The following is a 57671-nucleotide window of genomic DNA, read 5'->3' as shown; positions in this document are numbered from 1 at the left end:
TATATCACTAAATGTAAAATCTACATCATTTTGACTAGTAATTTGACTAATCGTATTTTTATTACCTCCTAAAATTTCGAAAATATCTGAATTAAATTGCTGGTTACTTTGTGTGGTACCTAAGGTAATATTTAAATTACTTTTAGGATTTATAACATAGAAGTAATCTAATTTAGCATCAAATTTATTAGTTTTTATTCTTTTATTCTGACCTAAATTAAACGGATTTGCATTTACATCTGCGCCTATTAAATTAGCAAAAGATAATTTTTCTAATTCTGCATTGTAAAAAGGATCTTCATCTTGCCATAAATGTAGCGCTTCAAAAGCAAAAATATTTTTTTCATTTAAAGTATAATAATATTTTAAATTTTGATTGATAGAAAACGGACTCTGTTCTGAAATTTGATTAATCGGCACTATTTCATCATCTGCATTTAAATAAGTTCTAGATGATAAAGTGTTTTGTAATTGTTTTTGCTTAGAAATTTTAGCAAAAATATCATAATCGAATTGATTATCGCTGTTAGGCTTATAGCTCGAGCTAATTTTAAACAATCCTAAATCACTTGTTTGATTAGTGGTGTTTTCTGTTTGTTCGGTATCAATATACTTAATGGATGACGGATCGTTTTCGTTATAAGCTGGCACATTATTTCTATCTACTCCTGCATTAGAATACACACGACTTGTTGCTTCTTCCATATCAGTTTCATTACCTGAATAAATTGCAAATCCGCTTAAATCCCAAGTTTTCTTTGGTGAATAGCTAAAGTTCACTGCACCAAATTTAGATTCAATTTCTTTTGCTCTATTATTTTTCATGGTTAAAAACGAAATATCACTAGAACCTACATTAAAATTTGTCCCGTTATTTTCGCTTAAACCTCTAAAACCACCAGTAAACTTAAAATAATCTCTCATCGTAAATGGCACTTCTCCTATGTCATTTACATCAGTTATAATATTTACACTGTATTTTGGATTGTAATAAAATAATTTAGGTGTTGCAATGTATCTGTTATCGGTCATTCCTACTCCTAAACCGGCTGTTACTTCTCCAAACCAAAAGTTTTTCTTACCTTCTTTTAATTTAATATTGATAACGATATTATCTTCATTATCGGTTACACTGCGCATTTGCCCAACTTCACTGTGATTTTTTAAAACCTCAATTTTATCAATCGCATCTGCAGGAATATTTTTAGTTGCTATTTTTGTATCACCATCAAAAAAATCTTTTCCTTCAACCATAATTTTCTTAACAGCTTTACCTTCTACCTCAATTTCACCGTCTTCATTTACTTCAACCCCAGGAAGATTTTCTAAAACATCTCCCAGCTTTTTTTCTGTTCCGTTTTTAAAACTGTCAGCATTATAAACAATCGTATCTCCTTTAATTGTAACGGGCATTTTATAGGTAACATTTACTTCATCTAAACTATCATCTATACCTAAACTGATATCTTTAACAACATCAACGTCTTCAGTTTTCACAAGTACATCAGCTGTTTTAAAACCAATGTAGCTTACTTTTATACTATAACTTGTGTTTTTTTTAAGGTTTAATTTATAGTTTCCATTGGCATCAGTAAAACCATAAGAATCTAATTTTTTAGTAACCGTATTAATCGCAATTGCATTTGCCATTTCTAAAGGGCTACCAATGCTGTCTTTAACAACTCCTTTAAGTGTTATTTGGGCATTAGTTATCCATGTAGTCAATAAAATGACTATTAGTAATATTTTTTTCATGTGTATATTATTTTGTTTTTTAGAATCGACCTCCTCTTCCGCCGCTTCTTCCACTTCTAAAACGATCTCTCATTTCTTCCATCTTCTCTTTCATCATCTTAGTATATTCTACTCTAGTAACTTGCTTTCCTTTTTCGGGTTTTTCAATTTCTATTTTTTCAGACGGATTCATTGTTATTTCTGAGCATAGAATAGTTGTTCTTCCCTCATTAATTTCTAAAATTAAACCAGGTAAACCCCAATAATTTCCAGGTCCGTTACTAACAGGTATTTGTGGTGTATACCAAGCAGTAACTAGTGTTTGTTTTGGTGATTCTTTTTCAACATTTGTAGAATTTTTTTTAGCTTCGTCTCTTCTAGGTCTTCTCATACTTGTCCAATCAAGCGCATCATTTTCTTTAACTAAAGTTGCTTTATAACAGGTGTAATTACCTATTTGTCTCGTTTCACTTCCTAATTCCCAGTTTGGTTTTTCGGCAGCTTCAGAAATTAAAAACTTTTTACCAAAAAACTCTGTTGATTCTAACAAAGCTCCTTCTTTTATGTTTTTATACTTTGTTCCTCCACCTGAAAAACCACCGAATCTAGAACCTCTTCCGCCAGTTGTTGGCGCAGCTAATTTTTCCTCTTCTTTGTAAATTGATTCTTCTCTTGTAAAACTTAAAACGAATGTTTTTTCCAACATACTTTTCATACGTTGCATAATTTGTTTTTTTCGTTCTTCAGACATTTGTCTTCCTCCAAAATCACTATTCATTGTTGTTTTGGATTGATACACTGCCTTACCCTGAAAATTAGCCTGTGAAAAAATTGTAATCGATATACACAGAAAAAAGATGGTTGTAAATTGTTTCATTTTTGCTTTTTTTATAACACATAATTGTAATTATGTGTTAGACTCAACAAAACTAAAAAGGTTTAATACTATCCTTGTATTTGAATGCTAAATGAATTTCCATCTTTACTTTTACGTTTACTTTTAAAACGTTCCATCATTTCTTTTGAGTGCTTATCCATTATTATATCAAACTTTTCTTGTGTTACTTTTTTTCCTTTTGATGGCTCTTTAATCAGAACTTTATCCGACGGATTCATCACAATTTCGGTACAAACTATCGTTTGCTTTCCATCTTGAATTTCTAAAATCAATCCTGGTAATCCCCAAAATTTCCCAGGACCATTACTTACTGGTACTTGTGGTGTGTACCAAGCAACTGTTTCTATAGTTACTTTTTCCTCGTTCTTTTCTCTTTCTCCGTCTGTCATAGAAAAAGAAGTTCTCGTTTCTTCTCTTTTCCTTGTTGCTTTATAACAAGTATAATTACCAATGTTTTTGGTTTCGCTTGTCATTTTCCAATCAAGTTCACTTAACTTGTCTTTAATAAGAAATCGCTTTCCACTAATTTCAGTTTTATTTACAAATCGTTTATCAGCAACATTTTTATACAAAACATCGGTTCCTCCACCATTTCCCATAATTTGAATGCTTACTCCGTTTTGAGCTTGTGGAGTAGATAATTCTTCATTTTGTTTATAAGTAGATTCTGATTTCGTAAAATTTAACGTATAAGTTTTCTGAAATTGCTTTAACAATTGTGCTTGTAATTGTTTTTGAAGATCTGAATTGCCTCCTTTTTTATCATTCATTTTAAAATCTACCTTTCTACTTGTTTTATAAGTAGCTTTTCCTTGAAACTCTTGTGCATAAATTGAGATACTTAAAAACAGTGTTATTATTGCTATTGCTTTTTTCATTTTTTATAAATTTTCTATTATTTTAATTGGTTCATTTAATTCTACACTACAAATATGAACAGATCAGCGTTTACTTTAAGTTAACCAATGTTAACGAGTGTTAAGCCGTTATTGTAATTACAGCTAACTACTTATCTTTGAAACATGGAAAACAAAAAAAATCGTTGGATTTTATATTTTATCATTACAACTATACTCACAACAATTGGGGTACAGTTGTATTGGAACTATAAAAATTATGAACAAAAAAAGCAACGTGTTTTAAATGAAATTCAACTAAGTTTAGACAATTCAATTGAAGCTTATTACGTAAACCTCTCTAAAAAGAATCATTTTGCAATTATAGAACCTGAAAAACTCACAGCGTCTGACAAATTAAAGAAAGATGAAATTTGGAAAAATATCTTTAAAACATCAGGAATAAAAAAAAGAAAAAACCCACGTCATTTAAAAGATAGCCTTTCTTATAAAATAACTTCTATTCAAATAAATAGTGATGATGAAGATTTTAAAAAAATGGATACTAATTTTATGAAATCTGTCTTTCATAAAGATGAAATAAACTTTCCAACAATAGAAGATAGTACCAATAAAATTTCTACAAATGTTTTTTTACATGCTGATAAAGAAATAAAAACTATAAAACATAAAAACGCAGAAAATATTCAAGTTTTTTTAGGTAAAAAAGCCACCGATAGCTTAAAATTGATAAAAGGGTTGCAAACTATTTTTATAGCGATACAAAACGACACTATAAATTATAAGAGTATTGATTCTATCTTATCAAAAGAACTTATTAATAAAGGAATAAACACTAAATATTACTTTAATCACTTAAAAAAAGACACTCTTTTTTACAGCAACAAAACCAACGATACAAAATCGTTCCTTAAAACTCAAGCAAAATCCACCTATTTAAAAGCTGATGAAAAATTTAATCTCTATTATAAAAACCCAACCTACGAGGCTTTAAAAAGAAGCTCTACAGGTATCATTTTGTCCTTACTATTATCGCTTGCCGTAATTTCTAGTTTATTTTATTTGTTAAACGTTATCAATCAACAAAAAGAGTTGGCAGAAATTAAAAACGATTTAATAAGTAACATTACACACGAATTTAAAACACCTATTACTACAATTTCTACAGCTATTGAAGCTATTGATAATTTTAATATGCTTAACGATAAAGAGAAAACTAAAAAATATCTTTCTATTTCTTCGATGCAACTTAAAAAACTGCATCAAATGGTAGAGAAACTATTAGAAACCGCCACTTTAGATAGTGAGAACTTAATGTTGCAAAAGGAACCGATAAATATTATTGATTTAGTTGAGAAAATATCTCAAAAACATCAGCAAATATTGATTGATAAAAACATTTATTTCTCAACAAATACTGCCACATTAATTACAAAATTAGATGCTTTTCATTTTGAAAATGCTGTTTCTAATCTTATCGACAACGCCATAAAATATGGCGGAGATACGATACAAATAAAGATAGTGTTTGTATTAAATAATATCGAAATTTCGGTTACTGACAAAGGAAAAGGGATTGAGAAAAATCAACAAGAAAAAATATTTGAAAAATTTTATCGCATTCCTAAAGGAAATACGCACGACGTAAAAGGTTTTGGAATTGGCTTGTATTATTCTAAAAAAATCATAGAAAAACACAACGGTTTCCTTTCTTTAACTTCAAACACAAAAGAAACTACTTTTAAAATTACGTTGCCAGATGAGTAAAAAAATAAAATTATTATTAGCAGAAGACGAACCTAGTTTAGGGCAAATTATAAAAGAAAGTTTAGAAACGAGAGATTTTGATGTTTTTCATGCCCAAGATGGTGAAGAAGCTCTTAGTTTTTATAAAAAAGAGCAACCAGATGTGTTGGTTTTAGATGTTATGATGCCTAAAAAAGATGGTTTTACTTTAGCTAAAGAAATCCGTTTAGAAAATAAACATATTCCTATTATTTTTTTAACAGCTAAATCGCAAACGAAAGATGTTTTAGAAGGTTTTGAACATGGCGGCAACGATTATTTAAAAAAACCTTTCTCTATGGAAGAACTTATTGTTCGCGTGCATTCTTTATTAAACAGAGCATCATTAAAAACAACTTCTGATAAATTAATAATTGGTAACTTTATTTTTAATCACAGCAAACAAACTTTGTTTTTTAATTCAGAACCCGAATTACTAACGCATCGAGAATCTGAATTGCTATTTCATCTTTATCAAAAGAAAAACGAAATATTAGATCGTTCTTTTATATTGAAAAAACTATGGGGCAACGACGATTTTTTTAACGCACGCAGTATGGATGTATTTATATCTAAATTACGTAAGAAATTAAAACACGACGAAAATATTCAAATTGTAAATGTACGAGGCTACGGATATAAATTGATGTGCTAAAACCTTTTGAAATCCCTTTTTTTATGTAATTTTACCATCTTGAAATATCTAAAAATATGCATGTAGCAATTGCCGGAAATATAGGCGCAGGTAAAACAACATTAACACAATTACTCGCAAAACATTATAATTGGGATCCTCATTTCGAATCGGTAGATGAAAATCCTTATTTAGATGATTTTTATGGTGAAATGGAACGTTGGTCTTTTAATCTGCAAGTTTTCTTTTTAAACAGCCGTTTTCGTCAAGTTTTAGAATTAAGGCAATCTGGTAAAAAAATTATTCAAGATAGAACCATTTACGAAGATGCTCACATTTTTGCACCCAACTTACATGCGATGGGTTTAATGACTAATCGTGATTATAGCAACTATTCTTCATTATTCGAATTAATGGAAAATTTGGTAACTCCGCCAGATTTATTAATTTATTTACGTGCTGACATATCTACACTTGTTGGACAAATTCACAAACGAGGTAGAGAGTACGAAAACTCAATTAGTATCGATTATTTAAGCCGACTAAACGAGCGCTATGAAGCTTGGGCAAGTAAATACACCAAGGGAAAAATATTAATTATTGATGTTGATAATTTAGATTTCGTTAAAAACCAGGAAGATTTGGGTTCTATTATTGATAGAATTGATGCTCAAATTAACGGATTATTCTAAACCTCTTTTAAACTCGCTTAATAAAATAGCAGTTGCAGTAGCAACATTTAAACTTTCTGTTTGCTGAATTTCGCCAAACCTAGGAATAGTTAATTTGTGCTTTACAATTGCCGATATTTCTGCTGAAATTCCGTTTGCTTCATTTCCCATTACTAAAATAGCTTTATCTGGCAATAATGCTTTGTACACGTTACTTCCATCCATATCTGCTGTATAAATTGGTAATTGAGTGCTAGATAAAAATTCTGGCAAATCAACATAAGAAACATTCACTCTCGTTAAAGAACCCATGGTAGATTGCACTACTTTCTGATTGTAACTATCAACAGTGTTTTTAGAACACACAAGTTCTGAAACTCCAAACCAATCACATAAACGAATAATGGTTCCTAAATTACCAGGATCATTCACTTCATCTAAAGCAACTATTAAACCTGTTTCATTAGTTTCTTTATCTTCTGGTATTTTAAACAATCCTAAAACCTTATTCGGATTTTTTAAAGTACTGATTTTTTTTAATTCATTCTCCGATATAACAGTACGCGGTATTTCATTCGAAACAATAAAAGATTCATCTACCGTAAAAACATGCGATGCTTCTAAAGAAGAATTTAATAATTCTTTTACAACCTTTATTCCCTCCGCTACAAATAATTTATGCTTTTGGCGATACTTTTTTTGCTGTAAACTTGTTATTAACTTCAGGTTGCTTTTAGATAAACTCATTAAATCTTTTTTAACACATTATAACCACTAAAAATTAGTATTTTTGATTTTTAAAATACGAGGCGTAAAGTTAATGAAAAAACTTTCTTTCTTCTTTTTATTAGTAGTCTTATTCAGTTCGTGTAACACGATAAAGTATGTAAAAGAAAATGAGTTATTACTAACAAAAAACACTATTTATGTTGATAGTGTTAAAAACTCAAGCGAAAACATTACTGAATTACTTATACAACAACCTAACGCGAAAGCTTTGGGCATCCCCTTATCTCTATATTTTTATAATTTAGGAAACCCAGAAGGCCCACAAACTCCTTCGCAATGGGGTAAACAAAAACCAAAAACATATTCCTTTTTAAAAAGCGCTTTTTCTGAAAAGCAAAGTATCTCTGTTGCTAAAAGCTTTATTGGTTTTAATAACTGGTTTTTAAATAGTGGTGAAGCTCCTGTTGTTATTGATGACAAGAAAACAAGAAAAACAATAACCAATTTAAATGCTTATTTTCAAACCGAAGGTTATTTTCGATCACGTGTTTCTTCTCAAAAAGATTCTGTAAGTAGTAAAAAGGGAGCTATATCTTACAATGTATCAAAAGGTAAACCTTCTTTTTTAGACACAATTAGCACAAAAATATCATCTCCAGTTCTTGATGTTATATATAAAGATTTAAAAGAAAAAAGTTTTCTTAAATCGGGCGATCAATACAAGGATGCTAATTTTATTAAAGAAGCCAATCGGTTAGTTAATTTATTTCGAAATAAGGGAGTGTATCATTTTAATGAGAATTACATTTCTTTTGAAATAGATACATTAAAAAACTACCAAAAGGCAGGTGTAAACATTAATATTTCTGATAGAGTTGTTCCGTTTAAAATTCAAAAAATAAAAAAAATAAACGTTTATACCGACTATACTTACAATAAAAGAAACGCCGTTCATAAAGATTCTGTTTTCTATGAAGGTATTAATTTTTATGCGCATAAAAAATTAAAATACAACCCTAAATTCTTATCACAATCTTTATTTATTAGACCTAACACTGTTTATGATGACGTATCTAGAAATTTAACACGTACACATTTAAGAGGTTTAAAGAATTTTAAAGCTACTTCTATTCGTTATAATGAATTAAACGATCACGAATTAGAAGCAGATGTGTTTTTAACTCCAATTGAAAAATACACTTTAGGTTTAGATACAGAATTGTCTCGATCTAATATTAGAAATTTTGATATTTCTTTAAAGTTTTCAATTACAAACAGAAACACTTTTAAAGGCGCTGAAGTTTTTAAACTATCAACTTTCGGATCTTATTTTAATTCTAATAACGGGCCTGGTTGGGAAGTAGGTGCTGACCTTTCTTTAGAAGTACCTCGTTTTATGGCTCCTTTTGGATTACATAAATTTGTGCCTAAAAAAATGTTTCCTAGAACAAAGTTTTTTGTGGGGGGTGGTGTTCAAAAAAACATAGGGCTTGATAATCAAAATATCTCTGTGGGTATTGATTACAAGTGGAAATACAATAAACAGAAAACAATTCAGTTAGAATTTTTTAACACTCAATATATCCGAAATTTAAATGTTGATAATTATTTTAACATCTATGCTTCAGAATATTCAAAATTAAAAAATGTAGATAACGCAACAGCTGCATACACGTTACCTGCTAACAGACCTACTAATTCTGCTGCTATTCTTCAATTTATTAGAAACGTTGCCCAAGACAATTCTTTTGCTACTACAAATCCTACAGAATATCAAAACAACCTTAACATTTTTAATCGTTACAATATAATTACTTCTGATTTCTTAATTCCTGAAATAGCTTATAGTTATACGTACAACAATCAAGAAAATGCTAAAGATGCCAGTTTTTCTTTTCTAAAACTAAGAATTGCTAATTCTGGAAACGTTATGGGTTTATTATCAAACGAAACAAACAATAGAGGTCAAAGAACAGTTTCTAAACTTCCTATTGCTCAGTACTTTAAAACAGATATAGAATATAAAAAATATTGGAATCTTGGTAATAACACTGTTTTAGCACATCGTACTTTTTTAGGTGCAATTATAACATACGATAAATCTAACATTCCTTTCTCTCGTAGCTATTTCGCAGGAGGATCTAACGATATTAGAGCTTGGAGAACTTACGATTTAGGGCCAGGAACAAGAAAACCAGGATTAGAATATAATATTGGTAGTTTAAAGTTTTTATCGAGTTTTGAATATCGATTTAATGTGTTAGGTTCTTTAAAAGGAGCTTTATTTGTTGATGCAGGAAATATTTGGGACATTACTAATTCTCAATTCACTGAAGAAAGTACTAAGTTTAAAAATATAAAATCTATAGCCAACATGGCGGTTGGTTCTGGTTTCGGGCTTCGCTATGACTTTAAATTTTTAATAGCACGATTAGATTTAGGCTTTAAAGTGCACGAACCTTATTTAGATAATAATAGGTGGTTTAGAAACTTCGATTTCAATAGTTCTGTATTAAACATAGGAATTAATTACCCTTTTTAATTTTTATTATCAATTCACTTGCTGTTATTTCTTATTAATACGTTGAAAATTTCTTATTTTTGATGCGCTAAACACAACTAAAAACAAATAAAATGGCTCATACTATTAAGGCTGGTGTTGCTACCGGTAAAGAAGTTCAAGCAATATTTCAATTAGCTAAAGATAAAAAATTTGCATTACCTGCCGTAAACGTTGTAGGTTCTAACACCGTAAATACTGTTTTAGAAACTGCAAAAGAATTAAACTCACCAGTAATTATTCAGTTTTCTAATGGTGGAGCTCAATTTAACGCAGGTAAAGGTTTATCAAATGAAAATGAAAAAGCTGCTATTGCTGGGGCTGTTGCAGGAGCAAAACATGTGCACTTATTAGCTGAAGCCTACGGAATTCCGGTAATATTACATACAGATCATGCTGCTAAAAAATTATTACCTTGGATTGATGGTTTATTAGATGCAAGTGAGCAGTTTTATAAAGAAACAGGAAAATCTCTTTACAGTTCGCATATGATAGATTTATCTGAAGAACCTATTGAAGAAAATATTGAAATTTGTAAAAAATATCTAGCTCGTATGAGTAAAATAGGTATGACTTTAGAAATTGAATTAGGAATAACTGGTGGTGAAGAAGATGGCGTAGATAATTCTGATGTTGATGTTTCTAAATTATATACACAACCAGAAGAAGTTGCCTTTGCTTATGAAGAATTAATGAAAGTAAGCGATCAATTTACAATTGCGGCTGCTTTTGGTAATGTTCATGGAGTTTACAAACCGGGTAATGTAAAATTAACACCGAAAATTTTAAAGAACTCTCAAGAATATATTTCAAAAAAGTACGATGTTGCTCATAACACAATCGATTTTGTTTTTCATGGCGGATCAGGTTCTACCCTAGAAGAAATCAGAGAAGCAATTGGTTACGGAGTTATAAAAATGAATATTGATACCGATTTACAGTATGCTTTTACCGAAGGTGTGCGTGATTATGTTTTAAATAACAAAGAATACTTGGCTGCTCAAATTGGTAATCCTGACGGAGCAGACAAACCAAATAAAAAATATTACGACCCTCGTAAATGGCTAAGAGAAGGAGAGTTAACATTTAAGACGCGTCTTAAAAAAGCATTTGAAGATTTAAACAATGTAAATACTTTATAGTATTCATAACCTTTAAAAAACAAGCACTTAGAATGTTCTAAGTGCTTTTTTTTTATTTATCAAAAGTAAAGTTCACAAAAATCATTTACATTTGTCGTCAGCTCTTTTCTTAAAATATAAAGAGTCAACTAAAAACAAACAACAAAATATAAACTAAACTATGGCTTGGTTTAAACGTACAGACAAAGGGATTCAAACCCCAACCGAAGAAAAAAAAGACACACCTAAAGGTTTGTGGTATAAAACACCTAGTGGTAAAATAATAGGTACTGATGAATTAAAGAAAAACTTATATGTAAGTCCAGAAGATGGATACCATGTTCGTATTGGAAGTCATGAGTATTTCGAACTTTTTTTTGATGACAATAATTTTGTTGAGTTAAATGCAACTTTAACATCAAAAGATCCTTTAAAGTTTGAAGACACTAAAAAATATCCAGATCGCTTAAAAGCGGCACAAAAGAAAACTGGCTTAAAAGATGCTGTTCGTACAGCTGTTGGTAAATCTTACGGAAACAATATTGTTATTGCTTCTATGGATTTTGCTTTTATCGGTGGATCTATGGGAAGTGTTGTAGGAGAAAAAATAGCAAGAGCTATTGATTATGCTATTAAAAACGAACTTCCTTTTTTAATGATTTCAAAATCTGGAGGAGCACGTATGATGGAAGCATCACTATCTTTAATGCAATTGGTAAAAACATCAGCTAAATTGGCACAATTAGCAGATGCTAAAATTCCGTATATTTCATTATGTACCGATCCTACTACAGGAGGAACAACAGCTTCATTCGCAATGTTGGGAGATATTAATATTGCCGAACCTAATGCTTTAATTGCATTTGCGGGGCCACGTGTTGTAAAAGACACAACGGGTAAAGAATTACCTGAAGGTTTTCAACGATCGGAATTTGTCTTAGAACATGGTTTTTTAGACGGAATTTACGAACGTAAGAATCTAAAAAAACAAGTAAACTTATATATAGACTTGATTCAGAATCAGCCTATAAGAGCATAATAAAAAAGCTAGCTAATGCTAGCTTTTTTTTGTTTTTCATCCTGCTGAAAAACACTCATTTGTATACATTTCAAATAAAAAAATATTTGTACATTTGCAGCATCAATAAAAACATTATTGGTGTACATAAAAATCATTTAAATAATATTGGAATGTATTTAACAAAAGAAGTAAAAGAAGGATTATTCGAAAAGCACGGTAAAGGTAAAGCTGATACTGGTACTTCGGAAGGACAAATTGCATTGTTCACATTTAGAATCAACCATTTAACAGAGCACTTAAAAAGAAATCGTAAAGATTTTAACACAGAGCGTTCATTAGTAAAGATGGTAGGTAAGCGTAGAAGTTTACTAGATTACTTAAAGAAAACAGAAATCAACAGATATCGTGCGATTATCGTAGAATTAGGAATTAGAAAATAATTCTCACAAAAAAGAGGCTCTATAAACGTGCCTCTTTTTTATTTTAAAAAAAGTTCATTTCTATCTAACTAATAGAAATTTATATAAAAAACTCAAGATTTTTAACAACAATTTTGAATTTCCATTGCAACAACAAACAATAACAACACAACAACAACAAACAATTTAAAAATTTAGAATTAAAATTTATGATTCCAAAAGTATTTAGAGAGGTCATTGACCTTGGAGATGGAAGAACCATCTCATTAGAAACGGGTAAGTTAGCAAAACAAGCCCATGGTTCGGTTGTTGTTCAAATGGGAAAAGCAATGTTGTTATGTACTGTAGTATCTAGCTACAAAGCAGGAACAGTTGACTTTTTACCTTTAACGGTAGATTATAGAGAAAAATTTGCTGCTGCAGGTCGTTATCCTGGTGGTTTCTTTAAAAGAGAAGCAAGACCAAGTGATGGAGAGGTATTAACAATGCGTTTAGTAGACCGTGTTTTACGTCCGTTATTTCCAAAAGATTATCATTCTGAAGTACAAGTAATGATTCAATTAATGTCTCATGATGAAGATGTTATGCCAGATGCTTTAGCAGGTTTAGCAGCTTCTGCAGCAATACAATTATCTGATTTCCCTTTCGAATGTCCTATTTCTGAAGCACGTGTTGCTAGAGTAAATGGAGAATTCGTAATCAACCCAACAAGAGCACAATTAGCAGAGTCTGACATCGATATGATGATTGGAGCATCAGCTGATTCTGTAATGATGGTTGAAGGTGAAATGGATGAAATCTCTGAAGAAGAAATGGCAGATGCAATTAAATTTGCTCATGAATCTATTAAGATTCAGTGTGCTGCTCAAGTTCGTTTAGCTGAAGCTTTCGGAAAGAAAGAAACAAGAGAGTACGAAGGAGAAAGAGAAGACGAAGAAGTTGCTGCAAAAATAAATGACCTTGCTTACGATAAGTGTTATGCTATCGCTAAAAAAGGAACATCTAAGGCAGAGCGTTCTGCTGCTTTTGCTGAAGTAAAAGAAGAAGTAAAAGCTGCTTTTACTGAAGAAGAATTAGCAGATTATGGTGATTTAGTTGGAAAATATTTCAATAAATCTCAAAAAGCTGCTGTTCGTGAATTAACTTTAGCTGAAGGATTACGTTTAGACGGTCGTAAGACTGATGAAATTAGACCAATTTGGTGTGAGGTAGATTATTTACCTTCTACACATGGTTCATCAATTTTTACTCGTGGAGAAACGCAAGCATTGGCAACTGTTACTTTAGGAACATCAAGAGATGCAAATAAAATAGACATGCCATCATACGAAGGTGAAGAGAATTTCTATTTACACTATAACTTCCCTCCTTTTTGTACAGGTGAAGCAAGACCATTAAGAGGAACATCTCGTAGAGAAGTTGGTCATGGTAACTTAGCGCAACGTGGATTAAAAGGAATGATTCCAGACGATTGTCCTTATACAGTAAGAGTAGTATCTGAAGTATTAGAATCTAACGGTTCTTCTTCTATGGCTACAGTTTGTGCTGGTACAATGGCATTAATGGACGCAGGTGTTAAAATGACAAGACCCGTTTCTGGTATTGCTATGGGATTAATTTCTGATGGTGATCGTTACGCAGTTTTATCTGATATTTTAGGTGATGAAGATCACTTAGGTGATATGGACTTTAAAGTAACTGGTACTTCTGAAGGAATTACTGCATGTCAAATGGATATTAAAGTAAAAGGATTAGGTTACGAAATTTTAGTAAATGCACTAAAACAAGCTCGTGACGGTCGTTTACATATTTTAGAGAAATTAACTGACACAATTGCTTCAGCAAACGAAGAAGTTAAAGAGCATGCTCCTAAAATGATTAACAGACGTATTCCTAATGATATGATTGGTGCATTTATTGGACCAGGAGGTAAACATATTCAAGAATTACAGAAAGAAACAGGAACTACAATTGTAATTACTGAAGACGCTGTAACTGAAGAAGGAATTATTGAAATCTTAGGAACTGATCCTGCAGGAATAGAACAAGTTATTACTCGCATCGAGTCTATGTTGTTTAAGCCGCAAGTTGGTAGCGCTTACGAAGTAAAAGTAATTAAAATGTTAGATTTTGGTGCTGTTGTAGAATATGCAGAAGCTCCAGGAAACGAAGTTTTATTACACGTTAGTGAATTAGCTTGGGAACGTACAGAAAACGTTACTGATGTAGTAAACATGGGTGATGTTTTTGATGTAAAGTACTTTGGTCAGGACCCAAGAACTCGTAAAGAAAAAGTTTCTCGTAAAGCATTGTTACCAAAACCAGAAGGCTATGTAGCAAGACCACCAAGAGATGACAAACGTTCTGGAGGGCGTGATAACAGAAGCAGAGATAATCGCGGACGTGATGACAGAAAACCAAGAGAACCTAGAAAAGAAGAATAAAATCTTTTCCTATAAAATTAAAAAAAGGCAACCGTATGGTTGCCTTTTTTGTTACCTTATTAACAGAGAGATCTTAGAGATATAAAAGGTTGCTAAAAATAGCAATTTTTTAAGAGTTTTGTTTTGACCATTCCCCAATAATCTTAATAAAAACTATACTCTATTAAAGAAATCCAACCTTAAAACAAGCTTAATAACTTTTACCCTACTTTATTTTAAGTAAAAAAATCATATTTTTCACTTATGTTATTTTAGTTTTATTTTTCTTTGCAAACTACACATGAAAATACAACGAATAACATATTTATCAATAGGAACCAATAAAGGTGATAAGCTCGAAAATATTCAAAATGCAATTGATATAATTGCTGGTAAAGTTGGTGCTGTCCTTAAAATTGCTTCTATATATAAAACACCTTCATTAGGTTTTGATGGTGCTGATTTTTACAATACATGTATTAAAGTTTCTACTTATTTACCACCTGAAAGTTTAATTAAAAATTTGCTTGCAATAGAGAAAGAATTAGGAAGAGCTAGAAAAGATACAGAGGGCTATGCAGACAGAATTATTGACCTAGATATTATCTTATTTGAAGATGAAATAATCTTCTCTGAAAATCTTATTGTACCGCATCCTAGGATGTTAGATAGAAAGTTTGTATTGACTCCTTTAGCTGAAATTGCTAGAAACACCATTCATCCGATAGAAAAAAAGCATTTATATATTTGTTTAGAAAACTGCTCAGACAATTCAGAAATAACACTTATTAAAGAGCAATTAAAAAGACCAACTCCTATTACCGAAAAATATAATTACATTGCTATAGAAGGAAATATTGGTGCAGGAAAAACATCATTAGCTAATATGATGTCTGACGAATTTAACGCAAAAGTTGTGTTAGAACGTTTTGCTGATAATCCGTTTTTACCAAAATTTTATGAAGATAATGAGCGCTACGCTTTTCCGTTAGAAATGAGTTTTTTAGCCGATAGGTATCAGCAATTAACAGATGATTTAGCGCAATTCGATTTATTTAAAAACTTTATTGTTTCTGATTACTATATTTTTAAATCTTTAATTTTTGCTCAAGTTACCTTGCAAAAAGACGAGTATAAATTATACCGTAAAATGTTCGATTTAATGTACAAAGAAATCACTAAGCCCGATTTGTATGTATACTTATATCAAAACACAGAACGTTTATTAGAAAACATAAAAAAGCGAGGAAGAGATTACGAACAAAATATAGAAGCTAGTTATTTACAAAAAATACACGATGGTTATAGTAATTTTATAAAAACAGCACCCAATTTAAATATTTTAATTATTGATGTTTCTGATTTAGATTTTGTAAACAATACAGAAGATTATAACCTTATTATTAATAAAATTAAAAACCATAACGCATAAAAAAAGCAGCTTAAAAGCTGCTTTTTTTATTATTTCTTTAACTCTAACTTCTCTGCAAAGTAATCACAAAAATCTCTCATGGTTGCACCCATTTTAGCATCATCGGTCGCTCTTTCAAATGAAGCTGCCATAGATACTAATGTTTGATGATAAAATTGCTTCATCTCATCAACAGGCATATCTTTTGTCCAAAGATCCATACGTAAAGTATCTTTTTTCTTATGATCCCAAACCGATAACATGATTGCCTTTGAAGGCTCGTTATCTATTCCGCCATCTTCAGCATTCCATGTAATCTCTTCAGGAACTTTATTCTCGTCTAACCCTACCTTAAATGTTATTTTAGAAGTGTGCTCTATCGCCATTATTTCTTTGGTTTATATTTTGAATTCTTGAAGATTTCCTCTTCGTTTTTTTGTAATAATTCCTGCAAAGATACGTCATTCTTTTGCATGTACGAACGCACAATTTGCCAACCAATAAACTCCCCTATTCTACCTGGTGATTGATTATCTCCATCTAAATAAAACTTAGAAAAAGGGGCAATATCTATAAAACGTTTATCTAATTCTTTATTGGTGCTATACAACATATCTTTTTCAATAAAATATTTCCAAATATGTTCTTCATTGTTTTTTGCCCAAGCATATTTGACTGGAGAATATCCTATTTTTTCTTGATCAGAAACCATCGGTAAGTAGGTATCTAACAAATAAATTCTCTTTCCTTTTTGAATTATCTTATCAACAAAACTTCTTTGTTTACCTGCAAAAACTTGTGCATTTATGATTGCTTTTGCAACATCTACAATAATATGTTCTTTATCATTATGCTGCTTTACATAAACAGGATAATCATTATAAAATCGATGCTTTTCACCAAGATAAGCATCTAAAGAAATTAGCAATAAACTATCTGCATATACAATTCGATTATCATAATCGATATTTGTTAGCATTGTAATTACTCTAGGGCTTTTAAACTTCGGATTGTAATATTTTAAATGCTTAAAAAGTGATATTAACTCAGCTCTTAAACTATCTATGTTTTTATAAACTTTTTGAGTTTCATTAAACAATTCCCTTTCATCTTCGTTATTTATTTTATTTACCCAAACACTATCAGGTTGTGGCGGAAACAACAACGGATATTTATTTTTTGTTTGATTTAAATTATTTGGAGTTGTCGTATAAAAATCAACATCAAATCGATCTATATTTACAACAACATCAATGTTAGAAACATCGACTTTAAAATTAATAGCCGCCTCTTTTTTACAAGACATTAAACTAGAAACTAAAACACAAAGTGCTAAAAATTTTCTCATGAACTTTAGTATATTTACATTCAACATTACAACGTCGAAATTACTAAAATAGTTTATATCCTTTTTATATAAACCTTTATAAAATCTATCTGATTATGAATACACCTAAAGTTTCAGAACATATTGTACAATGGCTAAAAGAATACGCAACAAATTCTGGCGTTAACGGATTTGTAATTGGTATTTCTGGCGGTATAGATAGTGCCGTAACCTCAACTTTATGCGCAAAAACGGGTTTACCTACTTTATGCGTTGAGTTACCGATTCATCAGGCAGAAAGTCAAGTAAATAGGGCAAATGAACATATTAAACAATTAAAAGAACGTTTTAGCAATGTAACGGAAGCAGAAGTAAATTTAACAAGTACTTTTGAAAATTTTAAAACCGTGGTTCCTAAAGTTGAAAAATCAGCAAAAACTGATTTAGCCTTAGCAAATACACGTGCGCGTTTACGCATGACTACTTTGTATTATTTTGCAGGTTTACACGGATTATTAGTAGCCGGAACAGGTAATAAGGTAGAAGATTTTGGTGTAGGATTTTACACCAAGTACGGCGATGGAGGTGTTGATTTAAGTCCTATTGCAGATTTAGTTAAATCGGAAGTTTTTGCTTTAGCTGCGCATTTAGACGTGCCACAATCAATTCAAAAAGCACAACCTACAGATGGTTTATTCGGCGATAGCAGAACAGACGAAGATCAAATAGGTGCGTCGTATGATGAATTAGAATGGGCAATGCAAATGCAAAACGAAGGTAAAAGCAATACTGATTTTTCTGATAGAAAACTAGAAGTGTTTAAAATATACACTCGTCTTAATCGAATTAATCAGCACAAAATGGTACCTATTCCTGTTTGCGAAATACCTAGTAATTTAAAGTAAATTAACCAACAGCATTTGTCGTTTAATCTTTTGATAGGCTTGTTTTTTATGTCCGTTCGAAATTTTAAACGGCAACAGTATAATTAATCTTAGGAGTTCAAAAAAATCTAGCAATTTTCTCATAATATCTTTTTCTTTTTCACCATAAAGGTACAAAAAAACTAGAAAGTTTATGAAAAAATATTAAACCACGCGGTTAAGTTTCTCGAATAATCGCTTTTTTAAATCGGTGTAATTAGAAATTTCTTCTAAATCGAGTACTGCATTTTGCGTTTGTACTTCGTGAAGTATCTCTTTAATTTTTTCTTCAATTAAAATTCTTCTTAAATTTAATACCGCATCTGAAACTAGTTTAGGAAGTATTTTCACTGTTTCTGTTACAAAAATTTCTTTTCGTTCCCAATCACTTAAAGAATATTTTTCTTCATCCATTAAAATATTGGTTACTAAATTTGATATTTCTTGATTTTCATGCATTATTAATTGATCAATAGAAATTTTTTCATCTTGATTTAACTGATGCACTAATTGATAATAAGTTAATTTAAAAATTTCGTTGGCAAATTCAATTTCATCTTCTTGTAAGTTTAAATACAATTCATTAGAAACAGTATTTTGATACTCTTCTTTTTCCATAATAGGGCGTCCTTTTTCATCAACACCATCTACCCAGTTTACAAAATCAATTACTTCATTTCCGTACAACAACAATATTCTTATAATTTCTTTTTCTAAAATATTAAGTTGATTAATTTTCTGACGACCTTTTCCTCCTCCTTTTATAAGACCTAATGATGCTGTTTCTTGTTGCGAAGAATATTCCGCTTGCGGCTGATAAGAACTATTACCTTGACTCTGTTTATTAGAATTAGCCAACCCTTTACTTATCAACTGTGCTAATTCGCTAAACAAAACACGTTCAGAAATATCCATAATACGCGCACATTCTTGCACGTATACTTCTCTTTGAATACCATCAGGAATTTTAGATATACTGGTAACAATATCACGAATTAATCCCGCTTTTTTTACAGGATCGTTCGCTGCCTCTTCCATTAATAAAGACACTTTAAACTCAATAAAATCTTGTGATTTTTCGTCTAAATATTGTTTTAATTTTTCTGTAGAGTGTGCTTTTGCAAAACTATCTGGATCTTCACCTTCAGGAAAAGATACTACTTTTACATTCATTCCCTGTTCAAGAATCAAATCGATACCACGAATAGAAGCTCTAATTCCAGCTGCATCACCATCAAATAAAACGGTAATGTTTTTAGTTAATCTATTTACCAATCGAATTTGATCAGAAGTAAGTGCCGTACCTGAAGAAGCGACTACATTTTCTACTCCAGATTGATAAAAAGAAATAACATCGGTATATCCTTCTACCAAATAACAATTATCTTGTTTTGCGATCTCTTTCTTTGCATGATAAATTCCGTATAAAATTTTACTTTTATGGTAAATATCACTCTCTGGCGAGTTTAAATATTTGGCTGCTTTTTTATCGTTGGTAAGTATTCTACCTCCAAAACCTAAAATACGCCCCGACATACTGTGTATCGGAAACATTACACGGCCTTTAAAACGATCAAATTTTTTGATTTGTGGCCCGCCTTCTTTTACAATTGTTAAACCTGTAGATTTTAAATACTTTAAATCGTAGCCCTTTGCTAATGCAGCATCAGTAAAATTAGTCCATTCATCTTTACAATATCCTAAATCGAATTTTTCTATAATATCTTCTCTAAAACCTCTTTCTTTAAAGTAAGACAATCCGATTGCACGCCCTTTTTGGCTGTTCATTAATACATCGTGAAAGTAATCTTTAGCAAATTTAGATGCCAAAAACATACTTTCTCTTTCGTTCAGCTGCTCTTTTTGCTCGTCAGACTGCTCGGTTTCTTCAATTTCGATATTGTATTTTTTAGCCAACCATTTAATTGCCTCTGGATATGTGTAATGCTCATGTTCCATCAAAAAAGAAACCGCGTTCCCTCCTTTTCCTGTACTAAAATCTTTCCATATTTGTTTCACCGGAGATACCATAAACGACGGAGTTCTCTCATCAGTAAACGGACTTAAGCCTTTAAAACTACTTCCTGATTTTTTTAATTGAACAAACTCACCAATTACCTCAGCTACTTGGGCGGCTTCAAAAACTTTTTCTATTGTTTGTTGGGTTATCATATAGTGTAAAATACAGCTAACAAATATACTAGTTTTAAATACGTTTATGTTAAAAAGAAATCTCTTAACCTTTTTACTTGTCAAAATCATATAAATATATAATTTTGCACCAAATAACCTATTATGAAAACAAGTGTATCTTTATATATAATATTACTGCTAACTTTAAATGTAGTTGCACAAGAAACGATTACTATTCCTGATATTGGTTTAGAAGAATGTTTAATCGACCTAGGAATCGACTCGAACGGTTTAAACGGAAGTATTTTGGTTAGTGATGCAAGACATGTTGTTAACTTAAATGTAAACGACCCGATAACAAATAAACTTTTACCTAATGTACATTCTAAAATTAAAGACTTAACAGGTCTTGAAAGCTTTCCTAATTTAAAACGTATCGATTGCTTTGGTAACAATATTACTAAAATAGATTTATCTAAAAGTACTTCTATTACATTTTTAAACTGTAGTGATAACCAAATAGAGCGTCTTGACCTTAGTAATAATGTTGAGTTAATTTATGTAAGTTGTGATAATAATGAACTAACAGAACTTCTTCTTGGAGATAACGAAAATCTTGAAAGCCTATATTGTAGCTTTAATCGTTTAACAAATTTAGATGTTAAAGGTTGTACGAAATTAGAAAGTTTAGACACAACTAGTAATGAAATTGATGCTATTCTTGTAAATGACAAACAGCTAAACAACATTCCACAAGCATGGTATAAAGACGAAACAGCTGCATATACAAGCAATGCTGACTACACTGAAACTACCACCGTACTTACTCCTACACCTAAAAATAAGCCAATAGTAACAAAACCTGTAGTTAAAAAAGTACAACCTACACAAAATAACACAACTAAACAAACTGCTTCTAATTATTACGAAAAGTTTCAGCTTTCTGTAGTTACTGAGTATGATAAATTAGTTTTAACAGCTGCTCATTTACAAAGTAAAAAGGATGAGTTGCAACAACAATATAATTTAAATCCTACTCAGTTAACTGAATGGATTAATAAATACTCTAGCTTATTAGTTTCTAATAACAATGTAGTTAAAAGTACAGATGTTGGCTTACCTCAAAAACACTCAGTTGCTTATTATTCTAAATTCAAAAAATCTGCTGTAGAGGAATATGAAAAAGCAATTTTAACACCTTCTTACTTGCAAAGTAAAAAAGAAGAAGTACAAAAAAAATATAATTTAAATGCTGAAGAATTTACGCAGTGGATTAATTTACTTGGTGATTCTGCGCTTAAACCTAAAACTACACAGCCACAAGCAACAGCAAAAAATTATTACGAGAAGTTTCAAAAATCAATTGCTAAAGAATACGAATATGCTGTTTTGAACGAGGCTCATATACAAAGTAAAAAGAATGAAATACAGCAAAAATATAATTTAACTGCTGAACAACTTAATCAGTGGATTAAGAAACACAGTAAAATTATATCGCACTAAAAAAACACTTTTATCATAAAATAAAGAAGACCACATTTTAATAAATGTGGTCTTTTTATTTTATCAATAATTATTAATCTTAATAGTACTAATAATTATGAGGGTATACTTTTAGTATAAATTACGAAACTGCTCTTAATTTCTTTAAAGCTGATTTTGTAACTTTAGCTTCTGCATATTCTTTTGTTACCGTTAATATTTTTTCATCAGAACCTGGCAAATCAAACATTGCGTCTGTTAAAATAGCTTCACATAACGAACGTAAACCACGAGCACCTAATTTATACTCAATTGCCTTATCAACAATGTATTGTAATGCTTCTTCAGTTAAAGTGAACTCAACATCATCCATCGCAAACAACTTTGTGTATTGCTTAATAATAGAGTTTTTAGGCTCTGTTAAAATGGCACGTAATGTTTCTGCATCTAACGGATTCATGTAGCTTAATACAGGTAAACGACCAATGATTTCTGGAATTAATCCGAATGATTTTAAATCAGAAGGAATGATGTATTGTAATAAGTTACTTTCATCAACCTTATCCTCATCAATTGAAGCGCTATAACCAACAGCTTGCATGTTTAAACGCTTACTGATAATTCTATCAATACCTGAAAAAGCACCACCTGCGATAAATAAAATCTCTTTAGTATCAACCTCTATAAACTTCTGATCTGGATGTTTTCTTCCTCCTTTAGGGGCAACATTTACTACAGATCCTTCTAATAATTTTAATAAAGCTTGCTGAACACCTTCACCAGATACATCTCTAGTTATTGAAGGATTATCTCCTTTACGTGCTATTTTATCAATCTCATCAATAAAAACAATACCGCGCTGTGCTTTTTCTACATCGTAATCTGCGGCTTGTAATAAGCGACTTAAAATACTTTCAACATCTTCACCAACATATCCTGCCTGTGTTAAAACTGTAGCATCTACAATAGAAAAAGGTACATTTAACATTCTAGCAATTGTACGTGCTACCAATGTTTTACCGGTACCTGTTTCACCTACTAAAATAATATTAGACTTTTCTATTTCAACCTCATCTTCTTCGTCTTTAGTTTGTAATAATCGTTTATAGTGATTATATACAGCTACCGACATTCCTCTTTTTGTTTGGTCTTGTCCGATAATGTACTGATCTAAAAAAGCTTTAATTTCTTTTGGTTTTTTTAATGTTAAATCTTTCGATAAACCATCTGCTTTTGCTTCAGTTACTTCTTCCTCAACAATACCGTGAGCTTGCTCTATACATTTATCACAAATATGCGCATCCATACCTGCAATTAACAAATCGGTTTCTGGCTTTTTACGCCCACAAAAGGAACATTGTAAGTTTTCTTCTTTCGACATTTTATGTTACTTTATAACGTCATAACGAGTTAAAAACATAATCTCTTTCTAAAAAAAAGAGATTATGTTACTCAGTTCGTAATGACAGTAATGTATTATTTTCTTGTTAAAATTTCATCTACCATTCCGTAAGCTTTTGCTTCGTCGGCTTTCATCCAATAATCACGATCAGAATCTTTATTTACTTTATCGAATGTTTGTCCTGAATGACTAGCAATAATATTATACAACTCATCTTTTAACTTTAAGATTTCTCTTGCTGTAATTTCTATATCAGATGCTTGCCCTTGTGCTCCACCTAATGGTTGATGAATCATGATTCGTGAATGTGGCAAAGCAGAGCGTTTACCTTTTTCACCAGCACACATTAAAACTGCTCCCATAGATGCTGCCATACCTGTACAAATAGTTGCAACATCTGGCTTTATAAATTGCATTGTATCGTAAATACCTAAACCTGCATAAACACCTCCTCCTGGTGAATTAATATAGATTGAAATGTCTTTATTAGCATCTACACTTTCTAAAAATAATAATTGTGCTTGAATTACATTAGCTACCTGATCGTTAATTCCGGTTCCTAAAAAGATAATTCTATCCATCATTAAACGAGAAAAAACATCCATTTGGGTAATGTTCATCTGACGTTCTTCCATAATATATGGCGTTAAACTACTTGTTATTTTACCTAAATATGTACTGTTTATTCCGTGGTGTTTTGTTGCGTATTTTTCGAATTCTTTTCCGTAATCCATTTTAAAAATGTTTTTTGGGTTATATGGTGTAAATATAAGAACTATTTAGTTAGTATATTGTTACCGTTTATGGCTAAAAAAACCTGAATTCACATTCAGGTTTCTTACTATTTAAACAGTTTACAACTGTTATTTATATACTTCTTTGATGAAATCTTCGTAAGAAAGTTCTTTCGAATCAAAGCTCATTTTCTCTTTATAAAAAGCCAATAATTTTTGACTAATTAACTGTGATTGTAATTTTTGAGCTTCCTCTTGGTTTTGTAAAACTCTACCAGCAATATCATCTAACTCTTTTTCTTCTGGATTCATGTTACCAAATTGTGCCATTTGCGAACGGATAAATCCTTTTGCATAATCCACTAACTCTTTATAATCAATCTTAATATCGTTATCCTTCATAACCTTTCCTTCGATTAATTGGTAACGTAAACCTTTTTCAGATTTATTATATTCAGCTACAGCTTCATCTGCAGTTAATTGCTTTTCACCTGCAGTTTGTAACCACTTTTGTAGAAACTCTGTAGGTAACTCAAATTTTGTATTCTCTACTAAGTTTTCAGTAATTGCATTTAATAATTGCTGATCAGCTTGTTGCTGAAATTGCTTTTCTGCGTCTTCTTTAATTTTATCTTTTAAATCAGATACGGTACTTACACTTCCGTCAGCAAATAATTTATCAAATAATTCTTTATCTAATTCTGCAGCTTCTGTTTTTGTAACTTCTTCTATTGTAAAAGTAACAGCAACGTCCAAACCATGAACCGCTTCATGAGCAACACCTAAGGCATCTTGCAATTTGTGCTCATCTTCGAATAAATCTTTTGTTTTTAATTCTAAAACATCACCAACTTTAGCACCTACAAACTTCTTTAAGTTTGTTTTACCTTTAATGTCTTTTGCAGAAATTGTTGATTTTTTATTAATCTCTTCAGCTTCGTTTACAAACGTACCTGTAATGTTAGCTTCTTCTGTAACTGCATCTATAGGTGAAATTTTACCGTAACGTGTTTGAATATTTTCAATTTCCTTTGCTAATAACTCATCAGTTGCGATGATGTTATATTGCGTAACCTTATTTTTAGGTTTTAAGTTTACATCAAACTCAGGAGCTAATCCTAATTCGAATTCAAAAGAAAACTTCTCTGCATCCCAATTAAAATTATCTTCTATTCTTGGTAATGGATTTCCTAAAATATCTAATTTTTCTTCTGCTAAATATTTATTTAACGATTGTTGTAAAAGCTTGTTTACTTCATCAATCATTATTGATTTTCCGTATTGCTTCTTTACCATTCCCATTGGCACTTGACCTTTTCTAAATCCTGGAATGTTTGCTTTTTTACGGTAATCTTCTAATTGTTTTGTTACTGTAGCTTGGTAATCTTCAGCAACTATATCAACTTTTATAACTGCGTTTAACGCATCTACGTTTTGTTTTGTAATATTCATCTTAAAATATGTTTCTTTAAAATCGGGTGCAAAATTAGTTTATTTTTACCTTTTCTGCAAAAGGTTCAATTCGTTCGTTTTTAGCTATATTTTATTTTCATCTAACAACGAAAACAAGAACGATCTAAATACTGATAACAGCACACTAAATAAAAGTGCTGTAAAAAACCCGCTTACTGCAAAGCCAGTAACTAAGCTACTTGCTAGCAATATAATAATAGCATTAATTACAAATAAAAACAACCCTAGTGTTACAATAGTTGCAGGCAGTGTAAAAAACACTAATAACGGACGTACAAACATGTTTAATAACGAAATTACTACAGCTACAATTATTGCTGTTACATAACTTGTTACAACCACACCTGGTAATACACTTGCTAATATGATAACTGCCAACGCGGTTAGCAATAATTTTAAAAATAGTTTCATTACTTTTATGTTTTGAGGATAAAAAAGGCGATAATCGTACCAAAATTAAAAACCTGCAGTTTTGTCAGTTGCAAAAACAAAACTACTCACAAAAACAAAGCAACGAATAAAGAAAATATATAAATATATATACAATCTATCTTACCAATGCCTACTGAAAAAGCTAAACTATTAACTGCAAAATTCGAGTTGGTTGAAATTAAAAGCAATATTGATATTTTGGCAGAAAACAAAACTCCGAAAGCAACTTATATATTAGAATTTGGACTAGTAAGACCGTACACCATTGATAGTAATGGTAATGAAATTACTACCAATATTTTTTCTCCTTTCTGTTTTGTAAACAACTTTTCATCATTTTTCAAACAAAAACCAAGCAGCGAAAACTTTCAGAGCCTTACCTCTTGTGTTTTATGGAAAATGAAATATGATGATGTATAAGAAAGCTTTCGTACCATACCCGAATTTAGAGAATTTGGCAGAATGATGTTGATTATGAATTATTAGAACCTTAAAGATCGCATGTTAGGCATGATAAAAGATTCTGCCGAAAAACGCTATTTAAAGTTAATAAAACAGCAGCCTGAAGTCCTTAAAAACGTGCCCTTAAAAATCTTAGCTTCTTATATAGGTGTTACTAATACTTCGTTAAGCAGAATCAGAAAAAACCCTCTTTAAAATAAGATAAATAAACTTACATTTATTTAGTGTCCAAAAACCAGGTTGACTCCTAAGCTGTTTTTATAGTAACTTCGCTAATTATTGACAAAACGAATTAAAACTCGGAATACCATTAAAACCTTGTGTAACAATCAAAAAAAACAGCTAATAATATAAGATTTTGTCAAACCCATAACTCCTTTGTAATAACTAAATTCACTCTTTTTCTAATTCACAAATGCGATACTTTATACACTTAGGATTCGATGGCACCGATTACAGCGGCTGGCAAAGACAAAATAACACCCGAAATACGATTCAAGAAACCCTAGAACAAACACTTTTTAAACTCTTTAATAAAAGAATAAGCGTTTATGGTTGCGGCAGAACCGATGCAGGTGTGCATGCCAGCCAATATGTTATAGACATCAATCTTGATGAACCACCTAATTTCGATTTAAAATTTAGACTGAATAAAAACTTACCTAATAACATCGCCGTTTTTGAAATATTTGAAGTCAACGAAGATCAATATGCCCGTTATGGTGCAGTATCACGCACCTACGATTATTTTATACATTGGAAGAAAAACCCAATACTATTTCACAATAGTTCTTTTTATGAAGATATAAAGTTAGACTTCGAATTAATGAAAAAGGCTGTGGTTCTTATTCGTGAAACTAAAGATTTTAAGGCGCTGTGTAAACAACCACATTTATACGATAATACACTTTGTGAGATAAGTAATTGCGAATTATTTATTGATGAAGCACAAGGACGCATGCGCTTTACGATTACAGGCAATCGTTTTTTGCGCGGCATGGTAAGAATTTGTGTTTATTATTTACTAGAAGTCGGACGTTGTAAAATTACAGTAGATGAATTTAACGAAATTTTAAATCTAAAAAAAAAGTTAAAAGTTAAGTATTCTGCCCATCCAAACGGTCTTTTTCTCAGCAAGGTGGAATATCCTTTTTTAAAATTGGATGATTCACATAATTTGGTGAAAATGCTGAGCGTTGGATTGGAGTAACCTAGAGTCTGATAAAAATTAGCAAAAAAACATTGATGAATTGAGAAAAAAAATCTGCCAACCTTAATCAATATTAACAAATTTCAATAGTCTATTTATTAAATTCATATCTCTTCACATTACAATTAGCATTTTTATATCTAAAATAAAAATGTCAGAAATTTATAAAATTATTTAACATGATTTAAAATCACATATAAAAATTTAAAACAAATATTTATTACCTCTAAAACTTAATAAAAACACAATATATAGAGGTTTCTGTTAAAATGGGTTAAAAAAGTTAAAGTTCTAATAAAACAGGATTTGCACATTAAAAAAACCTTTTAATTTGTTTAAAATAAATAAATTTTTAAATTATGAAAAAAGTACTATTAGTAGCATTAACTACTATTTTTGGTTTTGTAGGTATGAATGCCCAGAACGTTCAATTTGGGGTAAAAGGAGGTCTTAACTTTGCAGACATTAGAGGTGAAAACACCAACAATGCAAAAACTGTAACAAGTTTTAATTTTGGTGCAATGGCTGAAATTTCAATTACAGATAAATTTTCTTTTCAACCTGAATTAATTTTTTCTGGTCAAGGATATAGCGTTGGTGATAATGTAATTGCATTAAACTATTTAAATATTCCTTTAATGGCAAAATATTATGCTACCGAAAAATTCAGTTTAGAGGTAGGTCCTCAAATTGGTTTTTTACTTTCTGCTGAAAATGAAAAAGCAAACGTTAAAGACAACTTTAAAAATATGGATTATGGTATCAATATGGGTATAGGGTATAAATTAGATAATGGTCTTAATTTTGGCGCACGTTACAACTTAGGTTTAGCTAATGTTAATAATATAGACAATACTACAAATAAGATTAAAAGCGGTGTACTTCAACTTTCCGCTGGTTACTTCTTCTAATACACAGTAGTTTTAACATTATAAAGCCGGGGTAAATTTACATCGGCTTTTATTATTTCTAACTAGCTATTTCTTTAAAAAACCAATAAGCGCTGTATAAAAATCCTTCGGATTTTCAGCATGTAGCCAATGACCTGCATTGGCTATTTTTTTTATGGTAGAATTAGGAAAGTGCGCATTGATTATAGGCTCTTCATTTACCGAAATATAACCTGAATTTTCACCTTTTAAAAACAAAGTTTCGCCTTCAAAAACAGTAAAAGAAGGCAAAGCTTCACCTACTTCGTTGTTGTTTTCAGTCAACGATTTTAAATTAAAACGAAACCCGTATTGATCTTTCGTTTTTCTGTACACACTTTTTAATAAAAATTGTCGCACGCCAACTTGCGGAATCAATCCTGACAGTTTTTCATCTATCAAGCTTCGTGAATCTTGAACCGTAAAATCAACAGAATTCAAAGCCTCTAAAATATCATGATGATGTGGCGGATACATTCTTGGTGAAATATCAGCAACTACCAATTTACCAACCAAATTAGCATACTCAGTAGCGAATAACATTACTGTTTTTCCGCCCATAGAATGCCCTAATAAATCTACCTTTTCTAAATTATGATGTTGTATATAATTATACAAATCCGCAACCATTACTTCGTAATTAAATTCATCAGAATGAAAACTACGACCATGATTTCGTTGATCTATTAAATGTACTTCAAATCCGTCTTCCCCTAATTTGTTAGCATGGCTTTTCCAATTATCACCCATACCAAAATAACCATGCAAGATTAACAACGGTTTTCCTTCACCTATTATTCTAGAATGTAAAATCTGGTTATTACTCATTTATTTTTGAAGTTTACCTGGTCGAGCGCAGAGGAGACCTAAATTAGCCTCTCTTTTGAGCTACACTCACTACTTTCAACAAAATATACTTTGCTTTAGTAATGCTCGAGGAAATATTAAAAATTTATTATTGTAATCTGTGTAAATACATATTCACCACGTTTTCTAAACCCAGATACAACGATTCAGAAATAAGTGCGTGCCCTATAGAAACTTCCGCTAAATTGGGAATATTTTCTTTAAAAAACTGAATGTTTTCTAAACTTAAATCATGCCCTGCGTTAATACCCAAACCTAATTCGTGTGCTAAAATTGCAGCATCTGCATATGGCTTTATAGCATTTTTATTACCTAAATCAAACTGAGTTGCAAATTCTTCGGTATATAATTCAATACGATCTGCTCCTGTTTTGGCTGCGGCTTCAATCAACTTTAAATCAGTATCAATAAAAATTGAGGTTCTAATTCCGTTGCCCTTAAATTCCGAAATCACTTCTTGTAAATACGATTGATTCGCTACAGTATCCCAACCAGCGTTTGATGTTAAAGTATCTACACTATCTGGCACCAATGTTACTTGTGTTGGCTTTATTGCTAACACCATTTTCATGAATTGATCAATCGGATTTCCTTCAATATTATATTCGGTTGTTACAATCGATTTTAAATCATATGCATCTTGATAACGAATATGACGTTCATCTGGTCTTGGGTGAATTGTAATTCCTTGTGCACCAAAATCCTGAATATCGGTTGCTACTTTTAATAAATCAGGTGTATTTCCACCCCTTGAATTACGTAACGTAGCAATTTTATTAATATTTACACTTAACTTTGTCATCTCATAAAATTAGGTTACAAAGATAATCATTAAAACATTTTAAACTATATTCGTAGTAATGAATGTGAACGAGTTTATACTTAAAGAAATTAAGGCACTTACTTTAAAAAGCACTGTAAAAAGCGCTTTAAAAGTATGCAAAGATTTACCTATAACTCATATTCCTATTATTGAAAACGACAAACTAATTGGTTGCTTACCAGAAAGTGATGTTCATACGATTGAAAACAAAGAACTACCACTTAGTGAATACGCTTATTTACTAGATCATTTTTACACGAACGAAAAGGCAGCTCTTTTAGATTTAATTGTTTTATTTGCAGATAATGACTGTAATTTAATTCCGGTTTTAGACAAAGAAATGAACTATGTTGGTTATTATGAATTAAGCGATATTTTAGATGCCTTTGCTGATAGTCCTTTTTTACACAATGAAAGTGAAACTTTAATTATAGAGAAGAGCAAAAATGATACTTCTATGGGAGAAATTGCCCAAATAGTAGAAACGAACGGCGCAAAATTACTAGGTCTTTATACATCTTCAGAAAACCAAGATAGCATTCAGGTTACTTTAAAAATAATTACGGAAGAAATAAACGAAATTATTCAAACTTTTCGTAGATATGATTACAATGTTATTACAAAACATGAAGATGATTTTTACTTAGAAGAATTAAAAGACAGGGCCAATTATTTAAAAAAATACTTAGACATGTAGTTTACATTTCTATACCAAAAAATAATATTACAAGTGAAAAAAGTAGCTATTTACGGCCAGGCTTATACAATTTCAGCTGAAAAGGAAATTAAAATATTAGTATCAGCATTAGAGAAAAATAAAATTGTTGTTTTTTTTGAAAAAGAATTTTATGACTTATTAGTTGAAAATAATTCTTTAACTAAAAAATATCCTACTTATGCTCATTTTAGTGATTTATCTAACTCATTTGATGTGATGTTTACCATTGGTGGTGATGGAACTTTTTTAAGAGCTGTAACTTATATTAGAGATTTAAACATACCTGTTTTAGGAATAAACACGGGCCGATTAGGTTTTTTAGCTACGGTACAAAAGGATCAAATTAACGAAGCTGTTGATCTTTTGCTAAAGAAAAACTATACTACTCAAGACAGATCTTTATTACAAATAAAAACCTCTCCTCAAGCAAAAGAGTTTACAGAGCTAGATTTTGCACTAAACGAAATTACCATAGCTCGTAGAAATACCACATCAATGATTGGCGTAAAAACCTATTTAAATAAAGAGTATTTAACTAACTACTGGGCAGATGGCTTAATCATATCCACTCCTACAGGCTCTACAGGCTATTCTTTAAGTTGTAACGGCCCTGTTATTTTGCCTGATTCTAAAAGTTTTGTGATTACACCAATTGCACCTCATAACTTAAACGCAAGGCCAATGGTAATACCAGACGACACTTTAATTGAGTTAGAAGTTAGCGCCCGTGAAAAAGATTACTTAATTTCTTTAGATTCTCGAATCACAACAGTTTCTGAAGGCACTAAAATTAAAATACAAAAAGCCTCTTTTACGGTAAAAAGCATTTTACTAAATCATCAATCCCACCTAAAAACACTTAGAGGCAAACTTTTATGGGGCGAAGACACCAGAAATGAATCTTTATAATTGTATATAATTACAATAAAATCCGAAAAAAAAGGTTAATCAAAAAGACAGATTATTAACTTTTTAAAGCAAATTCATTTCCCTATATTTGCACGCTAATTTTATTATGAAGAACACTTTTTTATTCATATTATTTGCTTTTGCAGCAATTACAACACAATCTCAAACCCACGAAGTAGGTATATTCGTTGGGGGAACAAATTATGTTGGCGATATAGGCAGAAGCAGCTACATATACCCTAATGAATTAGGTGGTGGTTTAATTTACAAATACAACTTAAACCCAAGAATAGCTTTAAGAGGAACTTATACATACATACCTGTTTCTGGCGACGATAAAAGCTCTGAAAATTTATTCCGTCAAAACAGAGGCAACAACTTCTCTAACAATTTACATGAATTTGCTGCGGGGATAGAATTTAACTTCTTCGATTACAATATTAGCAATTACAAAACAACGTTTACTCCATATATACTAGCTGAAATTGCGGCATTTAATTACGCAAGTCCCGTAGAAAGAACTTCTCCGACTACTGTTCGCTTAGAAAACAAATTCTCTTATTCTATGCCAGTAGGTATAGGTATTAAAGGTCGTTTAGACGATCACTTAGCAATAGCTTTAGAAACAGGCGTAAGAATTACGCTAGTTGATGATATAGATTTCACTACAGACAAGATAAATGATTTTAATTTTGGTGGTACTGGTAACGACTGGTATATGTTTACTGGAATTTCTATTGTTTATAGTTTTGGAAGACCACCTTGTTACAAAGGTTTAGCAGAATAAATATGGAAGACAAATTACACAGTATTAACTTACAAAAAGTACCAAATCATATTGCTGTTATTATGGACGGTAATGGTCGATGGGCTAAAGGTAAAGGAATGCAACGTGTTTTTGGTCATAGAAACGCACTTACCGCAATAAGACAAACAGCCGATGCTGCATCTGAAATAGGTGTGAAATTTGTTACTTTATATGCTTTTTCTACAGAAAACTGGAACAGACCTAAACTAGAAGTAGATGCTCTAATGAGTTTACTTGTTAGCACTTTAAAAAAAGAACTACCAGATTTTCAGCGTAAAAACGTAAAAATTAATGCTATTGGCAACATAGATAGCTTACCTAAAAGCGCTCAGAAAATACTTGCAAAAGTTATTAGCGAAACAGAAAACAACACTAAAATCACCTTAACTTTTGCCTTAAGCTATGGTTCTAGAGAGGAAATTGTTAACACAATCAAAAACATATCTAAAAAAGTTGTTAATAACGAGCTCGATATTGAAAAAATAGACGAAAAAATTATAAATAACCATTTATATACATTTAATTTGCCCGACGTTGATTTAATGATACGTACAAGTGGCGAACAACGAATCAGTAATTTTCTACTTTGGCAAATAGCATATGCCGAATTATATTTTACCGAAATATTATGGCCAGATTTTAGAAGAGAAGATCTTTTTGATGCGATAATAAATTATCAGGACAGAGAAAGAAGGTTTGGAAAAACAAGTGAACAGATTGAGACCAATGAATAAATATTCTTATTTAGTAGTATTTTTAATCGCCTTTTTATCGGCGAATACACAAGCACAAAACACCATAACTAAAGATAGTACTACCATTGGTAATGTTATTTCTTACGAAAAAGGAAAACAATACATACTTGGTGGAATTACGGTTACTGGCCTACAAAAATTTAGCGAACAAACCATAAGAGTTTATACTGGTTTGATTGATGGCCAAGAAATAAAATTACCTGGTGATAAACTAACTAGTGCCATTAAAAAGCTTTATGAAAGTAAACAATTTAGTGATGTAGATGTGTATCTTTCAAAAAAAGATGGTGAAACTGTTTATCTTTTATTTAATGTTACAGAACTTCCACAATTAACAGACATTTCTGTTACAGGTGTTAGTAAATCTAAAGCAAAAGAGCTTAAGAAAGATACTGAGCTTAAGAAAGGTGCAATGGTCACAGATAACTTAATCGTAACTACAAGAAACTACATTAAAAAGAAATATACCGACAAAGGCTTCTTAAAAACCAAGGTTTCTTTAAGTACAAAAAAAGACACATCTGACATAAACACAGTTAGTATGGATATTTTTGTAGATAAAGGTAATCGTATAAAAATTAAAGAGATAAATTTCATTGGTAACAAAGCAATGTCTAATAGCACATTACGTGGAATCATGAAAAACACAAAGCGTAAGATTTTTGGTCGTTTTTGGAAATCATCTAAGTACATATTAGATGACTATAAGGAAGATTTAGAAAGTATTCTTGAAAAATATAGTGAAAACGGATACCGCGATGCCCGTATTTTATCTGATAATCTTATTTTTAACGAAGACAATACTATTAATCTTAATATTACTTTAGAAGAAGGTCGTCAGTATCGTTTTAATGAAATTAAATTTATAGGGAATAAAAAATATTCTGATAGGTTTTTACAAAACTTATTACGTATTGATAAAGGAGATGTTTATAATGGTAAAGTTTTAAAAGAACGTATTTCTGGTGACGGAACACCTAATTCACAAGATATTCAAACATTGTATCATAATAATGGTTATTTATTTTCTCAAATAAATGCTATAGAAACTAAAGTTGATAATGATTCTATAACTGTAGAAGTTCGTATTCGTGAAGATGAACAAGCTACAATTAAAAAAGTAACAGTTAGTGGTAACGAAAAAACAAATGACCATGTTATTTATAGAGAACTACGCGTAAAGCCAGGAGATTTATTTAGCCGTCAAAACATTATTAGATCTATTCGTGAAATTGGCCAATTAGGTTTTTTTGATGCAAATGTAACCCCTGATGTAAAACCAAATTATCAAAACAAAACAGCTGATATTGATTTTTCTGTAGTAGAAAAAGGTGGTAGCCAGATTGAACTGCAAGGTGGTTATGGTGGTGGCTCATTTATTGGAACTTTAGGATTATCTTTTAACAACTTTTCATTTAGAAATATTTTTAACAAAGAAGCATACAAGCCTTTACCTATGGGTGACGGTCAGAAGTTATCTTTACGCTTACAAGCTAGTAGAACCTATAACACCTATAGTTTTTCATTTACAGAGCCATGGTTAGGTGGTAAAAAACCACAATCATTATCTTTTTCTGTTTATTTATCAAATCAATATAGGTTTGATTTTCAAACAAATAATGTAGATAAAAGTCAAAGTTTAAGCATCATAGGAGCTTCTGTAGGTTTAGGTAGACGTTTAAGCTGGCCTGATGATTATTTTTCTTTATCTCAAAACATAAGTTACCAAAGAATTGACTTACAGAACTACGGTTACAGAGTTGGCTCTTCTAATGATGTTATTAGCGATGGAAACTTAAATAACCTAGCGTATAGTGTGGCACTTAGTCGTAACTCTACAGGGCCTAGTTTAATATTTCCTAGTTACGGTTCTGAATTTACTATTAAAGCAAAGGCAACATTTCCTTACTCATTAGTTAACGGAAAAGATTACACAGAAGATGAAAACCCTACTAATGATGAAAGACAAGCTTATTTAGCTGATAAATATAGATGGCTTGAGTACTACAAACTTTCTGCAAAAGGAAAATGGTATACATCATTGTCTTCTAACAATAAATTAGTATTAATGTCTAATTTTGAAATAGGCTACCTAGGTAGTTATAATAAAGAATTAGGGTTAACACCTGTTGAGAGGTACTTTGTTGGAGGAGATGGTATTGCACAGGGGCAATTAGATGGTAGAGAAACTGTAGGTTTAAGAGGTTATGAAAATAATAGAATATCATCAACTGACGGTGGAGCTATATATAACAAATTTCAGATGGAGTTACGTTATTCTATAACAGATAAACCTTCTGCATCAATATATACTTTAGGGTTTTTAGAAGCAGGTAATTCTTACAACAATTTTAGTGAATTTAATCCGTTTCAGTTAAAACGTTCAGCTGGTTTGGGTATTCGTATATTTATGCCTGCATTTGGTTTATTAGGTATTGATTTTGCTCACGGGTTTGATCCTTTACCTGGTTTAACAGAAAAATCTGGTTGGCAAACACATTTTATTATCGGAAGACAGTTTTAAAAACTTACATTTATGATGTACGTGTTTTTTTGGCACGGTTTTTTCTAAACACATTATAGTAACATGAAAAAAAGTATTTTATCAATCGTTCTTTTACTTATTACAACTATTGCTGTTGGTCAGAAAAGCCAGCGTATCGCATATATTGATATGGAGTATATTCTTCAAAATATCCCAGAATATTTAGAAGCTCAAAATTCTTTAGATGCTAAAGTTGAAAAATGGAAAACAAAATTAGATAAACAAGCGAGAGCTATAGAAGTTTTAAAAACTGATTTAACTAACGAGAAGGCAATATTAACAAAAGATTTAATTGACGAACGTGAAGAAGACATTACTATTAAACAAGAATCTTTACGCAGATTAGAATCGTTATACTTTGGTCCTAAGGGAGATATGTATAATTTAAGAAAGCAGTTAATAAAACCTATTCAAGATCAAGTTTACAATGCTGTTCAATCGATTGCTTCTAGAAAAAAATATGATTTTGTTTTTGATAAATCTAGTGAGCTTGTTATGTTATATTCGGACAAAAAGCACGATATTAGCGAGCTTATTGTTAAAATAATAAACATTGATCAGAAAAAGCAACAGAGAAGTGATAAAATAGCTGAGAAAAAAGAACTACTTAAAAACGAAAGTTTAAGTGATTCTCAAAAAGACAAAATAGCTCAAAAAGAAGCGCTTAGAAAGAAAAAGCAAAATGATAGGCTTACTAAAATTAAGCAAATTGAAGAAAAAAGACAAGCTAAATTAAAGCAAAGAGCTGATGCAAGAAAGTTATTAAAGGAAAAGAAAGAAGCTTTAAGAAAGGCTCAAGAAGAAGCAAGAAAAGAGGCTGAAGCTAAAAAGAACAAATAAATCAAGAATAAAGAACAATAAATTAAATTAAAAACAAAGATGAAACATTTTAAAACGTTAGTATTAGTTGCAATTTTCACAATTGGATTAGGTAGTGTGGCAAATGCACAAAAGACTGGACATATAAACACAGATAAGTTATTATCTGAAATGCCTGCAACTAAATCGATGAAGGCTGAGTTAGAAAAATTAAACAAAACTTACCGTGACGATATTGAAGCTATGTATAAGACTGTACAAGCTAAAATGAAGAAATATGAAGCAGAAGGTAAAAGCCAAACGCAAGAAGTAAATCAAAAAAGAGGTTTAGAGATTCAGCAAGACACACAAAGAATCAAACAAGCTGAACAGGCTGCTGGTCAAGAAATGCAAAAAAAGTATCAAGAAAAAACACTTCCTATCTTAAAGAAAGCCGAGCAAGCAATTAAAGATGTTGCTGCTGCTAAAGGAATTATTTATGTATTTGATGCTGCACCAGGTAAAGGATTAATCGTTTATGATAAAGGTGAAAACATTTATGATGCTGTTAAAGCTAAATTAGGTTTCTAATAAAAACTTAAAAATATATTATAAAAATCCTGCTGAATTCAGCAGGATTTTTATTTTTGTTATATTATGAAAAAAGATAATCAACAACCTATCGGTATATTTGATTCTGGAATAGGTGGTACATCTATTTGGAGAGAAATACACGCATTATTACCTAACGAAAGCACCATATACTTGTCGGACAGTAAAAATGCTCCCTACGGCCAAAAATCAAAGAAAGCGATTATAGATCTATCTATTAAAAACACAGAGTTTTTAATAAAAAAAGGATGTAAACTTATAGTTGTTGCTTGTAATACTGCCACAACAAATGCTATTGATTATTTAAGGGAGAAATACAACATCCCTATTATAGGTATAGAACCAGCAATTAAATCTGCCTCTATTCAAACAAAAACAGGGGTTATTGGTATTTTAGCTACCAAAGGAACTCTTAACAGCAGACTATTTGAACAAACATCGGCAACGATAGATAATAATATTACAATTGTCGAGCAAATTGGAACTGGACTTGTCGAACTCATTGAAAATGGCAAAATTCACTCAACAGAAATGACAAGCTTACTAAAACAACACCTAAAACCGATACTTTTTTCTAAATGTGATTGTATCGTATTAGGCTGTACACATTACCCCTACTTAATTTCTCAAATTAAAGAAATAACCGGAAATACTGTGCGTATTATTGATTCTGGTGAAGCTGTTGCAAGACAAACAAAAAATATTTTAATCCAAGAGAATCTTATTTCTAATTCAACTATTGATATTAAAAATATTTTTTTTATCAATAAAGATAAAACGGTTTTGGATCATATTTTAGAGGATTATAAAAGAGCAACTGTGGCCTATTTAGATTTTTAAAAGCTTCCATTAATATTAGGGCAAGCTGATCCTCTACGTTTTCTACATAACACATTTATTCCGAAAGATAATTGATGGAAACCACCGTTAGAAAAAACAACATCACCGCTTTGCTGTGTGTATGTATAAGCAAACATTAAATTTTTATGGTTTACTCCAACAATCGGAGTTACATAATGAGCATCACCAAACACACTACTATCTAAACTTCTGCGGTATGACAATGCCGCCCACAACTGAGTTGTTTCTAATTTTTTATAAACTTTAAAGTTTACATCCGCAATCTTTTCGCCAGTTTGCTCTTTATACTGCAACATCGCAGATGGCTCGAATTGCAATTTATCTTCATCTCCGAAAAAATAACCTACTCCAGCAATATAATTTCTAAGGTTAAGAGATTCAAAATCTGGATTCAAATCGTTTTTGGCTGAAAGCATAATATTTTTAACGGTAAAATAAGATGAAAAACTTTTGTGGTGATAAGAAACTCCAAAATCGGCATTAAAGTAAAAATCACTTTGTACTATTTGGCTAACAGTTGGATCATTTACGAACCTTGTTTGATCTACCTCATTTTGAACAACCGACATTGATAAACCAAATGACAACTGTTTAAATAAATTTTCATTCCCTAAGTTTAAGTGATAAGCATAAGTAGCTTGCAAACCTTTTTGTGAATGGTAACCATTTTTATCATTAAAAAGAATAAAACCATAAGCAGCATTAGAGTTTTCGTTAAACTTTGCATGAAAACTAGCTGTTTGTAAAGAAGGAGCGTCTTTTACACCAATCCATTGTTGACGAGCTGTTAAACGAAACTTACCACAATCGCCTATACCTGCTGCAGTTGGGTGAAGTAAATACACATTATCAGATAAATAATCTGCATATATTGGTAATGTTTCCTGTCCGTGTGTTTTAGATATAAAAATTAAAAAAAACAAGACTACAATTCTTTTCATACGTTTTAATTGATAAATAGCCCTCAAATATAAACAAGTGAAACAACAAATGCTGTTAAAATAAAAAAAGTAAGTACATTCTTTAATAAATATTTACTTTAAAAAAACATACATGTATTTATATCACTGTTAACTAAAACTTTACACACCTACCTGTTTTAGTATAAAATTTAACGATTAATTTATAGTAATTAACAAAACAAATTCTACTTTTGTAATCAGAAAAAGAAATTGAAAAAGTGCCAGTTTCGTTTTTTTTAGTTTAAGAAATTTTGAAGGGTTTTTTCTAATAAATTAAACAAACTGGTGCCTCAATTTACACTTTATACATATTCTTTTTTTAGGAAGATTTTTTAAAGCTATAGAGAGACTCTACAAAACTCTATATAAGTATGTATTGTTTAGATAAATTAAAAATTGTATTACTTAAAATAAAATGGTAATAAACAAAGAAGCCATTTTAAAAAAACATTGCTATACAGTATTAGTTTATCAAAGAATAAATAAAAAAATGATCACTTCATTTTCTAAAAAAGAAATAGAAACTTTGATATACAGATCAATAGTAGAAACTGATTTAAAGTATTTTGAAAAAATCGGTAAGAATTTTTATATTTCGAATAGAGCAAATAATATAAAAATAACGGTAAACTCTACTACTTATAGAATTATAACCGTTGATAAAATTTATAACAATAAACCATAATCAAATAAATTCAAAAAAAACACTTTAGATAAATCTAAAGTGTTTTTTTTGAATTTATTTTTTAAAATTACCAATTCCTTTTTCTAACCAATTATAATATTCATCAACATTTGGTGTGTAAGAAACCGGATCTATCAAATTTGTTTCATCATGAGCCATTAATACATAAAACGGTTGAGAGTTTGCTTTGTATTTTAAGGTTTGTAATTCACTCCATTTTTGACCGATATATTTTAACTTTTTACCTGGATTTAATTCAGAATCCACAACCTCATCTTCGTTTAAAGCTCTTTTATCATCAACATATAAAGAAATTAAAACAACTTTATTTTTCAAAACATCAAGTACTTTAGGTTTTACCCAAACATTTTGTTCCATCTTACGACAATTAACACAAGCGTGACCCGTAAAATCTATCATTACCGGTTTACCTATTTTTTTTGCATATGCAAGGCCTTTATCATAGTCATGAAAAGAAACTATATCATGAGGAGGCATTAAATGAGCACCTTCTGGTAAATTGCTATGAATATCAGATTTATTATTAGAAACAGTAATTGCACTTTGTTTTGTATACCCTACTCCGTATGGCGATTCACTATAATGTTGTGGCGGTGGAAAAGCACTAATTAAATTTAAAGGCGCACCCCATAAACCCGGTAACATATAAATAGTAAATGCTCCTATAACCAACCCTAGAGATAGTCTTCCTACAGAAATATGCTTTTGTGGACTATCGTGAGGTAATTGAATTTTACCTAATAAATATAACGTTAATGCTCCGAATATTGCAATCCAAATAGCTATAAATACTTCTCTTTCTAATAAATGCAATTGTAAAACTAAATCGGCATTCGATAAAAATTTAAAAGCTAAAGCTAATTCTAAGAATCCTAATACTACTTTCACTGTATTTAACCAACCTCCTGATTTTGGTAATGAATTTAACCAACCAGGAAAAGCTGCAAACAACGCAAATGGTATTGCTATAGCTGATGAGAAACCTAACATACCTATAATAGGTGCGATACCTCCTTTTGATGCTGACTCAACTAATAATGTTCCTACAATTGGTCCTGTACAGGAAAACGACACAATTGCTAAAGCTAATGCCATAAAAAAGATTCCGATTAAACCACCTCTGTCTGCTTGAGAATCTACTTTAGTAGCCCAAGAACTTGGTAAAGTAATTTCAAAAGCACCTAAAAATGATGCTGCGAAAACTACTAAAATTAAAAAGAACGCAATATTAAACCAAACATTAGTTGACAAAGCATTTAACGCATCAGCCCCAAAAACACCGGTTACAACTGTACCTAATAAAACATATATTGCAATAATTGATACTCCATAAATAATAGCATTTTTAATTCCTTTAGCCTTACTTTTACTTTGTTTTGTAAAAAAACTTACCGTCATAGGAATCATCGGAAAAACACAAGGTGTTAACAATGCTGCAAAACCAGATAAAAAAGCAATAAAGAAAATACTTAATAATCCTTTTTTACTTTCTTCAGAGTCATTATCTGGTTTAGCTTTGTTAGCAATCACATTGCTGTTTGAAACGCTCTTTGTCAAATCAAAAACTAAATCAATTTCTTTTGGAGGCAAACACTTTTCGTCTGTACATGCAATAAACTCAACAAATGCAATTACTTCTTTAACTTTTAAATCTACTAATTCTATTTCTTGTTCAAAAACAGCTTTATAAGCGAATGACTTAATACTCATTCCTTCCTCATTAAAAAGCTTTGTGAATTTAACTTTTCCTTTAGGCTCTTTTGTATTTCCTACTAACTTTAAACTACCACCATTATCATCATAGGTAAAAGTGGTTGGTATTGGCCCTCCTTTTGGTACTTCCTGAGAATAAAGACTCCAGTTTTCCTTTATAGTAGCTTCTGTAATTAATTTATATTTTGAATCTGATATTTTCTCAACTTTTGTTGTCCATTTTATAGGATTAAATATCTGACCTGTTACTGTTATGGTGTTAATTAACAAAACTAACAGTAGTAGCGTTACTTTTTTCATCTAAATTTTATTGGTTTTTATTTAGTTAATCGTAAACGTTAAATCTTCTTCTTTAGGAGGCAAACAATTTTCATCTGAACAAACCATATATTCTACCGTAGCTTTAATAATAAATTTCTCAAGTGTTTTTAACCTTATTCGTTGTTTAAAAATAGCTTTCTCATCAAAATATTTAATACGCATGTCAAACATTTCATCATCTACAACATGCCCTTCTCCTTCTTTTGTATTTCCTTTTTTTAAATATCTTTTATCTCCTGTAAATGAAAATAATGTAGGTATAGGGCCTCCTTTAGGTATTTCCTGAGAATAAATATGCCATTCATCATCTAGAGTCGCAATAGCTATTAACTCTATTTCTTGATTTGATATTTTTTTTATTGATGTTGTCCATTTTACAGGATTGTGAATTTGCCCATAAGAAACAAGACTTATTATAAATAGTAATACTGATACTAGTTTCTTCATTATTATATAATTAATACGTTGTTCTAATTTTTGTAAAAATAACACCTTTCTTTATTAAATTAGGATACATTTAAAAAGTTTAACTTTTTAAAAAATTAAACAAAAAAAAAGAGTAATCATTTCTGATTACTCTTTTGTAGTAGCGGGAACTGGACTCGAACCAGTGACCTTCGGGTTATGAGCCCGACGAGCTACCTACTGCTCTATCCCGCGATTTCGAGTGCAAATATACTACTTTTAATTACATTAAAACAAAAAACATTAATTTATTTATCAAAAAAATAGACACCACCTTCTTTGTTTAATAAATAGCTGTATTTGTTAAACATTTTGTATCTTTACAAAAATATTATTTCTTATTCTTACAAAAAAACTGCGTGTATGTTTGGATTGTTTAAAAAAAAATCATCAAAAGAAAAATTACAAGATCAATATAAACAACTTTTAAAAGAAGCCTACAGTTTATCTACGGTTAACAGAAAAATGAGTGATCAAAAGACCATGGAAGCTGAAGAGATAATGAAACAAATAGAAAAACTGAATTAACCTTTTTTTTATGATAGAAGATAAAAAACCTGATAATGTAGTTTTTAATACAGAAACTCAAAAATACGACGCAGCTCTTAAACCATATGCAACATCAGTTGGTGCACCGGTAATTACAACTACCGATACAATTGCATGGAAGAACAGAAGTATTAATAAAATAAATCATAAAGTAGCTGCCAAATATATGGAGCTTAAAGATGAATATGAAAAGATGATGCAACAGTTTGAGTATAATAACTTAATATTTGCTGCAAAATTTTCTTTTGAACCTATTATCGGTCAAGTATATCATTTGTACAAAAGAAATGAAAATGAAAATTTTTTATCTATCATATCACCTAATGAATGTAACTTTAATTCGTTAGGGAGTTTTTATTTGACTGTAGATCAAATTTGGGAAAAAATCTGATTTTAGTATGGCATTACACAATGATAAATTTACAGAAAGAGAACTAAATAGAATTATAGAAATGGCTTGGGAAGACAGAACTCCTTTTGAAGCTATTTTATTTCAGTTTGAATTACCCGAAAAAGAGGTTATTAAATTAATGAGGGGGAATTTAAAAGAATCTAGTTTTAAGCGATGGCGAAAACGTGTAAATAGTGGCGTAAGTCAAAAACATTTAAAAAAACGTAATTCGGACATAACTAGGTTTAAATGTTCTCGTCAAAAAGCTATTTCTGGTAATAAAATAAGCAAGAGATAAAAGTTTGGATAAACAGCCTATAAATATTGTTTGGCTAAAGCGTGATTTACGTTCTTTAGATCACGAGCCTTTATTTAATGCTGAAAAATCAGATATTCCATATATAATTATCTACTTATTTGAACCTGAAATTATTGAGTACCCTGATACTAGCCTACGCCATCTTAGTTTTATATACCACTCTATAAAAGCACTTAACACTACTTTAAAAAAACATAATAAAATTGTGCATTTGTTTTATGAAAATAGCTTGACAATTTTCACTTACTTAAACACAAATTTTAATATAAATAAATTATTTAGCTACCAAGAAAGTGGTACCCAAATAACATGGGAACGAGATAAAAAAATAGCTCTTTTTTGTAAAAAAAATTCAATCTTTTGGAAACAATATCAGCGTGATGGTATTTTAAGAGGTATTAAGAATAGGAAAAATTGGAATAATGAATGGCATAAAACAATGCACCAACACGTTATTAACAATCAGTATTCTAATAAAACAAGCATCGAGATAACCCATCCTTTTAAAATACCTAAGGATTTAAAAGCAAAATTAGAAAACTACCCTTCACACCTACAACCTGCTGGCGAGCAAAATGCATGGCACTACTTAAAATCATTTACATTAAAAAGAGGTTTCAATTATCATAAACACATATCAAAACCCACGGAAAGCAGAATGGCGTGTAGCCGACTCTCTCCTTATTTAGCCTGGGGAAACATAAGTATTAAACAAGTTTTTCAATTTGTAGGCACACACCCTAACGGAACCAATAATAACAGCGCTTTTTCTGGTATGTTAACACGCTTACATTGGCATTGTCATTTTATTCAAAAATTTGAGGTTGAATGTAGTTATGAGACTCTTTGTATAAATAAAGGTTATGAATTATTAGAGCATAAAAAAAACACTTCCTTCATTAAAGCATGGAAAACAGGAACCACTGGCTACCCTTTAATTGATGCTTGCATGCGAGCTTTAGAGGAAACTGGATGGGTTAATTTTAGAATGCGAGCCATGCTTGTGTCGTTTTTAACTCTAAATCTCGATCAAGATTGGAGAGAGGGAACTTATCATTTAGCTAGGTATTTTTTAGACTATGAACCTGGTATTCATTATCCTCAATTTCAAATGCAAGCTGGCACAACAGGTATCAACACAGTTCGATTATACAACCCTGTAAAGAACTCTTATGAGCATGATCCGCAAGGTGTATTTATAAAAAAATGGATTCCAGAACTCTCAAATGTTCCCGTCGCCAACATTCACGAACCCTGGAAAATGACGTATATAGAACAGGTTTTTTGTAAAACATTTATAGGTGAAGACTATCCGTTACCAATTGTAAACCTACAAGAAAGCGCCCGTACTGCTAGAGATAAAATATGGACACACAAAAAACATCCTGCTGTACAAAAAGAAAAAAATAGAATTCTTAACACTCACGTTAACAAAAAAAATAAAAAGTTTTAATTTCTAAAATGAAAAAACAACACCTTCCTAAAAAAATATGCATCGTTTGTAAGCTACCTTTTTCTTGGCGTAAGAAATGGGAAAAAAACTGGGAAGATGTAAAATACTGCAGTCAACGCTGCCGAAAAAACAAATGAAACAAGCAAACATTATATTTCCTCATCAATTATTTGAAAAATCACCACTTTTCAATACAGAAGCTTCTACCTATTTAATTGAAGAGTTTTTATTTTTTAAACACTATAACTTTCATAAGCAAAAAATAGCTTTTCATAGAGCAACAATGAAAAAATACGCTGATTTTCTTAAAGAAGATAAAAGCATAGAGGTTAACTATATTGAAGCTATAGATAAAAAATCAGATATAAGAACTTTAATTCCTTTTTTAAAAGAACAAGGAGTGGCACACATAAACTATATAGATACTACTGACGATTGGCTTCAAAAAAGAATAGAAAAAGGTTGTTTAGAAAATGATATCTCCATTAAAAAATACAATTCTCCACTTTTTTTAAACACTAAAAAAGAGATTTCTGCACTTATTACTAAGGATAATAAAAAATATCATCAAACACCTTTTTACATAGCCCAACGTAAAGCACGCAAAATTCTTATAGACTCAGATAACAAACCAATTGGAGGAAAATGGACATTTGATACTGAAAACAGAAAAAAATATCCTGCTAAAAAAACACCTCCAACAATACATTTTCCAGATGTAGACTCTTATTACATAGAGGCTCAAAAATATGTAGCCAAACATTTTTCAAACAACTTAGGTAGTCTTACCGACCATTCTTTATATCCCACAGATTACAAAACTACAAAGCAATGGTTGCACCAATTTTTCGAACATCGTTTTATGGATTTTGGCACTTATGAAGATGCTATTGTCGCAGAAAACTCAATACTAAACCACAGTGTATTAACCCCCATGTTAAACGTAGGTTTAATAACACCCAAACAAATTCTTGATGCTTGCTTACTATACGCTATAGAAAATAAAATACCTATTAACTCAACAGAAGGTTTTATTCGTCAAATTATTGGTTGGCGAGAATTTATAAGAGGCGTTTATGAAGCACGAGGAAGCGACGAAAGAACTACTAGTTTCTGGAAATTTAAAAAGAAAATACCCGCTTCCTTTTACAATGGTACCACAGGTATTTTACCTATTGATAAAACTATAAAAAAAGTATTACAAACAGGATATTGCCACCATATTGAGAGGCTAATGATTTTAGGGAATTTTATGATGTTGTGTGAATTTGATCCAAATGAAGTTTACCAATGGTTTATGGAGCTGTTTATTGATGCTTATGATTGGGTAATGGTTACAAATGTTTACGGAATGAGCCAATATGCCGATGGAGGCTTAATGGCTACAAAACCATATATAAGCGGCAGTAATTATATACTAAAAATGAGTAATTATAAAAAAGGTGAGTGGCAAAAAACTTGGGATGGGCTTTTTTGGCGTTTTATGCATACACATCGTGATTTCTTTTTATCAAATCCTCGATTAGGAATGCTAGTTCATATGTTTGATAAAATGCCTGAGGAAAAACAACAAAGCCATCTTACTGCAGCAAACAACTACCTATTAAGAGCATAAAAAAACACCTTACTTAAAAAAGTAAGGTGTTTTATAGTAGCGGGAACTGGACTCGAACCAGTGACCTTCGGGTTATGAGCCCGACGAGCTACCTACTGCTCTATCCCGCGATTTCGAGTGCAAATATACCGCTATTTATTCCTTCTATCCTAACAAAATACCTTTTTAAAACAAACTTTTTCTTAACTACAACAATAACAGCTACATAAAAAAATCCTTTTTTAATTGAAACAACTTATCTTTGCCCCATGACACATAAAGCAGGATTTGTAAACATCATCGGGAACCCAAATGTTGGTAAATCAACATTAATGAACGCATTGGTTGGCGAAAAATTATCAATCATCACATCTAAAGCTCAAACTACAAGGCATCGTATTTTAGGTATTGTAAATGACGATAATCATCAAGTAGTTTTTTCTGATACTCCAGGAATTATTCAACCTGCTTATGAGTTGCAACATTCTATGATGGATTTTGTGAAAGCTGCTTTTGATGATGCCGATGTATTAATTTACATGGTTGAAGTTGGTGAAAAGGAATTAAAAAATGAAGCTTTCTTTAATAAGATAATTCACAGTGAAATTCCTGTCATATTATTATTAAATAAAATTGATAAATCATCACAAGAAGAGGTTGAAGAGAAAATTGAATACTGGAAAAACAAAGTGCCAAATGCCTTTGTATATGTAATTTCTGCCTTAGAAAAATTCAATATCGACTCTGTCTTCACAAAAATTAAAGAGTTATTACCAGAAGGCCCTGCTTTCTATCCTAAAGATCAATTAACAGACAAACCAGAACGTTTCTTTGTTAACGAAAAAATACGTGAAAAAATTCTAACACACTACAAAAAAGAAATTCCATATTCTATAGAAGTAGAAACTGAAGAATTTGTAGAAGAAGAGGACATCATAAAAATTCGTGCTATTATTATGGTAGAACGTGATACTCAAAAAGGTATTATAATTGGCCATAAAGGTGCAGCCCTTAAACGTGTAGGAACAGAATCTCGTAAAGATTTAGAGGTGTTTTTTGATAAAAAAGTTTTTTTAGAGCTTTATGTAAAAGTGAATAAAAACTGGAGATCTAATGATCGTCAATTAAAACGCTTTGGTTATAAAGATTAATTTATCTTTCGCAATAATAATTTCGTGAAATTTTTTAATCCATCCATTTGTTTTTTACCTGTAGCTTTTCCTAAACTTCCTATAAAGTAAAATATTATCCATAGAACAGGTAAAACGACAAGCATTACAACAGGAAATACAGACACCTTTTGTAAAGACCAATTACTGTATACTATTACTCCAAAAATTAAAAAAGCGATAGCCACAACGAAGTGTAAAAACATAAAAAATGTCCACACTTGTGGCTTCGGTCCAAATAATCCTTTAACTAAAGAAGTTGTTTCAGACAGTTCTTCTATTTCGAGGTATAACTGAGGTGACCAAAAATGAGTTTCCCTTATAGGTACATCAATAATTACATAATTGTCCACCATTCTCATTTCATATATTGTTACATCCGATAAATGTTTTTTAATTTCACTTAACAAAACCACCGAATTCATATTAAAATCAATTTGAAATCTTGGTTTTAAAAAAATCTGATTATATAATTGCTCCTTCATATTTTTATAATATTCCACACAATGTAGTAAAAATACTATACTATTAAAAATTTCGCTTAATTTCATAACGTAAGTTGTATCTTTGCACAAATTTTTGCATAATGAGTAGTATTGTTGCCATTGTTGGAAGACCTAATGTAGGTAAGTCCACTTTATTTAACCGTTTAGTACAACGTCGTGAAGCTATTGTAGATTCTGTAAGTGGAGTTACAAGAGATAGACACTACGGAAAGTCTGAATGGAACGGAAAGGAATTTTCTGTAATTGATACTGGTGGATATGTTGTCGGGTCGGATGATATTTTTGAAGAAGAAATACGCAAACAAGTACAGCTAGCTATTGAAGAAGCTGATATTATTGTGTTTGTTGTTGATGTTGAGCAAGGAATTACTCCTATGGATGATGCTGTTGCAAAAATGTTACGACAAGTTAAGAAGCCACTTATTATGGCTGTAAACAAAGTAGATAACGCAATGCGTGATGCAGATGCTGTTGAATTCTACAACCTTGGATTAGGTGACTACCATACTATTTCTTCTATAAACGGAAGTGGAACAGGTGAATTACTAGATGCGGTTGCCAAAGAAATTCCTGAAGAAGAAGAAGAAGTTGAAGAAAACGAACTTCCTCGTTTTGCAATTGTAGGTCGTCCTAATGCCGGAAAATCATCTTTTATTAATGCTTTAATCGGTGAAGACAGAAATATTGTTACAAATATAGCTGGTACAACTAGAGATTCTATCGATACAAAATACAATCGTTTTGGTTTTGAGTTTAACTTAGTAGATACTGCTGGGATTAGAAAAAAATCAAAAGTAAAAGAAGACTTAGAGTTTTATTCTGTAATGCGAGCTGTTCGTGCTATTGAACATTGTGATGTTGCTGTTTTAGTTATTGATGCAACTCGTGATTTTGAAGGGCAGGATGAAAAAATATTTTGGTTAGCAGAGAAGAACAAAAAAGGTGTTGTTATACTTGTCAATAAATGGGATTTAATTGAGAAAGAAACAAATACCATGCGTGATTTTGAAGCTAAAATAAGACAAACAATCGCTCCTTTTAGTGATGTTCCTATTATATTTACTTCAGTATTAACAAAGCAACGTATTTTTAAAGCAATCGAATCTGCTGTTGAGGTTTTTGAAAACAGAAAACGTCGTATTCAAACAAGTAAATTGAATGAAACGATGTTAGAGATTTTAGCTCAAAACCCACCTCCAGCAATTAAAGGAAAATACGTAAAAATTAAATACTGTATGCAGTTACCTACGTATACGCCGCAATTTGCTTTTTTCGCAAATTTACCGCAGTATATTAGAGAACCGTACAAACGTTATTTAGAAAATCAACTTCGTCAACATTACAATTTTAACGGAGTACCAATAATTATCTATTTTAGACAAAAATAAAAATAGCTTTAACATAAATTAACTATTTTAAAAGTAGTTTTTTCATTTCCTTTGCTAGTTATTAAACTAACTTGCTATTAAAGAAAGATGAAAAAACTACTTTTATTTTTTACCCTACTACTTGCTACAAATATGTTAGCACAATCTTATCAATTTAAAATAACTGGTAAGATAAATTCTAAGAAAGAAAAAACACCAATTGAAGCTGCTACAATACATTTAGAGAGAGTAAAAGACAGCGCTGTTGTTTCTTATACAATTTCTAATGATAAGGGAAACTTCTCTCTAGAAAGCAAATCTTACCACAAAGATTTAAAACTATTTATATCATACGTAGGTATGAATACATTCACTAAAGTTATTTCTTTAGATGAAAAATTAAATTTCGACTTAGGTAACATCAATTTAGATGAAGAAAGTAATTTACTTAATGAAGTTGTTGTTACTTCTAGAGCTCCTATTACCATTAAAACAGATACTTTAGAGTTTAATGTAAAATCTTTTAAAACAAAAAAGGATGCTAATGTTGAAGATTTATTAAAAAAACTACCTGGCGTAGAAGTTGATGAAAACGGTAAAATTACCGTTAACGGTAAAGAAGTAAATAAAATTTTAGTAAACGGGAAACCTTTTTTCGGGAATGATCCTAGTATTACTACAAAAAACCTGACAAAAGAAATTATTGAAAAAGTTCAGATTACAGATACAAAATCAAAATCTGAAGCTTTCTCTGGTGAAAAAGGAGACGCAAACAACAAAACGATAAATCTAACCATTAAAAAAGAAAATAATAAAGGTTGGTTTGGTAGAGTATCTGGCGGTGCAGGAACCGACAAACGCTACGAAGGAGCTACAATGGTGAATCGCTTCGATAACGATCAACGTTTTAGTGTTTTGGCTAGTACAAACAATATAAACTCACCTGGTTTTAGTTTTGGGGAGATTCAGAAAATGTTTGGCGGTGGGAATAACTGGATTGGTGGCAATGGTAGCTTTAGTATTAACGGTAGACGTTTTGGTGGAGGTAGCGGAATTGTAAAATCTAAAACTGCTGGAGCAACATATGCTAATCAATACGGAAAAGGAGTTGACGTAAATGCCAATTATTTTTATTCTGGTAGTTCTTCTAATGATGCTTCTAAAAGCAATAAAGAATACACGCTTCCTGATAGAAAATATTTTACCAATGCAACATCTACATCAAATGATGAAAATCACAACCATAATGTTAGTACCGAATTTGATATCGAAATAGATTCAACTTTTTTAATTAACATAAGTCCTTCTTTTGTTTTTAATAAAAGAGAAGGAAATAATACTAGAGAAGAAGAGTCTTTAAGTGAAAGTAATGTTCTTACCAACAATTATACGAGTAATTCATATGCTAAATCTAGTGCCAATAGTTTTAAAAATACTATTGATATTACTAAAAAACTAGGTTCAAAAGGTGCTTTTATAAAGGCTTCTATTACAAATCAAGTAGATGAATCTAATACAGATGAAATAAACAAATCAACTATTGAAGTGTTTGGAAGTAACCCAAGCTCTGAAACTAGAGATCAAGAAAGTACCATATCAGATAATTTAGTAGGTTTAAACACCATGGTAACATATCGTTTTCCTTTAGTTGCAAAAAAATTCTTTTTAGACGCTAAATACAGCTATCAAAGTGATGAAAGAGAAAATAAGCAAGACACATATGATTTTAATAATTCTTCGCAACAGTATACCGATTTTAATGAAAATTTAAGTTCTGATTTCACCTATAACGACATCGCAAAAACACCTTCTTTAGAGTTAATTTATAAGACCAAAAAATGGCGTTTTAATTTCGAGACAGGCTTTGTAAACAGAACTTTAGAAAACAACGACAAATTGCGTCCTGAACTAAGTTTAAACAAAAAGTTTAATAACATTGCTTTAGATGCTGGTTTTAGATACCGATTCGACTCGAAAGCTTCTATATATTTAGATTATCGTTTAACAAACAGAGTACCTAGTATTAATCAGATTCAACCTTTCGAAAACGTTAGTAATCCATCAAATATAATTACTGGTAATCCAGAATTAAAACCAACTCAAAACCACAGAGCTTATATTAATTTTAATAAATTTAATTGGCAAGCTGGTACCGGTATCTATTTATATGTTAGTGGTAGTATGTTTAAGAATCAAATTATTTCTAACACATCTATTTCTGATGAATTTATTAGAAACTCAACTTACGAAAATACTGATGGCGGTTATGATCTTTGGGGAGGCGGTAGCTATAGTAAAAAAGTAAAATTAGATTCTATTACTTCCTTAAAGCTTAGGATAGGATCTAACATTAGTGCGTTTAAAAACTTTAACATTGTTAACAATATTAAAGAAGGTGCACAAACAACTGCTTTAAGACCTAATTTAGGTGTAACCTTAGAATGGAATAAACTTATTTCTATTGAAACACGTTATGATGTTTCTTTTTCAAAAACGAAATACGATATAAACACAAACCAAAATCAAAATTTCACAAGCCATTCATTAACAATAAGAACAAAAACAAACTTCCCAAAAAAGTTAGAATGGCGAAACGATGTTAAATACACTTACAACCCTAATGTTGTTGGCTTTAACAAAGCTGCTTGGTTTTGGAATGCAACATTAGCCTACTCAATTTTAAAAGATCAAGGAACTATAAGTTTAAAAGGATATGATTTATTAAGTCAAAATACAAACGCACAACGAAGAGCTACTTCTAATTATATTGAAGATTCTGAAAGTACTGTATTAGAAAGATATTTTATGCTTGGCTTTAGCTGGAAATTTAATAGTTTAGGTAAAAAAGGAAAAATACGAGATTATAATATGCGTTTTTAATCAAAGAAATACAGCACAAAAAAAGTCCTTATTTAAATAAGGACTTTTTTTATACTTATTGTTTAACGAAAGCAATTGTAAGCAAAACGGCTAACTCACTACAATTTTGTAAATTTGCAATTACTCAAGAAAATAATTTCATGAAAGTTAGAGCATTACAAACGATTAAGAACATCGATTTACCCTTACAACTAAACATTAGTTTTGAGAAAATCTACAACATGATTAAAGAGTATGCTAATCACAACTCTAAAGATCATCCTTTTAATGCATCTGCTAACTTAATTATAAAAGAGGTTGAAAAACACCCTGAACTTATCTCTGGTTTCTCTGACATTTCGTTATTAAAAAAACACGAAGCCATTATTGATGTTTTATTAGAAGCTTTATTTCCAGAAATATTAACTTTAAATGAAATTAAAGCTGCCACAATACCTTTTTCTTTCACAACTTTTAAATTCACAGAACGTCTAGAAAACATACTTAAAAATGCAGGCGATGATTACGAATTAAAAGTTAGGGACTTAGATGATGATAAAATGTACATAATGGCTTGTACATTTATTTTAAATACTGTATACCAATATCCGATAGATTTAAAGCGTCCCTTTTTCTTTGATATTCCTGATAAAGAAAACGATTTAATTAAACATTACAGAGTTGCCTTTAATGGTGATTTTATGGATATTACTCCTTCTAGTTATGCTCCTAAAATTACTCAAAACGATATTAAAGTTCTTTTAGATAATTATGATAATATTGATGTTTGGAAAGAAAAATTCCCCCCTGGAAGTTATATTTTTAAAGGCTTCGGCATTATGAATTTATTTGATGTAACTGCCGATGAAAATATTTCATCAATAAGAACCAGTTTATTACAAAAAGACGACGGTAGTATTGTTGAAAAACTCCGCAAAGATTTAAGTGAATTTTACAACATTAAAGATCTAAAGGTTGGTTTTTCTGTGTTCGACACTTCTGATTTATCTTTACAATCAACTCGTATTAAAAAATCTGAAAGTATTATTTTATTAGATGATGAAAAAAGAATTTCTTGCGACACTTTTTTCTGTAGTTCAATAATCTCTAGAATTTTCAATGCTCAAGAAATAGTTGCTATTTCTGATGTCGAAAATTATGGAAAAGCTACAAAAAACAACCCTTTTTCAAAAAGACTAAAAGCAAAAAATATAGGAAGTATTTTACTAATTCCTATTAAAGCTAGTGAAAATAATGATTTAGCACTTTTAGAAATTGCCTCTCCAAGAGCGTATGAATTAAATTCTGTTAATCAACAAAAATTAACAGATATTATTCCAGTTTTCAAAGCTGCGATAGATCGTTCATCCGAAGAATATATAAACATTTTAGAAGCTACCATTCAAAAGCATTACACTTCTTTACATCCCACTGTAAAGTGGAAATTTTATGAGGCTGCAGAGCAATATCAATACGATCTTTATTCTAAAAAAGAAAATGTAAAGATTGAACAAATCGTATTCAAAGACATATATCCTTTATATGGGCAATCAGACATAAAAGAATCTTCTTTTGCCAGAAACGAAGCTATTAAAGAAGATTTAATAACACAACTTACTTTAGCTATATCAGTACTTAAAAAAGCATGTAAATCAGAAAAATTACCAATATACAACGAGTTGATGTTTCGTTTAAATGAATATGCAGCCGATGTTCTTAAGGGATTAAAAGCTGGTGATGAAATTGGTATTTTAGATTTTTTAAAGCGAGAAATTCATCCCGTATTTGAACATATCAAAGAAATAAACAACGACTTAAGTTTAATTGTAAACACTTATATAAATCGTTTAGATAATAACTTACATGTTGTATACGAAAAACGAAAAGCTTACGAGCAAAGCGTAACGCTATTAAATGACAAACTAGCAAAATTTATCGATTTAAAACAAGAGAATGCCCAAGCTATGTTTCCTCATTATTTCGAACGTTATAAAACAGACGGTATTGAATATAATATGTATATCGGGCAATCTTTAACTAAAGAAAAGAAGTTCGACGAGCTTTATCTTTACAATCTTCGTTTATGGCAATTACAAATAATGTGCGAGATGGAAAACGTTGCAAATACAGCTCGTAAATCTATGCAGCACGACTTGCAAGTCGCTTCTTTAATATTGGTTCATAGCAATCCTTTATCCATAAAATTTAAAATGGATGAAAAACAATTCGACGTAGATGGTGCTTATAATATAAGGTATGAAATTATAAAAAAACGAATTGACAAAGCACATATTAAAAAAACTAAAGAACGTTTAACTATTCCTGGTAAAATAGCAATCGTATACTCGCAAGATAAAGATGCTAGAGAGTATATAAAATACATTAGCTTTTTACAATCTAAAAAATTACTCGGTAAAGTAGAAAATCTTGAACTAGAAGATTTACAAGGTGTATCTGGCCTAAAAGCATTGCGTGTTCAGGTGATTTATCAAGAAAATTTTGATAGTAAAAAAACAATATCTATTGATGAACTAATGGAAGAATTTAAACAATAAATTTTCTATTTTCTTAATCCTCTATAACAAACCAACACTAGTTTCTTGTATTTGAAAAGCTACTGCAAAAGCAATAACACTTACAATTATACCAATCATAAAAACAGTATAAGTTATTCTTAATAGCTTATATTTTCTATTTAAAACAAGCCCTAAAAAATATAAATCTTTTGTAAGTGAGCCGTATAAATAATCACGATCTTTCATCATCTCTTCCATCCCCCACTCAAAATCTTGTAAATTCATTTGATGAAAATTTCCAAAAAATAATAAATTTACCTTTTTATTTGCTACATCTTCCTTTGTAAACTTACCTTCTGTAACATTAGGTTTCGTTGCCATTATTGATAAAATAATAGATGCAACAGTAAACAAAATAAATACAATAGATGGAATAATTAAATAATGATTAGAAGCATTATCTAATTTGGGAATTAAAGTAGACAGTGTCATAGAAATAATAATTGCATTTACCGACAATAAAATATTTGCCTTAGTATCTGCAATATCGCTTAAAGTTATATGGTTTCTTAAAGCCACTCTAAACATTGTTTCTATACCTCGCTCTGGTAACGTTACTTTATTTTTTTTAAAATCTAATACAGCCTTTTTTTGTTTTATTTTTTTGTTTTCTTGGATTGATTTTTTTTGTTTCTTCAATAATTGTGCTAAATTCTTACTTTCTCCTTTACTCCAGTTCTTAGCTGCAAAAACGGTATAAAACCTATGTTTTGTTAAAAAACTAATATTCTCCGCATTCCATTTCGAATCAGAAACTACATAATCTTTAGTTAACTCCCATTCTTTTCTTAATAAAGAAGTATAATCACTAAAATTCTTACTCCCTAAATGAGCACAATCCGCATCACAAATTATTTTCTCTAATTCAGATTGGGGTATCACCCCCATTTTAGTTGCCAAAATTAATTTAGAAATTTCAGTAATTTCAATATCAGAAATTGTTTGCTTTTTTAAAAAATCTTCAGCAATTCTTATACTTTCCTCTTCATGATTTTCAATAGATTTTATATATCCTACATCATGAAACCATGCTGCTAACAGTAATTTATTCGCTGATTTTTCTTCGATTTCTAAGCCTTCTATTATTTCTCTTGTCTTCTCTACTACATTTTGTGTATGGGATAAACTATGATATACAAATGATGGATTCAATTCTTCATTTAAGAGATTAATTACAAAATTTTCTGCTTCTTTTAATAAATTTTCCATCAAAAAGGTTTTTGCTAAATTAAAGATAATATTTAACTATTATTAAGTGTAAGTTTGAAGTCTTAAAACCGACTATATATTTGTTAAGTTCCATTAACATATAGTACATAGTCAGTTTATAAATTGATTATGTGCTATATTTTTTGTCTAAATTTAAATAAAAAAATTATTATGTTAAACTGGAAAAAAATTATTCATTTTGCTGTGAGCGAAAATCCAACTCCAACAAAAAGAGTTGAAAAAACTGAAATTGAATGGAAAGAATTATTAACTCCAGAACAATTTAGAATTACACGATTAAAAGGAACCGAACGCCCTTTTTCAGGTGAATTATGTACTACTTATAACGAAGGGCAATACAATTGCATTTGTTGCAACACGCCTTTATTTGACTCTACTATTAAATACGACTCAAGTTCTGGTTGGCCGAGTTTTACGCAACCTATTACCGAAAACGCTATTAAATATCATAAAGATAGCACACTAGGAATGGTTAGAGTTGAAGTTTTATGCAATACTTGCGACGCACATTTAGGACATGTTTTTCCTGACGGACCAGAACCAAGTGGATTAAGATATTGTGTTAACTCTGAATCTATGCAATTAGGTGTAAAATAATCACACTACTTAATAAAAAAGAATAAAAAATGACAATTAAAAATATACAAACTACTACTTTAGGAGGTGGATGTTTTTGGTGCACCGAAGCTGTTTTTCAAAAAGTAAAAGGAGTTGAAAAAGTAGTATCGGGTTATGCTGGCGGAAATGTTCCTGGTCACCCAACCTATCGTGAGGTGTGTTCTGGCTTAACAGGGCATGCAGAAGTTATACAGATTACTTTTGATCCTACTATTATTTCTTACGAAGATATTTTGGTTATTTTTATGACAACACACGATCCTACAACCTTAAACCAACAAGGAGCAGATCGTGGTACAGAATACAGATCTGTAATTTTTTACCATAATGATTCGCAAAAAGTAATAGCTACTGAAGTTTTAAAACAAATACAGCCTTATTATGATAATACAATTGTTACAGAAATA

53 protein-coding genes and 2 tRNA genes (2 of these 55 cut by a window edge) are annotated in these 57671 nt (G+C 30.6%); 35 read left to right on the top strand and 20 right to left on the bottom strand.

All coding sequences use genetic code 11. The annotated features are described in order from the left end of the window. The 3 genes from AC28QF_RS04525 to AC28QF_RS04515 form a co-directional block, all read right to left on the bottom strand. A protein-coding gene (locus AC28QF_RS04525; protein WP_488200559.1) for a TonB-dependent receptor crosses the window boundary here: on the bottom strand, window positions 1–1755 show its 5' portion. 1014 nt of this gene lie to the left of the window's left edge; 1755 of the gene's 2769 nt are visible here — the first part of the coding sequence; it begins with the start codon at window positions 1753–1755; its stop codon lies beyond the left edge, outside the window. Window positions 1756–1774: 19 nt separating this feature from the next. Further along, entirely contained in the window at window positions 1775–2611 is an 837-nt protein-coding gene (locus AC28QF_RS04520; RefSeq protein ID WP_488200560.1) for a GLPGLI family protein, read from the bottom strand. A 68-nt stretch (window positions 2612–2679) separates the two neighbouring features. Continuing rightward, entirely contained in the window at window positions 2680–3510 is an 831-nt protein-coding gene (locus AC28QF_RS04515; RefSeq protein ID WP_488200561.1) for a GLPGLI family protein, read from the bottom strand. A 144-nt stretch (window positions 3511–3654) separates the two neighbouring features. Between AC28QF_RS04515 and AC28QF_RS04510 the strand changes: the two genes are divergently transcribed. From AC28QF_RS04510 to AC28QF_RS04500, 3 genes are read left to right on the top strand one after another with little or no spacing between them, the layout of a single operon-like run. Further along, window positions 3655–5256 (top strand): sensor histidine kinase, encoded by a 1602-nt coding sequence (locus tag AC28QF_RS04510; protein ID WP_488200562.1) that lies wholly within the window; start codon window positions 3655–3657, stop codon window positions 5254–5256. After that, on the top strand, window positions 5249–5929 hold the full coding sequence (locus tag AC28QF_RS04505; RefSeq protein WP_488200563.1) for a response regulator transcription factor: 681 nt from the start codon (window positions 5249–5251) through the stop codon (window positions 5927–5929). Before AC28QF_RS04510 ends, AC28QF_RS04505 begins: the two co-directional genes overlap by 8 nt. 56 nt (window positions 5930–5985) lie before the next feature. Further along, a complete protein-coding gene (locus tag AC28QF_RS04500; RefSeq protein WP_488200564.1) occupies window positions 5986–6600 on the top strand; it encodes a deoxynucleoside kinase in 615 nt (204 codons plus the stop codon). On the opposite strand, the gene AC28QF_RS04495 is transcribed toward AC28QF_RS04500, so the two are convergent. After that, complete coding sequence (locus AC28QF_RS04495; RefSeq protein ID WP_488200565.1) at window positions 6592–7326, bottom strand: TrmH family RNA methyltransferase; 735 nt, start codon at window positions 7324–7326, stop codon at window positions 6592–6594. The two genes, AC28QF_RS04500 and AC28QF_RS04495, sit on opposite strands and share 9 nt — an antisense overlap. Window positions 7327–7399: 73 nt before the next feature. Between AC28QF_RS04495 and tamL the strand changes: the two genes are divergently transcribed. From tamL to folK, 6 genes are all read left to right on the top strand, one after another. After that, window positions 7400–9850: a translocation and assembly module lipoprotein TamL gene (tamL, locus tag AC28QF_RS04490; RefSeq protein ID WP_488200566.1), complete on the top strand. Its 2451-nt coding sequence runs from the start codon at window positions 7400–7402 to the stop codon at window positions 9848–9850. Between the two features lie 92 nt (window positions 9851–9942). Further along, complete coding sequence (fbaA, locus tag AC28QF_RS04485) at window positions 9943–11010, top strand: class II fructose-bisphosphate aldolase (protein ID WP_488200567.1); 1068 nt, start codon at window positions 9943–9945, stop codon at window positions 11008–11010. A 160-nt stretch (window positions 11011–11170) separates the two neighbouring features. After that, the gene (accD, locus tag AC28QF_RS04480; protein ID WP_488200568.1) at window positions 11171–12028 is read left to right on the top strand and encodes an acetyl-CoA carboxylase, carboxyltransferase subunit beta; all 858 of its coding nucleotides are present in this window, start codon (window positions 11171–11173) and stop codon (window positions 12026–12028) included. A 152-nt stretch (window positions 12029–12180) separates the two neighbouring features. Continuing rightward, window positions 12181–12450: a 30S ribosomal protein S15 gene (rpsO, locus tag AC28QF_RS04475; protein WP_218771429.1), complete on the top strand. Its 270-nt coding sequence runs from the start codon at window positions 12181–12183 to the stop codon at window positions 12448–12450. A 188-nt stretch (window positions 12451–12638) separates the two neighbouring features. Next, window positions 12639–14873 (top strand): polyribonucleotide nucleotidyltransferase, encoded by a 2235-nt coding sequence (locus AC28QF_RS04470; protein ID WP_488200569.1) that lies wholly within the window; start codon window positions 12639–12641, stop codon window positions 14871–14873. A gap of 280 nt (window positions 14874–15153) precedes the next feature. After that, window positions 15154–16284 carry a 2-amino-4-hydroxy-6-hydroxymethyldihydropteridine diphosphokinase gene (gene folK, locus AC28QF_RS04465; protein ID WP_488200570.1) on the top strand — a complete coding sequence of 377 codons (1131 nt, stop codon included), beginning with the start codon at window positions 15154–15156 and terminating at the stop codon, window positions 16282–16284. A gap of 29 nt (window positions 16285–16313) precedes the next feature. On the opposite strand, the gene gldC is transcribed toward folK, so the two are convergent. Beyond that, window positions 16314–16649: a gliding motility protein GldC gene (gldC, locus tag AC28QF_RS04460; RefSeq protein WP_483707052.1), complete on the bottom strand. Its 336-nt coding sequence runs from the start codon at window positions 16647–16649 to the stop codon at window positions 16314–16316. Next, complete coding sequence (gene gldB / locus AC28QF_RS04455) at window positions 16649–17611, bottom strand: gliding motility lipoprotein GldB (RefSeq protein ID WP_488200571.1); 963 nt, start codon at window positions 17609–17611, stop codon at window positions 16649–16651. The genes gldC and gldB overlap by 1 nt, the downstream gene beginning before the upstream one ends. A gap of 95 nt (window positions 17612–17706) precedes the next feature. Here gldB and nadE point away from each other — a divergent pair, with 95 nt between their 5' ends. Then, window positions 17707–18495, top strand: coding sequence for an NAD(+) synthase (gene nadE, locus AC28QF_RS04450; RefSeq protein ID WP_488200572.1), 789 nt, complete (start codon window positions 17707–17709; stop codon window positions 18493–18495). 183 nt (window positions 18496–18678) lie between these two features. Here the strand turns inward: nadE and dnaG are convergent, their stop codons facing one another. Continuing rightward, window positions 18679–20685 carry a DNA primase gene (dnaG, locus tag AC28QF_RS04445; protein WP_488200573.1) on the bottom strand — a complete coding sequence of 669 codons (2007 nt, stop codon included), beginning with the start codon at window positions 20683–20685 and terminating at the stop codon, window positions 18679–18681. A 123-nt stretch (window positions 20686–20808) separates the two neighbouring features. On the opposite strand from dnaG, the gene AC28QF_RS04440 reads away from it, so the two are divergent. Further along, a complete protein-coding gene (locus AC28QF_RS04440) occupies window positions 20809–22149 on the top strand; it encodes a leucine-rich repeat domain-containing protein (RefSeq protein WP_488200574.1) in 1341 nt (446 codons plus the stop codon). A gap of 121 nt (window positions 22150–22270) precedes the next feature. Here the strand turns inward: AC28QF_RS04440 and clpX are convergent, their stop codons facing one another. The 4 genes from clpX to AC28QF_RS04420 all read right to left on the bottom strand — a co-directional run bounded on the left by clpX (window position 22271) and on the right by AC28QF_RS04420 (window position 26148). After that, on the bottom strand, window positions 22271–23509 hold the full coding sequence (clpX, locus tag AC28QF_RS04435; RefSeq protein ID WP_488200575.1) for an ATP-dependent Clp protease ATP-binding subunit ClpX: 1239 nt from the start codon (window positions 23507–23509) through the stop codon (window positions 22271–22273). Between the two features lie 95 nt (window positions 23510–23604). Next, window positions 23605–24264, bottom strand: coding sequence for an ATP-dependent Clp endopeptidase proteolytic subunit ClpP (gene clpP / locus AC28QF_RS04430; protein WP_488200576.1), 660 nt, complete (start codon window positions 24262–24264; stop codon window positions 23605–23607). Between the two features lie 129 nt (window positions 24265–24393). Further along, on the bottom strand, window positions 24394–25716 hold the full coding sequence (tig, locus tag AC28QF_RS04425; RefSeq protein WP_488200577.1) for a trigger factor: 1323 nt from the start codon (window positions 25714–25716) through the stop codon (window positions 24394–24396). A gap of 84 nt (window positions 25717–25800) precedes the next feature. Then, entirely contained in the window at window positions 25801–26148 is a 348-nt protein-coding gene (locus tag AC28QF_RS04420) for a phage holin family protein (protein ID WP_488200578.1), read from the bottom strand. Window positions 26149–26295: 147 nt separating this feature from the next. Between AC28QF_RS04420 and AC28QF_RS04415 the strand changes: the two genes are divergently transcribed. The 3 genes from AC28QF_RS04415 to AC28QF_RS04405 all read left to right on the top strand — a co-directional run bounded on the left by AC28QF_RS04415 (window position 26296) and on the right by AC28QF_RS04405 (window position 28752). Next, window positions 26296–26589, top strand: coding sequence for a Crp/Fnr family transcriptional regulator (locus AC28QF_RS04415; protein WP_488200579.1), 294 nt, complete (start codon window positions 26296–26298; stop codon window positions 26587–26589). 457 nt (window positions 26590–27046) lie between these two features. Further along, a complete protein-coding gene (gene truA, locus AC28QF_RS04410) occupies window positions 27047–27841 on the top strand; it encodes a tRNA pseudouridine(38-40) synthase TruA (protein ID WP_488200580.1) in 795 nt (264 codons plus the stop codon). Window positions 27842–28200: 359 nt separating this feature from the next. Further along, a complete protein-coding gene (locus tag AC28QF_RS04405) occupies window positions 28201–28752 on the top strand; it encodes a porin family protein (RefSeq protein ID WP_488200581.1) in 552 nt (183 codons plus the stop codon). A gap of 66 nt (window positions 28753–28818) precedes the next feature. Here the strand turns inward: AC28QF_RS04405 and AC28QF_RS04400 are convergent, their stop codons facing one another. Beyond that, complete coding sequence (locus AC28QF_RS04400; RefSeq protein ID WP_488200582.1) at window positions 28819–29598, bottom strand: alpha/beta fold hydrolase; 780 nt, start codon at window positions 29596–29598, stop codon at window positions 28819–28821. Between the two features lie 127 nt (window positions 29599–29725). Beyond that, window positions 29726–30439, bottom strand: a complete 714-nt coding sequence (locus AC28QF_RS04395) for a pyridoxine 5'-phosphate synthase (protein ID WP_488200583.1) — start codon at window positions 30437–30439, stop codon at window positions 29726–29728. 58 nt (window positions 30440–30497) lie between these two features. Here AC28QF_RS04395 and AC28QF_RS04390 point away from each other — a divergent pair, with 58 nt between their 5' ends. The 8 genes from AC28QF_RS04390 (at window position 30498) to murI (ending at window position 38445) form a co-directional block, all read left to right on the top strand. Further along, a complete protein-coding gene (locus AC28QF_RS04390) occupies window positions 30498–31157 on the top strand; it encodes a CBS domain-containing protein (protein ID WP_488200584.1) in 660 nt (219 codons plus the stop codon). A gap of 33 nt (window positions 31158–31190) precedes the next feature. Further along, window positions 31191–32087, top strand: a complete 897-nt coding sequence (locus AC28QF_RS04385; RefSeq protein WP_488200585.1) for an NAD kinase — start codon at window positions 31191–31193, stop codon at window positions 32085–32087. 106 nt (window positions 32088–32193) lie between these two features. Continuing rightward, a complete protein-coding gene (porG, locus tag AC28QF_RS04380; RefSeq protein WP_488200586.1) occupies window positions 32194–32874 on the top strand; it encodes a type IX secretion system protein PorG in 681 nt (226 codons plus the stop codon). 2 nt (window positions 32875–32876) lie between these two features. Then, on the top strand, window positions 32877–33629 hold the full coding sequence (gene uppS / locus AC28QF_RS04375) for an undecaprenyl pyrophosphate synthase (RefSeq protein WP_488200587.1): 753 nt from the start codon (window positions 32877–32879) through the stop codon (window positions 33627–33629). After that, window positions 33622–36174 carry an outer membrane protein assembly factor BamA gene (gene bamA / locus AC28QF_RS04370; protein WP_488200588.1) on the top strand — a complete coding sequence of 851 codons (2553 nt, stop codon included), beginning with the start codon at window positions 33622–33624 and terminating at the stop codon, window positions 36172–36174. Before uppS ends, bamA begins: the two co-directional genes overlap by 8 nt. A gap of 63 nt (window positions 36175–36237) precedes the next feature. Then, entirely contained in the window at window positions 36238–37035 is a 798-nt protein-coding gene (locus tag AC28QF_RS04365) for an OmpH/Skp family outer membrane protein (protein WP_488200589.1), read from the top strand. 39 nt (window positions 37036–37074) lie between these two features. Beyond that, window positions 37075–37584 carry an OmpH/Skp family outer membrane protein gene (locus AC28QF_RS04360; protein ID WP_488200590.1) on the top strand — a complete coding sequence of 170 codons (510 nt, stop codon included), beginning with the start codon at window positions 37075–37077 and terminating at the stop codon, window positions 37582–37584. A gap of 66 nt (window positions 37585–37650) precedes the next feature. Next, a complete protein-coding gene (gene murI / locus AC28QF_RS04355; protein ID WP_488200591.1) occupies window positions 37651–38445 on the top strand; it encodes a glutamate racemase in 795 nt (264 codons plus the stop codon). Here murI and AC28QF_RS04350 read toward each other — a convergent pair. Next, window positions 38442–39407 (bottom strand): PorP/SprF family type IX secretion system membrane protein, encoded by a 966-nt coding sequence (locus AC28QF_RS04350; protein WP_488200592.1) that lies wholly within the window; start codon window positions 39405–39407, stop codon window positions 38442–38444. The two genes, murI and AC28QF_RS04350, sit on opposite strands and share 4 nt — an antisense overlap. A 436-nt stretch (window positions 39408–39843) precedes the next feature. Here AC28QF_RS04350 and AC28QF_RS04345 point away from each other — a divergent pair, with 436 nt between their 5' ends. Continuing rightward, window positions 39844–40113: a DUF3781 domain-containing protein gene (locus AC28QF_RS04345; RefSeq protein ID WP_488200593.1), complete on the top strand. Its 270-nt coding sequence runs from the start codon at window positions 39844–39846 to the stop codon at window positions 40111–40113. A 54-nt stretch (window positions 40114–40167) separates the two neighbouring features. On the opposite strand, the gene AC28QF_RS04340 is transcribed toward AC28QF_RS04345, so the two are convergent. The 3 genes from AC28QF_RS04340 to AC28QF_RS04330 form a co-directional block, all read right to left on the bottom strand. Beyond that, window positions 40168–42147: a protein-disulfide reductase DsbD family protein gene (locus AC28QF_RS04340; RefSeq protein WP_488200594.1), complete on the bottom strand. Its 1980-nt coding sequence runs from the start codon at window positions 42145–42147 to the stop codon at window positions 40168–40170. Window positions 42148–42168: 21 nt separating this feature from the next. Further along, window positions 42169–42615 (bottom strand): protein-disulfide reductase DsbD domain-containing protein, encoded by a 447-nt coding sequence (locus AC28QF_RS04335; protein WP_488200595.1) that lies wholly within the window; start codon window positions 42613–42615, stop codon window positions 42169–42171. Between the two features lie 140 nt (window positions 42616–42755). Beyond that, a tRNA-Met gene (locus tag AC28QF_RS04330) sits at window positions 42756–42828 on the bottom strand. Window positions 42829–42996: 168 nt separating this feature from the next. Between AC28QF_RS04330 and AC28QF_RS04325 the strand changes: the two genes are divergently transcribed. The 6 genes from AC28QF_RS04325 to AC28QF_RS04300 are packed head-to-tail and all read left to right on the top strand — an operon-like array spanning window position 42997 to window position 46960. Next, a complete protein-coding gene (locus tag AC28QF_RS04325) occupies window positions 42997–43161 on the top strand; it encodes a Lacal_2735 family protein (protein WP_315945370.1) in 165 nt (54 codons plus the stop codon). A gap of 10 nt (window positions 43162–43171) precedes the next feature. Further along, a complete protein-coding gene (locus tag AC28QF_RS04320; RefSeq protein ID WP_488200596.1) occupies window positions 43172–43573 on the top strand; it encodes a DUF2452 domain-containing protein in 402 nt (133 codons plus the stop codon). Window positions 43574–43580: 7 nt separating this feature from the next. Then, window positions 43581–43871, top strand: coding sequence for a TIGR03643 family protein (locus AC28QF_RS04315; RefSeq protein WP_488200597.1), 291 nt, complete (start codon window positions 43581–43583; stop codon window positions 43869–43871). A gap of 4 nt (window positions 43872–43875) precedes the next feature. Further along, a complete protein-coding gene (locus AC28QF_RS04310; RefSeq protein ID WP_488200598.1) occupies window positions 43876–45345 on the top strand; it encodes a cryptochrome/deoxyribodipyrimidine photo-lyase family protein in 1470 nt (489 codons plus the stop codon). Between the two features lie 8 nt (window positions 45346–45353). Beyond that, complete coding sequence (locus AC28QF_RS04305) at window positions 45354–45482, top strand: DUF2256 domain-containing protein (RefSeq protein WP_488200599.1); 129 nt, start codon at window positions 45354–45356, stop codon at window positions 45480–45482. Next, window positions 45479–46960 carry a cryptochrome/photolyase family protein gene (locus AC28QF_RS04300; protein WP_488200600.1) on the top strand — a complete coding sequence of 494 codons (1482 nt, stop codon included), beginning with the start codon at window positions 45479–45481 and terminating at the stop codon, window positions 46958–46960. Before AC28QF_RS04305 ends, AC28QF_RS04300 begins: the two co-directional genes overlap by 4 nt. Before the next feature lie 37 nt (window positions 46961–46997). Here the strand turns inward: AC28QF_RS04300 and AC28QF_RS04295 are convergent. Next, window positions 46998–47070, bottom strand: a tRNA-Met gene (locus AC28QF_RS04295). Window positions 47071–47208: 138 nt separating this feature from the next. On the opposite strand from AC28QF_RS04295, the gene era reads away from it, so the two are divergent. Then, complete coding sequence (gene era / locus AC28QF_RS04290; RefSeq protein ID WP_488200601.1) at window positions 47209–48090, top strand: GTPase Era; 882 nt, start codon at window positions 47209–47211, stop codon at window positions 48088–48090. Here the strand turns inward: era and AC28QF_RS04285 are convergent. Then, window positions 48087–48593, bottom strand: coding sequence for a GTP-binding protein (locus AC28QF_RS04285; RefSeq protein WP_488200602.1), 507 nt, complete (start codon window positions 48591–48593; stop codon window positions 48087–48089). The two genes, era and AC28QF_RS04285, sit on opposite strands and share 4 nt — an antisense overlap. 101 nt (window positions 48594–48694) lie before the next feature. On the opposite strand from AC28QF_RS04285, the gene der reads away from it, so the two are divergent. The 3 genes from der (at window position 48695) to AC28QF_RS04270 (ending at window position 55395) form a co-directional block, all read left to right on the top strand. Then, entirely contained in the window at window positions 48695–50002 is a 1308-nt protein-coding gene (gene der, locus AC28QF_RS04280) for a ribosome biogenesis GTPase Der (RefSeq protein WP_488200603.1), read from the top strand. Between the two features lie 87 nt (window positions 50003–50089). Continuing rightward, window positions 50090–52861 (top strand): outer membrane beta-barrel protein, encoded by a 2772-nt coding sequence (locus AC28QF_RS04275; RefSeq protein ID WP_488200604.1) that lies wholly within the window; start codon window positions 50090–50092, stop codon window positions 52859–52861. A gap of 140 nt (window positions 52862–53001) precedes the next feature. Beyond that, a complete protein-coding gene (locus tag AC28QF_RS04270; RefSeq protein WP_488200605.1) occupies window positions 53002–55395 on the top strand; it encodes a GAF domain-containing protein in 2394 nt (797 codons plus the stop codon). 21 nt (window positions 55396–55416) lie between these two features. Here AC28QF_RS04270 and AC28QF_RS04265 read toward each other — a convergent pair whose 3' ends face one another. Further along, window positions 55417–56625 (bottom strand): Pycsar system effector family protein, encoded by a 1209-nt coding sequence (locus tag AC28QF_RS04265; protein WP_488200606.1) that lies wholly within the window; start codon window positions 56623–56625, stop codon window positions 55417–55419. Window positions 56626–56796: 171 nt separating this feature from the next. Between AC28QF_RS04265 and msrB the strand changes: the two genes are divergently transcribed. After that, entirely contained in the window at window positions 56797–57243 is a 447-nt protein-coding gene (gene msrB / locus AC28QF_RS04260) for a peptide-methionine (R)-S-oxide reductase MsrB (protein WP_488200607.1), read from the top strand. A 29-nt stretch (window positions 57244–57272) separates the two neighbouring features. Continuing rightward, window positions 57273–57671, top strand: partial view of a peptide-methionine (S)-S-oxide reductase MsrA gene (gene msrA / locus AC28QF_RS04255; RefSeq protein WP_488200608.1) — the 5' portion only. The gene runs 141 nt beyond the window's last position; the window shows 399 of its 540 coding nt (coding positions 1–399); it begins with the start codon at window positions 57273–57275; its stop codon lies beyond the right edge, outside the window.

It is taken from the genome of Tenacibaculum sp. M1.3A (assembly GCF_057732375.1).
The sequence above is the reverse complement of the archived record's forward strand: the minus strand, read 5'-3'. Positions and strand labels throughout refer to the sequence as shown.

Bases quoted from the DNA above. Each gene is read 5' to 3' on its own strand.
- AC28QF_RS04400 (WP_488200582.1), bottom strand. From the start codon at position 29,598: ATGAGTAATAACCAGATTTTACATTCTAGAATAATAGGTGAAGGAAAA.
- AC28QF_RS04495 (WP_488200565.1), bottom strand. From the start codon at position 7,326: ATGAGTTTATCTAAAAGCAACCTGAAGTTAATAACAAGTTTACAGCAA.
- AC28QF_RS04420 (WP_488200578.1), bottom strand. From the start codon at position 26,148: ATGAAACTATTTTTAAAATTATTGCTAACCGCGTTGGCAGTTATCATA.
- rpsO (WP_218771429.1), top strand. From the start codon at position 12,181: ATGTATTTAACAAAAGAAGTAAAAGAAGGATTATTCGAAAAGCACGGT.
- gldC (WP_483707052.1), bottom strand. From the start codon at position 16,649: ATGGCGATAGAGCACACTTCTAAAATAACATTTAAGGTAGGGTTAGAC.
- AC28QF_RS04265 (WP_488200606.1), bottom strand. From the start codon at position 56,625: ATGGAAAATTTATTAAAAGAAGCAGAAAATTTTGTAATTAATCTCTTA.
- AC28QF_RS04395 (WP_488200583.1), bottom strand. From the start codon at position 30,439: ATGACAAAGTTAAGTGTAAATATTAATAAAATTGCTACGTTACGTAAT.
- fbaA (WP_488200567.1), top strand. From the start codon at position 9,943: ATGGCTCATACTATTAAGGCTGGTGTTGCTACCGGTAAAGAAGTTCAA.
- msrB (WP_488200607.1), top strand. From the start codon at position 56,797: ATGTTAAACTGGAAAAAAATTATTCATTTTGCTGTGAGCGAAAATCCA.
- clpP (WP_488200576.1), bottom strand. From the start codon at position 24,264: ATGGATTACGGAAAAGAATTCGAAAAATACGCAACAAAACACCACGGA.
- AC28QF_RS04335 (WP_488200595.1), bottom strand. From the start codon at position 42,615: ATGAAGAAACTAGTATCAGTATTACTATTTATAATAAGTCTTGTTTCT.
- folK (WP_488200570.1), top strand. From the start codon at position 15,154: ATGAAAATACAACGAATAACATATTTATCAATAGGAACCAATAAAGGT.
- AC28QF_RS04415 (WP_488200579.1), top strand. From the start codon at position 26,296: ATGCCTACTGAAAAAGCTAAACTATTAACTGCAAAATTCGAGTTGGTT.
- bamA (WP_488200588.1), top strand. From the start codon at position 33,622: ATGAATAAATATTCTTATTTAGTAGTATTTTTAATCGCCTTTTTATCG.
- truA (WP_488200580.1), top strand. From the start codon at position 27,047: ATGCGATACTTTATACACTTAGGATTCGATGGCACCGATTACAGCGGC.
- AC28QF_RS04325 (WP_315945370.1), top strand. From the start codon at position 42,997: ATGTTTGGATTGTTTAAAAAAAAATCATCAAAAGAAAAATTACAAGAT.
- AC28QF_RS04270 (WP_488200605.1), top strand. From the start codon at position 53,002: ATGAAAGTTAGAGCATTACAAACGATTAAGAACATCGATTTACCCTTA.
- AC28QF_RS04340 (WP_488200594.1), bottom strand. From the start codon at position 42,147: ATGAAAAAAGTAACGCTACTACTGTTAGTTTTGTTAATTAACACCATA.
- murI (WP_488200591.1), top strand. From the start codon at position 37,651: ATGAAAAAAGATAATCAACAACCTATCGGTATATTTGATTCTGGAATA.
- AC28QF_RS04275 (WP_488200604.1), top strand. From the start codon at position 50,090: ATGAAAAAACTACTTTTATTTTTTACCCTACTACTTGCTACAAATATG.
- tamL (WP_488200566.1), top strand. From the start codon at position 7,400: ATGAAAAAACTTTCTTTCTTCTTTTTATTAGTAGTCTTATTCAGTTCG.
- AC28QF_RS04360 (WP_488200590.1), top strand. From the start codon at position 37,075: ATGAAACATTTTAAAACGTTAGTATTAGTTGCAATTTTCACAATTGGA.
- tig (WP_488200577.1), bottom strand. From the start codon at position 25,716: ATGAATATTACAAAACAAAACGTAGATGCGTTAAACGCAGTTATAAAA.
- clpX (WP_488200575.1), bottom strand. From the start codon at position 23,509: ATGTCGAAAGAAGAAAACTTACAATGTTCCTTTTGTGGGCGTAAAAAG.
- AC28QF_RS04315 (WP_488200597.1), top strand. From the start codon at position 43,581: ATGGCATTACACAATGATAAATTTACAGAAAGAGAACTAAATAGAATT.
- porG (WP_488200586.1), top strand. From the start codon at position 32,194: ATGAAGAACACTTTTTTATTCATATTATTTGCTTTTGCAGCAATTACA.
- AC28QF_RS04520 (WP_488200560.1), bottom strand. From the start codon at position 2,611: ATGAAACAATTTACAACCATCTTTTTTCTGTGTATATCGATTACAATT.
- AC28QF_RS04320 (WP_488200596.1), top strand. From the start codon at position 43,172: ATGATAGAAGATAAAAAACCTGATAATGTAGTTTTTAATACAGAAACT.
- AC28QF_RS04440 (WP_488200574.1), top strand. From the start codon at position 20,809: ATGAAAACAAGTGTATCTTTATATATAATATTACTGCTAACTTTAAAT.
- AC28QF_RS04505 (WP_488200563.1), top strand. From the start codon at position 5,249: ATGAGTAAAAAAATAAAATTATTATTAGCAGAAGACGAACCTAGTTTA.
- AC28QF_RS04390 (WP_488200584.1), top strand. From the start codon at position 30,498: ATGAATGTGAACGAGTTTATACTTAAAGAAATTAAGGCACTTACTTTA.
- AC28QF_RS04305 (WP_488200599.1), top strand. From the start codon at position 45,354: ATGAAAAAACAACACCTTCCTAAAAAAATATGCATCGTTTGTAAGCTA.
- AC28QF_RS04365 (WP_488200589.1), top strand. From the start codon at position 36,238: ATGAAAAAAAGTATTTTATCAATCGTTCTTTTACTTATTACAACTATT.
- AC28QF_RS04510 (WP_488200562.1), top strand. From the start codon at position 3,655: ATGGAAAACAAAAAAAATCGTTGGATTTTATATTTTATCATTACAACT.
- AC28QF_RS04350 (WP_488200592.1), bottom strand. From the start codon at position 39,407: ATGAAAAGAATTGTAGTCTTGTTTTTTTTAATTTTTATATCTAAAACA.
- der (WP_488200603.1), top strand. From the start codon at position 48,695: ATGAGTAGTATTGTTGCCATTGTTGGAAGACCTAATGTAGGTAAGTCC.
- AC28QF_RS04470 (WP_488200569.1), top strand. From the start codon at position 12,639: ATGATTCCAAAAGTATTTAGAGAGGTCATTGACCTTGGAGATGGAAGA.
- AC28QF_RS04500 (WP_488200564.1), top strand. From the start codon at position 5,986: ATGCATGTAGCAATTGCCGGAAATATAGGCGCAGGTAAAACAACATTA.
- dnaG (WP_488200573.1), bottom strand. From the start codon at position 20,685: ATGATAACCCAACAAACAATAGAAAAAGTTTTTGAAGCCGCCCAAGTA.
- AC28QF_RS04345 (WP_488200593.1), top strand. From the start codon at position 39,844: ATGGTAATAAACAAAGAAGCCATTTTAAAAAAACATTGCTATACAGTA.
- AC28QF_RS04515 (WP_488200561.1), bottom strand. From the start codon at position 3,510: ATGAAAAAAGCAATAGCAATAATAACACTGTTTTTAAGTATCTCAATT.
- AC28QF_RS04300 (WP_488200600.1), top strand. From the start codon at position 45,479: ATGAAACAAGCAAACATTATATTTCCTCATCAATTATTTGAAAAATCA.
- gldB (WP_488200571.1), bottom strand. From the start codon at position 17,611: ATGAGAAAATTTTTAGCACTTTGTGTTTTAGTTTCTAGTTTAATGTCT.
- uppS (WP_488200587.1), top strand. From the start codon at position 32,877: ATGGAAGACAAATTACACAGTATTAACTTACAAAAAGTACCAAATCAT.
- era (WP_488200601.1), top strand. From the start codon at position 47,209: ATGACACATAAAGCAGGATTTGTAAACATCATCGGGAACCCAAATGTT.
- accD (WP_488200568.1), top strand. From the start codon at position 11,171: ATGGCTTGGTTTAAACGTACAGACAAAGGGATTCAAACCCCAACCGAA.
- AC28QF_RS04405 (WP_488200581.1), top strand. From the start codon at position 28,201: ATGAAAAAAGTACTATTAGTAGCATTAACTACTATTTTTGGTTTTGTA.
- AC28QF_RS04285 (WP_488200602.1), bottom strand. From the start codon at position 48,593: ATGAAGGAGCAATTATATAATCAGATTTTTTTAAAACCAAGATTTCAA.
- nadE (WP_488200572.1), top strand. From the start codon at position 17,707: ATGAATACACCTAAAGTTTCAGAACATATTGTACAATGGCTAAAAGAA.